Below are 55,881 nucleotides of genomic sequence, written 5' to 3' on the forward strand. Positions count from 1 at the left end.
CGCGCTCGCCGTGCGTAGCGCGCAGACCAGGGTGACGGCGATCGTCTACACCGAACACGCGCGCCGCTTCAACAGCGTGCTGGCCGCCGCGCACCACGACTTCGCGCAGCACCTCGTCGAGGTCAGCGACTTCGGGCCGGAGACCGCGCTGATGATGCAGGAGCGCATCGAGCGCGGCGAGTTGCTCGTGATCGTCGGCGACCGTACGCCGGCGCGCGAAGCGGGCCGCACCACGCACGTGCCGTTTCTCGGTGCGAGCGCGCCGTTTGCGCAGGGGCCGTACGTGCTTGCGCATGCGCTGGCGTGCCCCGTCTATCTGTTCTTCTGCCTCAAGGAACGCGGCGCTTACCGGCTCTACTTCGAGCCGTTCGCCGAACGCATCGAACTGCCGCGGCGCGACCGTGCCCGACATCTGGCCGTCTGGGCCCAGCGTTATGCCGCGCGTCTCGAACACTATTGCTGCAAGGCGCCGTATCAATGGTTCAATTTCTACGACTTCTGGGCGCGCCCCAGCGGAGGCGCAAATGGCCGAACATGATTTGAAGGACGCAGCGGCTCATACGAATAACGCGGCGGCGCCGTGTGTCGTGATCGGCGGCCGGCGGCTCACCATCGAAGACGTGGTGGCCGTGGCGCATCGGCGTGCTGCCGTATCGCTCAACAGCGATCCCGCCTGGCGTGCCCGCATCCAGCGCGGCGCAGATTTCCTGCAGCAGCATCTGGCTTCGGGCGCGACGGTCTACGGCGTCAACACGGGCTATGGCGACGCGTGTGTCGTCGAGGTGCCGATGCATCTGGTCGAAGCCCTGCCGTTGCAGCTCACGCGCTATCACGGCTGCGGCATGGGCGACTATCTGGACGACGAAGAAACGCTCGCCGTGATCGCCGCGCGGCTCAATTCGCTCGCCTACGGATTCTCCGGCGTGCGGCCCGTGCTGCTGGAACGCGTCGCCGATCTCATCAACCATCGCGTGCTGCCGCGCATTCCGTCGGAAGGATCGGTGGGGGCGAGCGGCGACCTCACGCCGCTCTCGTATGTGGCAGCCGCGCTGGTGGGCGAGCGCGACGTGATGTTTCGCGGCGCGTTGTGCTCCGCGCGCGAAGCCTGGCGCGCGCTCGGACACGAGCCGCTGACGCTCGCGCCGAAGGAAGGTCTTGCGCTGATGAACGGCACGGCCGTGATGACGGGCCTCGCGTGTCTCGCGTTCGCGCGCGCCGCGCAGCTGGCGCGCCTCGCGGCCAGTCTCACGGCGTTATCCACGGTTGCACTCGACGGCCGCGCCGCGCATTTCGATCCGTTGATCTTCGAGGCGAAGCCCCACGCGGGCCAGGCCGAAGCCGCTGCCTGGATTCGCGCCGATCTCGCGGGACGCACCGATACGCCGGGACATCGCCTGCAAGACCGCTATTCGATCCGCTGTGCGCCGCACGTGATTGGCGTGGCCTGCGATGCACTCAGCTGGGTGCGCCGCGATGTCGAGAACGAGTTGAACAGCGCAAACGACAATCCGCTCGTGGACCCCGATAGCGGTCGCGTGCTGCACGGCGGCAACTTCTACGGCGGCCACATCGCCTTCGCCATGGATTCGCTGAAGACCGCAGTGGCCAATCTCGCAGACTTGATGGACCGGCAGCTGGCGCTGCTCGTCGACGACAAGTTCAACAACGGTCTGCCGCGCAACCTCACGGGTGCGGCGCCGGCGCGCGCGCCCATCAACCATGGCTTCAAGGCGGTGCAGATCTCGTCGTCGGCCTGGACCGCGGAGGCGCTCAAGCACACCATGCCTGCAAGCGTGTTCTCGCGCTCCACGGAGGCGCACAACCAGGACAAGGTGAGCATGGGCACGATTGCCGCGCGCGATTGCCTGCGCGTGCTGCAACTCACCGAACAGGTCGCGGCGGCGCACACGCTCGCAACGGTGCAGGCCGTGCAACTGCGCCTGAAGATGAACGGCGCGACGATGATCCCCGCACCGCTGCAACGCTTCATGAGCGAGGTGACGGCGCTGTCGTCGTTCGTCGACGAAGACCGCCCGCTCGAACATGACCTGCGCGCCGTGACGGCGAGCATTGCGGCGGGCGGGCTCATTGAGCGCACGGAAGGAGCCACGGCATGAGCGGCACGCGTGCGGTTCTGAGCGCAAGTGCGGACGTCGAAGTGCCGTTCCACGACGTCGATGCCATGAACGTGTGCTGGCACGGCCACTACCTCAAGTACTTCGAGATAGGCCGCGCCGCACTGCTGCGCAGGTTCGACTACGACTACCGTGAAATGCAGGCGTCGGGCTATCTCTGGCCGGTGGTCGAGGTTCATTTGAAGTACGTGCGGCCCGCGGTCTACGGTCAGCGCCTGGAAGTGCGGGCGCAACTGCTCGAACACGAGAACCGCTTGAAGATCGGCTACGAGATCGTCGATGCCGTCTCGGGCGAGCGGCTCACGAAGGGCTACACGATCCAGGTCGCGGTGCACGCCGAGACGAAGGAACTGCAATTCGTGTCGCCGACCGTGGTGTTCGAGAAGCTGGAGCGGGCATGGGAACGCTGAATGTGCGCGTGTCGGCTTCGGTGGCCGCAATGGCGCTGATCGCGATGCCGGTACTTTGCGGGGCCGCCTCGGTGGCCGGCACGCCCGCGCAGGCTTCCGCCGGAACCGCTGCGTCAACCGCATCGCCTGCTTTGAACGACATGGCGCTCGTCTCGCAAATCGCCTCGCATCTCGCGAAAGCGAAGGGCGTTCGTGCACGTTTCACGCAGACGCAGACGCTCGCGGCGATGAAAGCGCCGCTCGTCAGCACGGGCTCGCTGCTGTTCTTGCGCGAACGCGGCGCGATCTGGCACATCGACACGCCCTACAAAGCCACGTGGGTCATGACCGACGCCGGCATCGTTACGGTAGACGCCGCGGGCACGCAGACGGCAAGTCGCAGCGCCCAGGGCGCTCGCGCTGCGGCCGGCATCTCGAAGATGATGCGCGCCGTGCTCGCGGGCGACCTGAGCGCGCTCTATTCGCAGTTCGACGTCGAGGCAACGGGCACGCCCGCACGCTGGCAGATGCGGCTCGTGCCGAATCAGCCGCAAATCGCGCAGTCCATTGCCTCGTTGCAGATGAGCGGCGGCGACTATCTGCGCACGCTGCGCATCGCACACGCGAACGGTGACGTGACGCAACTCGACTTCGAAGGCAGTGCAGCGGTGAGCGAACTCGCGCCTGCCGAACTCGCGTTGTTCGGGGCCCGGTAGTGGAGGCGCAACGCACGTTCGCCGTGTCCCGGACGGGGTGCCTGCGCGCCGCGTGGCTGGTACTCGCGCTTGCTGCGGCACTTTATTGCGCGTGGCGCTTTGCGGGGCCGTCGCCGCTGCAAACCAATCTGCTGGCTTTGCTGCCCGCAACCGAGGCGGACCCTGTCGCGGAAGAAGCCGTAGACCGCCTCGCAGGCGCGCTCGGCAATCGCGCCGTCTTCGTGGTGTCGAGCGACGATGGCGCGCACGCCAAGGCGGCCGCGCGACAACTCGGCGTGGCGCTCACAGCGAGCGGCGCGTTCGCAGCAGTGACGGCGCAATTGCCGCCGTTCGACCTGTCGCGAATCGCGCGCTTCTACCTGCCGTATCGCTTCAATCTGCTCACGCCCGCGGATCGCCAGAGCATCGCCGGTGGCGCCGCGGCGCTGCACGATGCGCTGCTGCAGCGTCTCTACGGGCTGCCGGCCGCCGGTCTCACTGCGTCGCTCGCGGACGACCCTTTCGGCTGGCTCCAGCATTGGCTGGGTGGCCTGCCGCTCGCCACCTCGAACCTGACGATAGAAGACGGGCTGCTGGTTTCGCATCGCGGCTCGACCGCCAGCGTGCTCGTGGTCGCGACACTGCGCGGCTCGGCCTACGAGACCGACATCCAGCGCGCGGTGCTCGCCGCCGTCGCGCAAGGTGAAGCGGGGCTCAAGGCTGCGTTCCCTGACGTCACGCTCGCGCGCACGGGCGCCGTCTTTTACGCCGAGGCGGCGCGCCGTGCCTCGGAGCGCGAGATGCACGCCATCGGTATCGGCTCGCTGGTCGGCATTGCGTTGCTGATGTTATGGATCTTTCGCTCGCCGCGGCTCATCGCGCTGGGCTTCGTCTCCACCGCGCTCGGCATTCTCTGCGCGCTCGCGGCCACCTTGCTCGTATTCGGCCAACTGCATCTGCTGACGCTCGTGTTCGGCGCGAGCCTGATCGGCGAGGCGGTCGATTATTCGATTCAGTATTTCGTTGTCTATCTCGGCGCCGGGCAGAACTGGGAGCCGCGGCGCGGCGCGCGCGAAGTCGCGCCGGCCCTGACGGTCGCGCTCGCCACGAGTCTGCTGGGCTACGCGATCCTCACCTTCGCGCCGTTCCCCGCGCTCAAGCAGATTGCGTGTTTCGCGATGGTGGGTATCGCGACCGCCTTCGCGTCGGTGCTGTGGCTGCTGCCGAGCCTGCTCGCGCGGCCCGCGCGGCATGCGCCGCGCACGCTGTTCGCCGTGGCCGCCGCGATGCTGACGAGATGGCATACATTGCTCGCAGGACGCAGCACGTTGCGGGTCGGGCTCGTTGCTGCCGCGATGGTCCTCGTCGCGGTGCCCGGCTGGCTCCGGCTTGCCAGCGACGACGACATCCATCTGCTGATCCAGCGCGATCCGTCGCTCGTCGCCCAGGAGCGTGTGGTGACCCAGGCCGTGGGCGTCGACAACAGCTCGCAGTTCTTCGTGGTGAGCGGCGAGTCGCCGGAGCGCGTACTTGAACGTGCCGAGGCGCTCGCGACGAAGCTCGGTGCGCTCACCGATGCATCGGGCGCGCCGCTCGTGAGCGGCTGGCAATCGGCAGCATCGTTCGTGCCGTCTGAAGAGCAGCAACGGGCCGATTACACGCTCATCGCTACGCACGTGTTCCGCGACCCCGCGGCGTTGCGCGCCATGCTGACCGAAGCCGGTTTTCGCGACGAAGTGGCGAACACGTGGCTCGCCGCCTACGGGAAATCGAACGGGGCCGCGCTGAACGTCGACGACTGGCTGGCCGAACCGTGGTCGCAGCCGTTTCGCCATCTCTGGCTCGGACGCTCGAAGAGCGCGCCCGACGCATTCGCGGCCGTCGTTATTCCTCAGGGCGTTTCGGCGGCGAACGAAGCGGCGTTGGTCGCCACGGCGCACACGGTGCCTGGGGTGAGCTTTGTCGACAAGGCCGCGAGCGTCTCGCGCCTTTTCGGCGCCTGGCGGCTCGACAGCGCCATCTGGCTCGCGGGCGCGCTGTTGCTCGTATTCGTGCTGCTGATGCTGCGCTATGGCCTGCGCGGCGGCATCGCGACCGGGCTGCCGGTGCTCGTCGCGATAGGCGTCACGCTTGCCGTGTTCGGTTATGCCCACGTGCGCTTCACGCTCTTTAACTCGCTCGCGCTGATGCTCGTGCTCGGCGTGGGCGCGAACTACGCGGTGTTTCTGCGTGAAGGCGCCTTGCGCGCCCCCGCGCAACTCGGCGCCGTCTGGACCGGCGTGCTGCTTTCCGCGGCGACCACCTTGCTGTCGTTCGGTCTGCTCGGCATGAGTTCGATGCCGGCGCTCAAGAGCTTCGGCGCGACGCTTTCGCTCGGCATCCTGGTGTCCGTGCTGCTCGCGCCGCTCGGCATCCCTGCTACTCAACGGAGGGCCGCGTGAACGCGCCTGTCTATCTGCACGCGCCCGGCATGATCAATGCGCTCGGCGACGACGTGGACACCATCGTCGCGTCGCTCGCGAACGGCCGCGCACCCGGTATGGGACCCATCGAGACGCGCATCGGCACGATGTTCGCCGGCCGCGTGACGGCGTCGCTCGATTTCGTACCGCCCTCAGCGTTCGCAGCGCCCGCAGCGCTCGCCGCCTACGACTGCCGCAACAACCGTCTGCTGCTCGCCGCGCTCGCGCAGATCGCGCCGGCTATCGAGGCCGCGCGCGAGCGCTACGGCGCGCAGCGTATCGGCGTGGTGCTCGGCACCAGCACTTCGGGCATCGGCGCGGCCGAAGCGGCGCTGCGCGAGCGTTCCGCTACCGGCACGATGCCGTCCACGTTCGACTACCGGCAAATGGAGATCGGCACGGCCGCGCCGTTCGCGGCCGCGGTGCTGGGCCTGCGCGGGCCGGCGTTCACGATCTCGACGGCGTGCACGTCGAGCGCCAAGGCGTTCGTGTCTGCGCGCCGTCTGCTGCGGCTCAAGCTGTGCGACGCGGTGGTGGTGGGCGGCGTGGATTCGCTGTGCGAGTTGACGCTGCAAGGCTTTGCCTCGCTCGATTCGACCAGCCCCGTGCGCATGAACCCGATGAGTGCGCAGCGCCGCGGCATCAACATCGGCGAGGGCGCGGCGGTGTTCCTGATGAGCCGCGACGAAGGACCGGTGCGGCTCGCGGGCGCGGGCGAATCGAGCGACGCGCATCACATCTCGGCGCCCGATCCGCAGGGCGGGGGTGGCGAACTGGCTTTGCGCGCGGCGCTCGGCGATGCGGGCATCGCGCCGTCGGCGGTGGGCTACGTGAACCTGCACGCCACGGCGACTATCAAGAACGACGAGATGGAAGCGCACCTGATGACGCGCGTTTTTCCGCAAGGCGTGGCGGCGAGCGGCACGAAGCCGCTCACGGGACACCTGCTCGGCGCGGCGGGCGCGACTGAACTCGGCTTCGCATGGCTCACGCTCGCGCGCAGCGACGTCGCATTGCCGCGTCACGTCTGGGATGGCGAGGCCGATCCCGCACTGCCCACGCTCGATCTCGTCGAAGACGAGCGCCATTTGCCGCGCGATGGCGGCACGCCGTACGTGATGAGCAATTCGTTTGCGTTCGGCGGCAGCAATGTCAGCCTGATTCTTGCCCGGTGAGGCCTGCGATGACGCTATCCACTCCGCCCCATGCCTTCGAAGGCAACACGGCACTGCCGCCCATCGAGCAACTCCTGCCGCATCGGGGCACGATGCTGTTGCTCGACTCGGTGAGCGCATTCGGCGACGAATCGTTGACGGCGCATGCGAGCGTGCGCGGCGACGCCTGGTACGCCGACCGCGCGGGCGCCATGCCGGCGTGGATCGGCGTCGAGCTGATGGCGCAGGCCATTGCGGCGCACGTCGGCCTGCTCGCCATGCGTGCCGGCGAAAGCGTGAAGCCCGGCGTGCTGCTCGGCACGCGCCGCTATGAGGCGCGTATGCCCGCATTTCCGTGCGGTGCGCAGTTGCACATCACCATCAACGAAGTGCTGCGCAGCGAGGAAGGCCATGGCGCCTACGCGTGTACGATCGGCCACGAAGACGCCGTGTGCGCCGAGGCCATCGTCAAGGTCTATCAGCCGCGCAATTTCCAGACTTTTATCGAGGAGGCTTTCAAGCCATGAGCCGCCGTGTTCTCGTTACCGGCGCGAGCCGCGGCATCGGCCGCGCTATCGCCTACCAGCTTGCCGCGGACGGCTTCGCCGTCTCGGTGCATTGCCGCAGCGGTCGTCAGGAAGCCGAAGCAGTCGCGGCCGGCATCACGGCGCAAGGCGGCACGGCCACCGTGCTGCAGTTCGACGTGCGCGAGCGCGCCGCGTGCCGCACCGTGCTCGAAGCCGACGTCGAAGCGCACGGCGCGTACTACGGCATCGTCTGCTGCGCCGGTGTAACGCGCGACGCCGCGTTCCCCGCGCTTACCGGCGAAGACTGGGACGTCGTGATCGAAACCGGTCTCGATGCGTTCTACAACGTCGTGCATCCGTTGACGATGCCGATGGTGCGCGCGCGCAAAGGCGGGCGCATCGTGACGGTGGCCTCGGTGTCGGGTGTGACCGGCAACCGCGGGCAGGTCAATTACAGCGCGGCGAAGGCGGGTTTGATCGGTGCGACGAAGGCGCTCGCGGTGGAACTCGCGTCGCGCAACATCACGGTCAACAGCGTGGCGCCGGGGCTCATCGACACCGGCATGCTCGACAGCGTGCCGCTCGACCAGGCGCTCAAGGCGGTGCCGATGAACCGCGTCGGGCAGCCGGCCGAAGTGGCGGCAGTGGTGGGCTTCCTGATGTCCGATGCGGCGTCTTACGTGACGCGCCAGGTGATCGGCGTGAACGGCGGGATGGTGTGATGAAGCGCGTCGTCATTACGGGAATGGGCGGTGTCACGGCGCTCGGCAACAAGTGGGACGAGATCGAAGCCGCGTTGAAACTCGGCCGCAACGCGGTGCGTCGCATCCCGGCGTGGGACTATTTCGAGTCGCTGCATACGCGGCTCGCCTGCCCGATTCCCGAACTGCCCGTGCCCGCGCACTATCCGCGCAAGAAGACGCGTTCGATGGGGCCCGTGTCGGTCTACGCCGTGCGCGCGAGCGAACTGGCGCTGGCCGATGCGGGGCTGCTCGACGATCCCTCGATCAAGGACGGCCGCATGGGCGTGGCCTACGGTTCGTCGTCCGGTTCCGTAGAGCCCATTCGCGCGTTCGGCAAGATGCTCGACACGGGCTCGATGAGCGACGTCACGTCGAACAGCTACGTGCAGATGATGCCGCACACGACCGCCGTGAACGTGAGTCTCTTCTGGGACCTGAAAGGGCGCATCGTGCCCACCTCGTGCGCGTGCGCATCGGGCAGCCAGGCGATCGGCTACGCCTACGAGACGATCGCGTACGGCAAACAGACGCTGATGCTGGCGGGCGGCGCGGAGGAACTCTCGGGGCCTGCCGTGGCCGTGTTCGACACGCTCTACGCGACGAGCACGCGCAACGACGACCCGCAACTCACGCCGCGTCCGTTCGATGTGGCCCGCGACGGGCTCGTGGTGGGCGAGGGGGCCGCCACGCTCGTGCTCGAAGAGTACGAGCACGCCGTGGCGCGCGGCGCGCGCATTCACGCCGAGGTGGTGGGCTTCGGCTGCAATTCGGACGGCGCGCATATCACGCAGCCCACGGCCGACACCATGGCCCTTGCGATGCAACTCGCGCTGCGCGACGCGAACCTGCCGGCGGATGCCATCGGCTACGTCAACGCGCACGGCACCTCGACCGACCGTGGCGATATCGCGGAAAGCCACGCCACGGCGCAGACCTTCGGCGAGCGCATGCCGATCAGCTCGCTCAAGAGCTATATCGGCCATACGCTGGGCGCGTGCGGCGCCATCGAAGCCTGGTGGACCATCGAGATGATGAAGCGCAACGGGTATGTGCCCACGCTCAATCTCGACGACGTGGACCCGGCCTGCGCGAGCCTCGACTACATCGTGAAGGCGCCGCGCACGATCGACACCGAATACGTGATGAGCAACAACTTTGCGTTCGGCGGCGTGAATACGTCACTCGTGTTCAGGCGCGCCGGATGAGCGAGCCGTCTCTCGTGACCTCGACCGGCATGCGACGGGTGGTCGTCACCGGCATGGGCATCGTGTCGTGCCTCGGCAATACGCTCGATGAGGTGTCCGCGCGGTTGCGCGCGGGCCGTGGCGGCATCGTGCGGGTCGAAGCCTGGCGCGAGCGCGGCTTCGCGAGTCAGGTTGCCGGTGTGGCGTCGGTGGCGCACGAGCCGCCTTTCGAGCGCAAGCTCGAACGCTTCATGGGCGATACCGCGCGCTTCGCGTGCCACGCGGCGCGCAGCGCAATCGCCGATGCGGGCCTCGACGTGGCCGCGTTGCGCACGCCCAGGGCGGGCGCCGTGATTGGCTCGGGCGTGGGGGCCATGTCGGCCTACGACAGTGCGCTCGCCATCGGCGAGGCGCGCGGGCTCGACCGCGTGCCGCCTTATACGGTGCCGCAGGCGATGAGCAGCACGACCTCGGCCAATGTCGCGCACGTGTTCGGTGTGGAGGGCGTGACGTACTCGCCTTCGTCGGCCTGTACGACGTCGGCGCTTGCCATCGGCCAGGCGATGCAACTGATTCAGACCGGGCGCCAGGCACTTGTGCTCGCGGGCGGCAGCGAGGCGCTGCACGACAACATGACGCTGCTGTTCGACGCGATGGGCGCGCTTTCGCGCGGCTTCAACGCGGTTCCGGAACGAGCCTCGCGGCCCTACGATACCGGCCGCGACGGCTTCGTGATCGCGTCGGGGGCGGGCGTGCTGGTGCTCGAATCGCTCGAACATGCGCTCGCGCGCGGCGCGCGCATCTACGCGGAGCTGACGGGCTTCGGCCATTGCACCGACGGCGCGGGCATGGTGACGCCCCACGCGAGCGGCATCGCACGTGCCATGCGCGCCGCGCTCGACGAGGCCGGCACGCGGCCCGACTACATCAACACGCACGCGCCTGCCACGCCGCGCGGGGACGTCGAGGAACTGGACGCGCTCGCCGCCGTATTCGGCGAATCGATTCCGCCGTTCTCGTCGACGAAGGGCCTGACGGGCCACCCGCCAGGCGCGTGTGGCGCGCACGAAGCCATCTACACGCTGCTGATGATGCGCGAGGGCTACATGGCGGGCACGGCGGGCATCGAATCGCTCGACGCGCGCGCAGCCGGCCTGCCGCTCGTGCGAGCGTCGCGCGACGCCGCCATCGATCATGCAATGTCCGTTTCATTCGGGTTCGGCGGCAGTTGCGCGAGCCTGATGTTTAGCGCCTGGAAGTCGTGCCTGGAAGACGGCAGGACGCCACAGGCGATCTTGATCTCACGAGGAAAAAAATGAAGAAGAACTCCCTTACGCGACGCTCGGTGGCCGGTGTTGGTGTCGTGGCTGTTGTCACGCTTGTTACCCTCACGCAGGCCGGTTGCGCGACCCAGGTGAAGTCGCTGCCGCTCGCGCCCGTGTCCGCGGCTTCGTCGCAAGGCGCCGACGTGGCGCTGTATTTCGGCGCGCAGGCTCATCCGGCGGTGCAGCGCCAACTCGGCCGCGTCTCGTACTCGGTGCGCATCGCGCGCACCACCGACGGCCCCGAAGCATCATGCAGCAAGGCGCTGGCACAAGCGCTGCAGAAAGTGCGGGCCGACGCGCGCGAGCACGGCGCCAACGCCGTCGTCAACGTGAAAACGCGTTTCCACTCCACGGAAACGGCATCGGCCACGGACTACACCTGTGGCGTGAGCCCGAGCGCGGCGGCGATTGCAGTCGAGGGCGAGCGCGTCGTCCTCCAGGCCAACTGAACCCAGTGAGGATTGCGATGAAAAAGTCTTTGATGCTGGCCGCGCTGTGCGCGGCGCTCGCGACCTCGCACGCGTTCGCGCGCGACACGGTGTCGAGCTACCCCGTCGACGAAGCGCTGCGCAGCGAGCCCGGCAAGGTGACTGACGACGTCACGCTGTACTTCGCCGGCCAGAAGCATCCGGCTGTGCTCAAGTCGTTCGGTCAGTTCGCCACCAACAAGAAGACGAACGCCTTCAACAAGACCGACGAAGCGGCTTGCCAGCACGTGTTCCTGTCGGCCGTGATCGAGTTGCAGGACCGCGCGCGCAAGGAAGGCGGCAATGCGGTCATCAACATCAAGAGCAACTACCGGAACCAGTTGACGGAGAGCCCCACGCAGTTCACATGCGGGGCGGGGGCGTTCATTGCGGGCGTTGCGCTGGTGGGCGATGTGGTGACGCTGAAGGGCGGGAAGTAGGCGGGAAGTAGGCGGGAAGTAGGCGGTAAGTAGGCGGGAAGTAGGCGGTAAGTAGGCGGTAAGTAGGCGGTAAGTACGCGGGATGGCGGAGGGTGGCGTCGGCGGCGGCCCGATTGGTGCGAGCGCCGCCGCTGTGCGCCTGGAGGCTCAGGACGCTTTGACGGCCGCCACGTTGACGAGCGTTTCACGCCGCTTGCCGGGCTTCGGGTGATGAAGGCCGAGCCGCTCGAAGAGGCCGAAGTCGGCGGCGCGGCTCCACCACAGGTACGGTAGCGACACGTTCTGCGGCCCGAAGCGGAACCCTGCCTGCCGGATCATGTCGAGATAGCCGTCGGCACTTTTCTGGACCTGCATGGGGTGACGGAACAGCAGCCGGATCACCCACGACTTGATGTAGGCCTCGGTGGATTCGGCAAAGAGCAGCACGCCGCCCGGTTTCAGCACGCGATGGAATTCGGCGAGCGCGCGCTCCTGCTCGACGAGGTGATGGAAGGTTTGATGGCAGAACACGATGTCGGCGCTGGCCGATGCCTGCGGCAGATTCGCGCAATCGCCGCGCAGCAGTTCGATGTCGAGCGGCGCGGCGGCTTGAGCGCGACACGCTTCGCCCGATTGCTCCGCGAGCGCGAGCGACTCGGCGTGATAATCGATGCCGACGATGCGCTGCGGACTAAACGCGTTGGCGAGCAGGCGGAACGACTTGCCCTGACCGCAGCCCACGTCGACAATGACCGGCGCTGCCGGCAGAGGCGTATCGATGAGCCGTTTGAGGTCGTTGATCGCCACACGTAGCACGTGGTGTTCCCACGTGTGGGTGCGCAGGAACCAGACACCGAATGCCGTCTCCGGCACGAAAGGCACACTGGATGTTTCGGACGGCGACATGGTTTATTCCCCGCGCATGTTGGGTGAGTAGAACGGCTGCGCGACATTGTAATGGCAAGCGCGACCCAGGCACGACCTGAGCACGATGAACACACGACGAAGAAACGAGAGGAAGCCGTGAGCACTATTTCATCCCATAGGAAGGCGGTAGACGTGGCGATCATTGGCGCCGGTCCTGCGGGCGCAGTTGCGGCTGCGTTGCTCAGAAAGACCGGGCGTTCGGTGCTCGTGCTGGAACGTCAGCACTTTCCGCGCTTTTCGATTGGCGAGAGCCTGCTGCCGCAGAGCATGGCGTATCTGGAAGAAGCCGGCATGCTGCAGACGCTTGTGGAAGCCGGTTTCCAGTACAAGAACGGCGCGCATTTCGTGTGGCGCGACCAGTCGTCATCGTTCGATTTTCGCGACAAGCACACGCCCGGTTGGGGCACGACCTGGCAGGTGGAGCGCGCGCAGTTCGACGACCTGCTGATTCGCTGCGCCGCGCAGCAGGGCGCCGAGGTGCGCTTCGGCCACACGGTGCGTGCGATCGAAACGGGTAGCGCGCCGGTGCTTCAGGTCGCCGACGAAGACGGTCAGAGCTACGAAGTGCACGCGCGCTTCGTGTTCGACGCGAGCGGCTTTGGCCGCGTGCTGCCGCGCCTCTTGAACCTCGAAGCGCCCACGGGGCTGCCCACGCGCTCGGCCATCTTCAGCCACGTGCGCGATGGCTTGCCGCTCGACGCGACCGACCGCAACAAGATCTGCATTGCCACTCATCCCGAGCGGCGCGACGTCTGGTTCTGGATGATTCCGCTCGCGGGCGGTCGTTCCTCGGTGGGGTGCGTGGCGGATGCGGCGTTCCTGAACGTCGAGGCATCGGCACGCGAAGCCAGACTGCGGACGCTGATTCGCGAGGAGCCCACGCTCAACCGTCTCATCGGCGATGCGCCGTTCCTGATGCCGGTGAACCAGATCGGCGGTTATTCGGCGAACGTCGAGCGTCTGCACGGACCGGGCTACGCGCTGCTCGGCAATGCGGGCGAGTTTCTCGACCCCGTGTTCTCTTCGGGCGTCACCATTGCGCTGCGCTCCGCGCATCTCGCCGTGAAGACGGTGGAGCGCCAGTTGAGCGGCGAGACAGTCGACTGGCATGGCGATTACGACGTGCCGCTGCGCAAGGGCATCGATACGTTTCGCGCGTTCGTCGAGCGCTGGTACACGGGCGAGTTGCAGGACATCATTTACTACCCGCAACAGACGCCCGGCATTCGCCGCATGATCAGCGCCGTGCTGGCGGGATATGCGTGGGACGAATCGAACCCTTATGTCGCGGACCCGGTGCGCCGGCTCGACGCGCTGCACGATGCGTGCACCGTGTTTCGGCCTGCGCAATGAGCACGGTCCTCTGCGTGCGCGGGACGCAAGCGTGATGAACCAGGTGAACCCGAAAGTGCGATGCCGAATCTCGACACATTGCTGAAGATGTCGCTGTACGTGGCGCTCGTGCTCGTCATGCCGGGCCCCACGAACACGCTGTTGCTCTCGTCAGGGCTCAAGGTGGGACTGCGCGGGACGTGGCCGCTTCTGATCGCCGAGGCGCTCGGTTACTTCGTGGGCATTGCCGCGTGGGGATTCTTCCTGAGCGCGCTCGCCGTGGGCCGGCCGTGGCTGCCGGTGGCGGTGAAGCTAGTGAGCGCGGCCTATATCCTCTGGCTCGCGGTGAAGATGTGGGGGACGAGCCGCGCGTTGCACGACGTGCCGGGTGGCCCTGTCACGTTTCGCGATCTCTTCGTGACGACGCTGCTCAATCCGAAGGCGCTGCTGTTTGCGAGCACGCTGTTTCCGCTGGAAGCGTTTCAGTCGATCCGTTATTTCGTCACGACCATCGCCGCGTTTTGGATCGTGCTGATCCCGGTGGGCATCGGCTGGTCGAGCCTCGGCGGCCTGCTCATGGCGCGGCGCAGGTGGGCGCGGCACACGTCGACGCTGTTGCGCGGCGCCTCGGTCGTGCTGGTCGCGTTCTCGGGTTCGCTGCTGTATTCGGTGCTCAATCGATAGCGGGCACGACAGAACGTGCCCGCCATTTGCGCCGATGTTCAGGCTTCTTCGGCCCAGGCCATGTTCTCGCGCGCCATCAGCGCCGACGACGCAGCCGGCCCGTAGGTGCCCGCCGTGTAGTTGCGCGGCCGGTCGCCCAGTTCCTTCCAGCCGTTCAGGATCGGCTCCACCCACGCCCAAGCCGCCTCGAGTTCGTCGCGGCGCATGAAGTGGGTGAGACGCCCGCGGATCACGTCGATCAGAAGCCGCTCGTAAGCCTCCGCGCGGCGCCCCGTGAAGGCCTGCTGGAGGTCGAGATTCAGATTGACGGGCAGCATGTGCAGGCCGCTGCCGGGCTCCTTTGCGAGCATCTGTAGCTGGATGGATTCCTCGGGCTGGAGCTGGATCACGAGACGATTGCCGTACTTACGCGGACCGCTCGGGATGATCGAGAACGGCAGGTCGGCGAAGTCGATCACGATCTCCGAGCGACGCTTCGGCATGCGCTTGCCCGTGCGCAGGAAGAACGGCACGTTGGCCCAGCGCCAGTTGTTGATCTGCGCGCGCAGTGCGACGAACGTTTCGGCGTGGCTGTCGGCCGGCACGTTGTCTTCTTCCAGATAGCCCTTCACCGGCTCGCCCGACACGGCGCCCGCCGTGTACTGGCCGCGCACGGTGTCGCGCGCGATTTCGGCCATGGTCATGGGGCGCAGCGAGCGCAGCACCTTCAGCTTCTCGTCACGCACGGCGTCGGGGTCGAGCGAGACGGGCGGCTCCATCGCGACGATGCACAGCAACTGGAGCAGATGGTTTTGCACCATGTCGCGCATGGCGCCCGTCTGGTCGTAGAAGCCCGCGCGGCTGCCCACGCCCACCGTTTCGGCCACCGTGATCTGCACGCTCTTGATGTAGGGCGCCTGCCAGAGCGGTCCGAAGATCGCGTTGCCGAAGCGCAGCACCATGAGGTTCTGCACCGTCTCCTTGCCGAGGTAGTGGTCGATCCGGTAGATCTGCTGCTCGGGAAAGTGCTGGCCCACCGAGGCATTGATCGCGCGCGCCGATTCGAGGTCGTGGCCGAGCGGCTTTTCCAGCACCACGCGTGCGTGGTCGTCCACAAGACCGCAGGCCGTGAGGTTGTCGCAGATGGTCGTGAAAAGCTCGGGCGAAGTCGCGAGATAGAACACGCGCTGCGCACTGCGGCGCGCGGCTGCGCACAGGCGGCTGTAGTCGCCCTGGGCGCCCACATCGATGCGCACGTAGTCGAAGAGCGCGAGGAATCTGTCCCACGCGAGCGCGTCGAGCGCCTTGCTGTCGACGAACGGGCGCGAGTGCTCTTCCATGAAGGACAGATACTGCTCGCGCGTCCAGTCGCGGCGGCCGATGGCGATGATGCGCGTGTCGGCCGGCAGGTTGCCGTGCAGGTGGGCCATGTAGAGCGCCGGCAGCAGCTTGCGCGCGGACAGGTCTCCGGCGCCGCCGAAGATGATCATGTCGAGCGGGCGGTCTGACGCAGCGGTTGGGGCCTGAGTGGTCATGGTGCGTTTGGAGGTGGACGGTTAGGGGCCGGGTTGGGACGGATCGAGCGGGTCGGCACCGGGCGAGATCGATCAGGATAGACCCGGACCGATCCGGACCGCGGGCGCCGGCATGCGGGCACGCGTCGGGCGTCTTTCCGCAGGTATCTGCGGTGCACGCTATGGTGCCCGTTTATCGGCGTTCGTGCAGGAGGGCGTTGCGCGGAAGAGATGCAGGCCGCACAGGCCGGCGCACGGCCGCCTGTGCGTAATCTTAGGGGATATTCAGGGGATATCTGGCAGCCGGCCGTCAGAACTGGTAGGTCACCGTCATGTCGAGCACCGTGCCGGTCGCGCGCTGCGTGATCGGGCTGTGGACGGCGTCTCCGACCAGTTGCTGGATCGCGGCGTCGCCGCTCGCGAGCCAGTGCTTGTTGATGATCCAGGTCGCGCTCACGCCGAAACCGAACGACTTGACGCCCGCACCCGCACGGTAGGTGGGATGGCCCGAGCGGGCCGCCTCGTTCGGCGTCACGCCGAACCAGCTGTTCATATAGCGCGAATCGGCGAAGGTGACGCCGGGGCCCGCGAACCAGACGAACTTTCGGGAGCTGCCCGGCATCGGCATATAGGCGCCGAGGTCCGCGACCCAGCCGTTCGAGCCGCCGAAATAGCGCCTCACGTCCGCACGCAGCACGAGCGGGAACGACTTCGAGATCACGTACTCCCCGGCGAGTTTGACTGCCGGGGCCGGGTTGATGTTGTCCATGCCGCCGAGCCGGCTGGAGTCGTCGCGCGCGCGGCGGCCCAGGTCGTAGGCTGCGCCGAGCGAGACCCGCCAGTTCGGCCCGGACAGCACGTTCATGCCGATGCCTTCGCCGGTGGAGAGGAAGAACAGGTCGCGGTAGCGGATGTCGATGCTGGGGCCGGCCACCATGTGATAGCGGTCCGAGCCGTCGTAAAGGGGCCGGAAGCTCGCAGCGGGACCGACGCGGATACGCCAGGTCGGCAGCGACGGCTGCATGAGTTTTTCGAGCGGAATGCCCGCCGTGTACTGCCATTCGGCGAGCGGCGACGGCGTCTGTGCCGAGGCGGGGGTGGCCACTGCTGCTGCGAGCGTGGCAATGACCGATGCCGCTGCGGCGGTCGTACGCTTATGCATGAATGAGCTCCTGTAGACGGCCCGTTGCGATTCCGGCGACCGGTCCCGCCGCGACACGCCACCGCCCGCCGGTGGCGCATGTCGCCGCCGAGGCCATGGCCTTGCAATGGGGCGCAATCACCCGGGTAAGCAAGAGCCGTTCCGAAGCGCCGTGATGGGACCGCGTCGCTGCCGTTTCGGCCTTGAGCCGGTTCGTGCGCGGCCTTGATGCATGGCGCGCGCAGCGGGTCCACGCCGTGCGGGCACGGTTCACGAGCCTGCGCTTTCGGGCACGACAACCTTATGTTACGGGACGTAACCGTGCGGGCTTTCGTGCGATCTTATGCAGCAGTTATTACAAAGCTGAAATACGCGAAAAGCGAGCCTGCGGTATAGTCCGCGCAACCATCAGGTCGTAAGCACATCAGCAAAAAGGGTGAATCATGAAGTTCGCGCGTGTTGTTGCATGGGTGGCAGGAGGACTGGCAATCGGTGTGTCCGGTGCGGCGATGGCCGGCGTGAGCGTGGGGGTGAACATCGGCATTCCGGCCCCCGTGTATGTCGCGCCGGCTCCCGTTTATGCGCCGCCGCCTCCGCCAGTTGTCTATCAGCCGGCGCCCATCTATCCCGCGCCCGTGTACCCGGCGCCGGCCATCGTGATTGGCTGGCACGGCGATCGCTATTGGGACGGCCGCCGCTACTGGAATCGCGACGAGTGGTATCGCTATCACCGCGGGTGGGACCGCGGCCGCCACGGCGGCTGGGATCATGATCATGGCGGCGGTCACGACGGATGGCGCCATTGAGGGCGACGGCTGGGCGCTTTTGTGGTCTATGGCGCCCGGAAGGCCGGTAGGTGCAGGGCATAAAAAAAACCGCTCGGAAGAGCGGTTTTTTTATGAGGCGAGAAGAAGATGTGAAGCCAGATGTGAAGCGCCGACATCAAACCGGTCGCTGAGCCTCGGGACAATCAGCGCCTGTTGTCACCGCTCATTCTTCCGTGGGCGCCATGCCACCGACCACGGCATTGAAGCCGCTATCCACGTGGACGATTTCCGCGGTGATGCCCGAAGCCAGTTCGGAGAGCAGGAACGCCGCCGTGTTGCCGACCTGCTCGATCGTCACGTTGCGCTTGAGCGGCGCGTTGTGTTCCACGAAGTCGAGAATCTTGCCGAAGCTCTTGATGCCGCTCGCGGCGAGCGTCTTGATCGGGCCGGCGGAGATGCCGTTCACCCGCACGCCCTTGCCGCCGAGCGAAACCGCCATATAACGCACGCTCGCCTCGAGCGCGGCCTTTGCGAGGCCCATCGTGTTGTAGTTCGGGATGGCCCGCTCGGCGCCGAGGTACGACAGCGTGAGCAGTGACGCGTCCTGCGAGAGCAGCGGCAGCGCGGCCTTGGCGAGGGCGGGGAAGCTGTACGCCGAGATGTCGTGAGCGATGCGGAAGTTCTCGCGCGTCATACCTTCGAGGAAGTCGCCCGAGATTGCCTCGCGCGGCGCAAAGCCGATGGAGTGCACGAGCCCGTCGAGGCTGTCCCAGTGCTGCCCGAGCGAGACGAACAGCGCTTCGATCTGGGCGTCGTCGGCCACGTCGCACGGGAAGACGAGGTCACTGCCGAATTCCGCGGCGAATTCGGAGATGCGGTCCTTGAAGCGTTCGCCCACGTACGTGAAGGCGAGTTCGGCGCCTTCACGCCGGCACGCCTGAGCAATGCCGTAGGCGATGGAGCGGTTCGACAGAAGACCCGTCAACAGGATGCGTTTGCCAGCCAGAAAGCCCATGAATTCTCCTAATGTGGGGCAGCGCGCCGCTGTCTATGGTGCGCGGCGTCGCGCAGGTTGGGTAGAATTCTCTCACACTGCAACCGCCAACTGGATAAACAAGCCCTTATGACAACTGGCTCGCCGACTGGCTCGCGACGGGGCGGGGCATCGCTCGAAAGAGGCCGTCATGCGGTCGTTATATATGTCCGGAGTGCTGCCCGTAGTGTCGCCCGTGGTGCCTGGCGGACGTGGCGCAACACAGGGCGTGCCGCAGTGGCGTTATCGGCTGCAACGGTGCTCGTCGCCTTCGCCGCGATGCAGCCGGCCTGGGGCGCCTATGCCATTGCACAGTATGGCGAACCGAAGTACCCGCCCGGGTTTAGCCATTTCGATTACGTGAACCCGGCGGCGCCCAAAGGCGGCACGCTCGTGCTCGCGAACCCCGACCGGCTCACGAGCTTCGACAAGTTCAACCCGTTCACGATGCGCGGCAACGCGGCGCCTGGTCTCGGGCTGCTGCTGGAGAGCCTGACCACGGGAAGCTCCGACGAAGTGGCATCGGCGTACGGGCTTCTTGCCGACGACATTCGGGTTGCGCCCGACGGCATGTCCGTCACGTTCCATATCAACCCGCGGGCGCACTTCTCGAACGGCGACCCCGTTACGGCCGAAGACGTGAAGTTCTCGCTCGACATGCTCAAGAGCCGACAGGCCGCGCCGCCCGTCGTTTTGTCGTATGCCGACATCACGCGCGCCGTGGTGGTCGATTCGTCCACCGTGCGCTTCGAGTTTCGCGCGCGCAACCGCGAACTGCCGTTAATGGCCGGCAGCATGCCGGTGTTCTCGCACAAATGGGGATTGCGGCCCGACGGTACGCGCATTCCGTTCGACCAGCTCGCGTTCGAAAAGCCCATCGGCAGCGGTCCGTATCTGATCGAGAGCTACTCGAACGCACGCACGATCACCTATCGCCGCGACCCGAACTACTGGGGTGCCAATCTGCCGGTGCGTGTCGGCATGTACAACTTCGAGCGCATCGTCTACAAGCTCTATGCCGACGACGTCGCCCGTCTCGAAGCATTCAAGGCCGGCGAATACGACGCGCTCGTCGAGTACGTCGCACGCAACTGGGTGCGACGCGACGTGGGCAAGCGCTTCGACAGCGGGGAGCTGCAAAAGCGCGAGTTCGAGCAGCACAACGGCGCCGGCATGCAGGGTTTCATCATGAACCTGCGCCGTCCGCTCTTTCAGGACGTGCGCGTGCGCGAGGCGCTCGATCTCGCGCTCGACTTCCAGTGGCTGAACCGGCAGCTGTTCTACAGCCAGTACCGGCGCATCGACAGCTTCTTCGTGAATACGGACCTGCAGGCGAAAGGGTTGCCGTCGCCGGGTGAACTGGCGCTGCTCGATCCCTGGCGCTCGAAGCTCGATCCCGCGGTGTTCGGGCCGCCGCCCGTGCAGCCCGATACCGATCCGCCCGGGTCACTGCGCGCCAATCTGCTCAAGGCACGCGCGCTGCTCGCGCAGGCCGGCTGGACCTATCGGGACGGGGCGTTGCGCGACGCGCAAGGCAAACCCTTCGAATTCGAAGTGCTCGACGACACGAGCGGGTCGGCGCGCTGGGAGCCCATCATGGCGCAGTATCAGCGCAGCCTTCAGAAGCTCGGCATCAAGGTCAGCTATCGCGCCGTGGACTTCGCGCTCTATCAGAAGCGACTCGACGCGTTCGACTTCGACATGACGACGATCCGCTATCCCGACGTCCAGGTGCCGGGCACGGAGCAGCTGGACCGCTTCGGCAGCAAGGCGGCGGACGAGGAGGGCTCGGGCAATCTGATCGGCCTGAAGTCGCCGGTGGTGGATGCGCTGTTGCGCGCCATCGTCGCGGCACAGACGCGCGAGGCGCTTGTCGACGCGGTGCATGCGCTCGACCGGGTGTTGATGCATGGCTATTATGTGGTGCCGCAGTGGTATAGCGCGGTGCATCGCGTGGCGTTCAAGAACACGCTCGCGCGGCCGCGTACGCTGCCGCTGTACTATTCCGCGAGCGACTGGATCATCTCGACGTGGTGGTTCAAGACACCGCCTGCGGCAGCGGCGAGCCACTAGCGCAGCGGTTTGCGCGAGAGTGGACCCGTCACGCGCCGCTCACACGCGCCGTCCCGTTCAAACATCCGGATTCCGCCTATGTCGAGCTATATCCTCAAGCGCCTGCTGCTGATGATCCCGACGCTCCTCGGCGTACTGACGCTGACCTTCGTCGTGATCCAGTTCGTGCCGGGTGGGCCGGTGGAGCAGGCGCTGCATGATCTGCGCAAAGGCGCGGAGCAGGGCTTGCCGTTCGGCATGCGCGCCCACACGGGCGTGGATGCCCAGCAGATCGCTCAACTCAAGGCCCTGTACGGCTTCGACAAACCGCCGCTCGAACGCTACTTCATGATGCTGGGCCGCTTCGCGCGCTTCGATCTGGGCGATAGCTATTTCCGGCATCAAAGCGTGTGGTCGTTGATCGTCTCGAAGCTGCCGGTGTCGATCAGCATCGGCCTGTGGACCTTCTTTCTCACCTACCTCATATCGGTGCCGCTCGGTATCGCGAAGGCCGTGCGCAACGGCTCGCGCTTCGATCTGGTCACGAGCCTTTTCGTACTCGTCGGCTACGCGATTCCGGGCTTCGTACTGGGCGTGCTGCTGCTCGTGCTGTTCGGCGGCGGCTCGTTCTTGCAGCTCTTTCCGCTGCGCAATCTCGTCTCGGACAACTGGGATTCGCTGTCGCTCGGCGGCAAGATTCTGGACTATCTCTGGCACATCACGCTGCCCGTCGTTGCGTCGGTGGTGGGCAGCTTCGCCGTCGTCACCATGCTCACGAAGAATGCGTTCCTCGACGAAGTGCGCAAGCAGTACGTGCTGACCGCCCGCGCGAAGGGCCTCTCCGAGCGCACGGTGTTGTGGAAGCACGTGTTTCGCAATGCCTTGCTGCCGCTCATCGTGGGCTTTCCGGCCGCGTTCATCGGCGCCTTCTTCACGGGCAGCCTGCTGATCGAGACGCTCTTTTCGCTCGACGGGCTCGGCCTGCTCTCCTACGAGTCCGTGATTCGCCGCGACTATCCCGTCGTGCTGGGCACGCTCTATCTGTTCACGCTGATCGGCCTCGTGACGAAACTGATCTCCGACCTCTGCTACGTGCTGGTCGACCCCCGCATTCAATTCGAGCATCTGGAGCACTGAGTTGAGCCGAGCCCGCGTTGGCCCTGAGATGTCCTCCTCCGCGCAGCCGGTGCGCGCATTCGTGTCGCCGTCGCCGGCGCGGCGCATCTGGCAGCGCTTCAGGCAGCAGCGCCTCGGTTACTGGAGCCTCGTCGTCTTCGTGTTCGCCTTCGCGGCGAGCCTTGCGGCGCCGCTGTGGTGCAACGACAAGCCGCTCGTCGTGCGCTACGAGGGGCAGCTGTATTTCCCGCTCTTCAAGGACTATCCGGAGACCGCGTTCGGCGGCGACTTCCCGACGCCCGCCGACTATCTCGATCCGTACATCCGGCATCGCTTCGACGAGCCGGGCAACTTCGCGATCTACCCGCCCAATCCGTACTACTACGACACACTGAACTATTTCTCGAAAGTCCCGAATCCGGCGCCGCCTTCGCGCGCGAACTGGCTGGGTACCGACGACCGCGGCCGCGACCTGTTCGCGCGGCTCGTCTACGGCTTTCGCGTTTCGGTGGAGTTCGCGCTCGTGCTCACGGCCATCGGCACGTTGCTCGGCATGCTGGCGGGTGCGGTGCAGGGCTACTTCGGCGGCAAGGTCGACATTGTCGGCCAGCGCCTGATCGAGATCTGGAGCGCGTTGCCCGAACTGTATCTGCTCATCATCTTCTCCTCGATCTTCGAGCCGGGCTTCATCCTGCTGATCGTGCTGCTCTCGCTGTTCGGCTGGATCGGCCTCTCCGATTACGTGCGCGCCGAGTTTCTGCGCAATCGCAATCAGGACTACGTGCGCGCAGCGCGCGCGATGGGGCTCTCCAACTGGCAGATCATCTGGCGGCACGTGCTGCCCAACAGCCTCACGCCGGTCATCACGTTTCTGCCGTTTCGCATGAGCGGTGCGATTCTCGCGCTCACGAGCCTCGACTTTCTCGGCCTGGGCGTGCCGGCGCCCACACCGAGCCTCGGCGAACTGCTCGCCCAGGGCAAAGCCAATCTCGACGCGTGGTGGATTTCGATGTCGACGTTCGGCGTGCTCGTCGTGACGCTGCTGCTGCTCACGTTCATGGGTGACGCGCTGCGCAACGCGCTCGATACGCGCATTGCCGACGCCATGCGCGCGGGAGGCAACCAGTGAGCGCCGCCGTCAGTGAAAAGGCCGCGCCCGCGGCCGGTACGCCGCTGCTCTCGCTCGATCGGCTGCGGGTGGCGTTCGGCGATACGGTGGCCGTCAACGACGTGACGCTTTCCATTGCGCGCGGCGAGCGCGTGGCGCTGGTGGGCGAATCGGGTTCGGGCAAGACCGTCACGGCGCTTTCCGTACTGCGTCTGCTCGCGGACGCTCAGGTGAGCGGCGCGATCCGCTTCAACGGAGAGGACCTGCTCGCGAAGAGCGAACGCGAGATGCGCGGCCTGCGCGGCAACGACATCGCGATGATCTTCCAGGAGCCCATGACGGCCCTGAATCCGCTCTTCACGGTGGGCGAGCAGATCGCGGAAACCATCATGTTGCACGATGGCCTGACGAAGCCGCAGGCGTACCGTCAGGCCGCGGCGCTGCTCGCGCGCACGGGCATCGCCGAGCCGGAGCGGCGCGTGGCGAGCTATCCGCATCAGCTTTCGGGCGGGCAGCGACAGCGCGCGATGATCGCGATGGCGCTCGCGTGCCGGCCGCAGTTGCTGCTCGCCGACGAGCCCACCACGGCGCTCGACGTCACTATTCGCGCGCAGATCGTCGATCTGCTGCTGGAGCTTCAGCGCGACGAAGCGCAGAAGCGCGGCATGGCCGTGCTGCTCATCACGCACGACCTGAACCTCGTGCGCCGCTTTGCGCAGCGCGTGGCCGTGATGGAGCGTGGCGTACTGGTGGAGAGCGGGCCTGTCGAGACGATCTTCGAGTCGCCGCAGCATCCGTACACGCAGCGGCTGCTTCACAGCCGGCCTGAGCGCACCGTCGTGCCCGTGCTGCCGATTTCTCCCGTGCTGCTGGATGCGCGCGGCGTAAGCGTCGATTTCCCCACCCCGTTGCCGGGCATTCGCGGCTGGTTTCGCACGGGGCGCTTTCGCGCGGTGGACGACGCCACCGTGTCGGTGCGACAGGGCGAGACGCTCGGCATCGTCGGGGAATCGGGTTCGGGCAAATCGACGCTTGCGATGGCGCTGCTCGGGCTGCAGCGCACTGCGCACGGCGAAATCGAGTTCCAGGGACGCTCGCTTGCGAGCTATCGCGGCCGCGAGCAGACCCAATTGCGCTCGAACATGCAGGTGGTGTTCCAGGATCCGTTCAGCTCGCTCTCGCCGCGGCACACCATCGAGCGGATTGTGGGCGAGGGGCTCGCGCTGCATCGGCCGCAACTCGATGCGAAGGCGCGGCGCGACAAGGTCGTCGCGGTACTGCGCGAAGTAGGGCTCGACCGCACGGTGCTTTATCGCTATCCGCACGAGTTTTCGGGAGGGCAGCGGCAGCGCATCGCGATCGCGCGGTCGCTCGTGCTGGAGCCGCGCATCCTGATTCTCGACGAGCCGACGAGCGCGCTCGACGTGTCCATCCAGCAGCAGGTGCTCAAGCTGCTGGCCGGATTGCAGCGCAAGTACAACCTCGGCTACGTCTTCATCAGCCACGACCTCGAGGTGATCGGCGCCATGGCGCACCGGGTGGTGGTGATGCAAAACGGTGCCATTGTGGAGACCGGCGAGGTGGGCAAGATATTCGCCGAGCCGACTCATCCTTATACGCGAAAGCTGCTCCAGGCGGCCCTCGGCGGGCATATTCCCCAATGAGGTGCGTGTGATGATTGTTTTTTTCTATTTGTTTTGACACGCGAATACTTACTGGCTAGTATCGTCCAAAGTTTTCTTCTAACCCCCTGATTTTCGGGCAAATTCTACCGACCGATGCACCACAGACATTTGACCCAGGCTTGCGCACGCGCCGTCGCCGGGATGTTCATCGGCGTCCTGATGGCAGCAAGTTCCGGCACGTTCGCCGACGAAGCAAGCAGTTTTAGTCAGAATGCCTCAAATTCGTCGCAATTCTCGACGAATTCGCAGTCTCCCTCCCTCACCAGCAACACCCAGGCCCCCGCAGCGAGCGACAGCACGAGCGGTACCCGGTCCTTTCTGTCCGGCATGGCGGGCAAGGCCGGCGACGTGGTCGTGGGCGCACTGAACATGATCGGCGTGCGCTATCGCTGGGGTGGTACCACGCCGGATTCGGGCCTCGATTGCAGCGGCTTCGTGCGCTACGTATTCCAGGACACGCTGGGACTTGCGCTGCCGCGCCGTGCCGAAGAAATGAGCCGGGTGGGCGAGAAGGTACGCCTCTCGGAGCTGAAGCCGGGCGACCTCGTCTTCTTCAACACGATGCGCCGCACGTTCTCGCACGTTGGCATCTACATCGGCGACAACAAGTTCGTGCATTCGCCTTCCACGGGCAGCACGATCCGCGTCGACGATATGGATGACGGCTACTGGGAAAAGCGTTTCACGGGCGCACGCCGCGTCGAGACCACCTATCCGCAGCAGCAGGACCTGAAGCAGCGCGTGAGCGCGACCATCGGCGGCAACTGAGCGAAGTTGCTTCGCTGGGGCGTTTCCTTTCCCCGGGTCTTCGGAAATTCGACAGAAAGCTCGCTTCGTTTGAAAGCGGGCTTTTTGTGCTTGTGGGGCTCAATCGCCCCCAGTAAACCATCGAGCACGTGGCGCTCGTGCTACCGGGGTGAGCAGTGCGGTAAATGCCGGCGCGGGACGAATTCCAGTTTGGGAAGACTCGCCCGGCCGCAGTCCCGCCGTCTGATCGAAGCGCGCCTTACGCGACCGTGGCCCGGCTCTGCGCGAGCTTGCGTTCGAGATCAGGCATGATCCGCGCCACGGCTTCTTCGCCGGCGAGAATCGCCGCATTGCGCTGACCGAAGTCGCTGCTGCTCATGGCGGACAGATTCGGCCGGATCACGAAGTCCGCATATTTGTCGAGCTCATAGGCCTTGATGGTCTGGCCCATGATGGTGAACGTCTGCATGAGGACATCGAACGAACTTTGCGTGAGTCCCGTTTCCGGGCGGGCGGAGATGTCCACGGCGATCACGAAATCGGCGCCCATCTTGTGCGCGAACGCGGCCGGCACCGGGCTCACCAGCCCCCCGTCCACATACTCGTGGCCGCCGATTTTCACGGGCTCGAAGATCGACGGCACGCTGCACGACGCCCGCACCGCGATGCCCGTGTTGCCGCGCTGGAACAGGATCGGCTCGCCGGTCCTCAGATCGGTGGCGACAACGCCGAGTGGCTTGGCCATTTTCTCGATGGGGCGGTTGTTCAGCGTCGTGTTCAGGTAGTTCTGCAGCGCGACGCCCTGCAGCAGCCCGCGCGCGCGAAACGGCATGGCCCAGTCGCTGATGGATGCCTGATCCATCGTCAAGGCAAGCTTGTTGATCGCGATGCCGCTCATGCCCGAAGCGTAGAGCGCGGCAACCACGGAGCCCGCACTCGTGCCGCATACCAGATCGATCTGCACATTGCGTGCTTCGAGCGCCTTGATCACGCCGATGTGCGCAAAGCCGCGCGCAGCGCCGCCGCCGAGCGCGAGCCCGACCCGCAGCGGACGCGTCGGCTTGCTGACGGGTGGCGTGGCCGCGGCATTCGGCGTGTTGGGGGTGTTGTGGGTCTGTGTGCCAGCGGTGCCGCAGGCGGTGAGCACGGCCGAGGCCGCAGCGAGCGAAAACGCGCGGCGGCCCATGGAAGGCGAGGAAGGCTTCAACGATTTCTCCAACTGCGGCAACGCGCGGCCGGCCGGTAGCCGGGGCGTATGCCGCGGATCATGCAACGCGCGGCGCGAAGGCTGTGGCGTATCGTGCGGCGCGCACCGCGTCGGCAACGGGCGCCGGCGCGGGCACATCATAAAGCAAACGGGCAGCAGTGGACGGATACACGAACCGAGCGGACATGCTAGTTCCGGCGGGACGCCAAACGTCCTGCCAGGGACATGCGGCATGCCCGGATGCCGCGCCTGGAAGGCAGCAAGCGCTGCGCACCTGGCCTCGTTTGCGCGCGAGCCGCGTGGCACGCCCGGTCCACCGAAGCCTCGGCGGGTATAATCGCAGGTCGAATTTTTCATTCGCGTCGCGCGGGCAAAACGCCGCAGGGCATCATCGGCCGGCATCTTGCACTGCCGCTCGGGCAACTGCGGCGAGTCCTTCACGAGACCGAGGCAGCCTTGCCCGCACGCGCGACGCCGTCTCCGAGCTCATCCATATGACCACCTCTGTCCGTACCCGCTTCGCACCGAGTCCCACCGGTTTCATCCATCTCGGCAACATTCGCTCCGCGCTTTACCCGTGGGCGTTCGCGCGCCATCACGAAGGGATCTTCGTGCTGCGCATCGAGGACACGGACCTGGAACGCTCGACGTCGGAGTCGGTCGACGCCATTCTCGAAGGCATGGCGTGGCTCGGTCTCGATTACGACGAGGGCCCGTTCTACCAGATGCAGCGCATGGACCGCTATCGCGAGGTGCTGGCGCAGATGGCGGAGCAGGGCCTCGTGTACCCCTGCTACATGTCGACGGAAGAACTGGACGCGCTGCGTGAAAGACAGCGCGCCGAGGGCCTCAAGCCGCGTTACGACGGCACGTGGCGGCCTGAGCCCGGCAAGACGCTGCCCACGCCCCCGGAAGGCGTGAAGCCGGTGCTGCGCTTCCGGAATCCGCTGACCGGCGTTGTGGCATGGGACGACGCCGTGAAAGGACGGGTGGAAATCTCCAACGAGGAACTCGACGATCTCGTGATCGCGCGTCCCGACGGCACGCCCACCTACAACTTCTGCGTCGTGGTGGACGACCTCGACATGCGCATCACGCACGTGATTCGCGGCGACGACCACGTGAACAACACGCCGCGCCAGATCAACATCCTGCGTGCGCTCGGTGCGCAGCCGCCGGTCTACGCGCATCTGCCCACGGTGCTCAACGAACAGGGCGAGAAGATGAGCAAGCGTCATGGCGCCATGAGCGTGATGGGCTATCGCGACGAGGGCTATCTGCCCGAGGCCGTGCTCAACTATCTCGCGCGGCTCGGCTGGTCACATGGCGACGCCGAGATTTTCTCGCGTGAGCAGTTCGTCGAATGGTTCGACCTCGAGCACCTCGGCAAGTCGCCCGCGCAGTACGACCACAACAAGCTGAACTGGCTCAACAATCACTACATCAAAGAGACCGACAGCGCGCGTCTTGCCGAACTGGCCAAGCCGTTCTTCGCGACGCTTGGCATCGAAGCGGCGATGATCGAGGCAGGCCCGTCACTGGACGGTGTGATCGCGTTGCTCAAGGATCGGGCATCGACCGTCAGAGAGATCGCGGAAAACGCTGTCATGTTCTATCGCGAGCCGCAGCCTGAACCTGAAGCGCTGGCGCAGCACGTAACCGATGTCGTGCGTGGCGCACTCGCGGATCTTGCCACGGCGTTGCGCAACGCCGAGTGGACGAAGGAGGGCATCGCGGCCGCGCTGAAGGCCACGCTCGCTGCTCACAAGCTCAAGATGCCGCAGCTCGCGATGCCTGTTCGTCTGCTGGTGGTGGGCACCACGCACACGCCCTCGATCGATAGCGTACTTTCGCTCTTCTCGCGCGAGGTAGTGGTGGAGCGCATCAGCAAGGCGCTGGCATAAGCGGGGTCGCTGCGGGTTCGTTACGAGTTCGTTGCGAGCGAAAAAGTTGCGTGTGAAAGCTCAAAGGGTATTTACAAACCGCAATTCGGTCTCTACAATCTCGCTTCTGTTCTGCAAGGGGGTATAGCTCAGCTGGGAGAGCGCTTGCATGGCATGCAAGAGGTCAGCGGTTCGATCCCGCTTACCTCCACCATCAGAACATCGTGAATGCCCTTTCTGCCCAGCCGGGTGTTTGTAGAAAAAAGGCTTCACAAGCAGCGGTAGGGCAGTTAATATAGCGGTCTTCGCTGTTGCAGGTAGTTAGCAGTAAGTTGCGGGCAATAAGCAGCGCAATGAGCAATACGATGCAGAAGCGGTCAATCTGCAAAGATTATGTCCCCTTCGTCTAGAGGCCTAGGACATCACCCTTTCACGGTGAGTACAGGGGTTCGAATCCCCTAGGGGACGCCAGGACATTAGCGGCGCCAAGCAGTAACCGGCGAAGCAGCATGCGGGAACTAACCGACGCCCGTAAGCCATGATGTAAAGACTGGAGCGGTAGTTCAGTCGGTTAGAATACCGGCCTGTCACGCCGGGGGTCGCGGGTTCGAGTCCCGTCCGCTCCGCCAGACAAAGCCCGTTCAGGCGCACTTGAGCGGGCTTTTTTATTAAGGTGTAAGCCTGTGTTGTCCCCTTCGTCTAGAGGCCTAGGACATCACCCTTTCACGGTGAGTACAGGGGTTCGAATCCCCTAGGGGACGCCAAAGACACACAGGGTAGCAGCGCCGTGCAGCATGAGGCGATGCAGCGTACCCAGCCACAAGGCGATGTGCGCGAAGCTGTAGAGTTTGGAGCGGTAGTTCAGTCGGTTAGAATACCGGCCTGTCACGCCGGGGGTCGCGGGTTCGAGTCCCGTCCGCTCCGCCAGAAACGAGAAGCCCACTGGGAGTACCCAGTGGGCTTTTTTGTTGTTTGGTCCCTTGGGCGCCAAGCGTTCGCGCTTGCCTTGAACTTGCGCTGGATCGAAACGCCAGTCCGTCGTTCGCCGCCGCTTCGGGAAAAACAGCCATTGCCAGCACACGCGGCCTGCCTTACCGTTGTGCAGGTTCTTCTCTCGCCGGTGTGCCATGTTTGCCCCGAACGACGTTCCATCCCGCTTCCACCTGCGCGGCGCCACCATGGAAGACTTCGAGTTCGCCGAAGCGCTTACGCGCACGAACATGGACGGCTATTATCGGCGGCACCATCTCGTCTGGCGCGGCGACCTGTTTCTCGCGAGCTGGCGCGAATCCGAGAACTTCATTCTGGAAGCTGAGGGCGAAGCGATCGGCGTACTGCGGGTGACTGAAGAAAACGACTCGCTGCATATCCGGGACGTACAGATCGCCGAAGGCCACCGACATCAGGGCGCAGGCACCTTCCTGCTCGGCATCTCGCATCAGTGGGCGCGCGAACGCGGTCTGAAGGAGCTTCAGCTACGTGTGTTCGTCGACAACCCGGCGGCAAAACTTTATCAGCGCATGGGATATCGGCCCGCGGGCCCCCGGCTGGCCCGGCTCGGCTCCATCCGGCACATGGCGCGCAAGGTGTAATGCGATGGATCCCGTCGCTTTCGTCAGTCTCTAAACCCGTTCTTCTGCGCCCGCCAACCCGCTTCAGCAATTGCGTGGTACCGCAGTTCATCCACCGCAGATTACGTGCGCACAGGTGGCGCGGTGTCGGCCTCAACGTCAGACGACAACAGCTCGTCTGGAGTGGCGAGCATGGTCCCGTTGTCCTCGCGATGCGCGATGTCGCGTGCAATGAATGCGCGCGGGCTCTGCCCGAAGGCCCGTCGGAACATCGCCGAAAACGCGCTCTGGCTCTGGTAGCCGAGTTCCTCCGCGACGAGCGACATGGGCCGCCCCTGGTTCAGCAAGGGAATCGCACGAGCGAGGATGGCCTGCTGGCGCCACTGCGAGAAGCTCATGCCCAGTTCCTGGCGGAACAGCCGGGCGATGGTGCGCGTGCTCGCGCCGATGCTGGCCGCCCAGTGTTCCAGCGACACCGAGCCGGCCGGATCGGCAATCAGCGCTTCGCAGAGCGTGCGCAGCCGCTTTTCCGCGGGCATCGGCACCGAGAGCGGCAACGGCTCGGAGCGCGTGATCTCATCGAGGGCCAGCGTGCCGAGCAGCCGCTCACGATACGAAGGCAGCCCTTGCGTATCGAGTGCCGCGATCACCTCGCGCAGCAGCCCCGATACCTCCACCACGCGGCACGCATCCAGTCCCTCGGGCACTACCGTCTCGTCCACATAGAGCGTGCGCAGGAACGCATCTTCCACGATGACGACTTCGTGCGTCACATGCGGCGGCACCCAGATCGCGCGCGAGGGCGGCACCATCCAGGTCGTCCCGGTGGTGGCCACGCGCAGCACGCCGCGCGATGCGTAGGCAACCTGCGCCCAACCGTGTGTGTGCCGCGCGATGCGCACGCCCGCCGGCATGGGCCGCGAACGCACGCGGATGGGATGAACCGGCGTAGGCGCGAAGTCCGGCGGAATGTCGGCGAAATGGACCTGGTCGGAAGAAGGCGAGGTGGCGTCGAGTGGCATGGCGGGCGCGGCTCCGGGACGGCGGCGGCTCCGACATTGTAGGCGGGCGAAGCACACGCTGCAGACCTGCGCGCAACCGGAGGCGCGCTACGTGCGGAGCCCCGTCGGCCGATGGCCGCCGCCTTTTCTTCCCTGCCTCATATGCGGGCATAATGCGTGCGATTTCGACGGCATCGAACCCATTGCCAAACCCGAACCATTGGGAGGAAGCTCCATGACCCAGGCCACTGCAGATCTCTGCGACGCGCACGAGGACCAGCTCGCCGCCGGCACGCTGCGCGTGCTCGATCCGGTCTTTCGTTTCTTCGGCCGCACGCCGGCCTTTTGCGGTCCGGCCGCCACGCTGAAGGTCTTCGAAGACAACACGCTCGTGCGTGCCGCGCTCGAACAGCCCGGCGAGGGCCGCGTGCTCGTGGTGGACGGCGGAGGTAGTCTGCGATGCGCGCTGGTCGGGGGCAACCTCGGCAAGCTCGGAGAGACCAACGGCTGGGCGGGCATCGTGGTGTACGGCTGCGTGCGCGACACGGTCGAGCTCAACGAATGCGAGATCGGTATTGCCGCGCTGGCCACGAACCCGCAGCGCAGCCAGAAACGCGGCGGCGGCGAGCGCGACGTGCCGGTGCGCTTGCCCGGCACCACCGTGCGGCCTGGCGAATGGGTCTACGCCGATGCGGACGGCGTGCTGGTTGCCAACGTGCCGCTCTGAAGTCGGGAGACGCTTGATGCAGTACGTGTTCGTCTACGGCACCTTGCGGGCGGGAGAGATCAACGACATCAATGCAGCCGCGGCGCGCTACGACATCGCGGCGCCGGTGCTCGTGGGCGAGGCCTGTGTGCCGGGGAGGCTGTTCGACTTCGGCGCGTATCCGGGCCTGGTGGTGGAGCAGGTGGGCGATCGCGCGTTGCCTGTGAAGGGCGACGTCTACGAGATCGACGATGCGCTCGTCGCCGTGCTCGATGAGATCGAAGAGGTGTATCCGGGCGTGGAAGGGTTGTTTCTCGCCCGCCACACGCAGGTCGAGGTGCGCGGCGTGGCCTTCACCTGCCGGTTCTATCCCGTCGCGCTGGAGTCGACGAGAGGATTGCCGGAGATCAGGAACGGAGACTGGGTGGCGCATCGTCGCGCGCGCTGAGCGACGTCTGAGGTCGCCCGAGGGTTTCTCAATCCGCGTGCGCTACGCCGCCACCCATTCCGCCCGCTACTGCAAGCCGGCCCGCCTTTCACAGCCGGGCCGGCCCCGCAATAGCAGTCACGATACTCAGATTTCCTCGTACAACGGCAGCGTGAGGAATTCCGTGAACTGCTCTGCCGTCGACATCTGCTCGAAGATTTCAGCCGCGCGCTCGTACGGCGCCGTATCGCCCCCCACCACGTTCTTCACCTTCACGAGTTCCTCTTTCGCGAGGGTGCGCACGAGTTCGGCCGTGACCTTGCGGCGGTCCTCCAGCGTGCCCTTCGGCGAGCGGATCCACTGCCATACCTGGGAGCGCGAAATTTCCGCCGTGGCGGCGTCTTCCATCAGGTTGTGGATCGGCACGCAGCCGTTACCGGTGAGCCACGAGCCCAGGTAGTGGATGCCCACGTTGATGTTGTTGCGCAGACCCGTTTCGGTGATCGGCGCTTCCGGACGGAAGTCGAGCAGATCCTTCGCCGTCACCTGCACGTCGTCGCGCTGCTTGCCGATCTGGTTCGGCTTGTCGCCAAGCACTTTGACGAACTCTTCCATCGCCACGGGCACGAGGCCCGGGTGCGCGACCCAGCCGCCGTCGTAGCCGTCGCCTGCGTCGCGCGCCTTGTCCGAACGCACGCCGCCCATTGCCTTGTCGTTGGCGGCCGGATCGTTCTTGATCGGAATCAGCGCGCTCATGCCGCCGATAGCCGGCGCATTGCGGCGGTGACACGTCTTGAGCAGCTGCAGTGCGTAGGCGCGCATGAACGGCACGGTCATCGTGATCTGCGAGCGGTCCGCGAGGCAGAAGTCCTTGTCGTTCTTGAACTTCTTGATGGCCGAGAAGATGTAGTCCCAGCGGCCCGCGTTGAGGCCCGAGCTGTGCTCGCGCAGTTCATAGAGAATCTCGTCCATCTCGAACGCAGCGAGGATCGTTTCGATCAGCACCGTCGCGCGGATCGTGCCGCGGGCAATGCCGACAGCTTCCTGGGCGGCGACGAAGACGTCGTTCCACAGACGCGCTTCGAGATGGCTCTCCATCTTCGGCAGGTAGAAGTACGGGCCGCTGCCGCGCGCGATCAATTCCTTCGCGTTGTGGAACAGGTACAGCGCGAAGTCGAAGATGCCGCCCGAGACGCGCTGGCCGTCCACGGTCACGTGCTTTTCGTCGAGGTGCCAGCCGCGCGGACGCACGATCAGCGTCGCAATCTTGTCGTTGAGGCGATACGACTTGCCGTTCTGCTCGAGCGAAATGGTGCGGCGGACAGCGTCCTTGAGATTGATGTGACCGGTGATCTGGTTGTTCCAGTTCGGGGTGTTCGAGTCCTCGAAGTCGGTCATGTACGAGTCCGCGCCCGAGTTCAGCGCGTTGATGATCATCTTGCGCTCGACCGGGCCCGTGATTTCCACGCGGCGGCATGCCAGGTCTTTCGGCAGCGGGGCAATGGTCCAGTCGCCGTCGCGCACGCTCTTCGTTTCGACGAGGAAGTCGGGGCGCTCGCCGGCGTCGAGGCGCTTCGTGCGCTCGGCGCGTGCCTTGAGCAGTTCCTGGCGGCGCGGCTCGAACGCGCGATGCAGTTGCGCGACGAGCGCCAGCGCCTCTGGCGTGAGGATCGTTTCGAAGCCCGGCGCGATCTCGCCGGTAATCTGCATGCCCTGCGGTGTCTGCAACGAATTGGCCATGATGGCTGCTCCCTGGTCGGTCAGATGTGAGTCGGATGTGAATCGGATGTGAAAGCGGTTACTGCGTACGCCGTCCACGCGGAACGGCGGCCCTTCATGCGCCGGGGCTGTGGCGCACGCGGGCCGCGCTCCGGTCGGGCGGCGCATGGGTTTCGAGAAATGCGGCGAGTTCCGCCATGCCGCTGCCTGTGCCGTCGGGCCGCACGCCGAGTTCCTCGGCGGGCGCGCCCTGGCGGTTGATCCAGAACGTGGTGTAGCCGAACCAGCCGGCGCCCGCGGCGTCCCAACCGTTCGACGAAACGAACACGATGTCGCGCGGGGCGGCACCGAAAGCCTGCGTGCCGAGTGCATAGGCTGCGGGCGAGGGCTTGTAGGCGCGCACGGCGTCCACGGAAAGCACGTGATCGAAGAGCCCGGTCATGCCGGCGCTCTTGATGGCGATGTCGAGCATCTGCGGATTGCCGTTCGAGAGAATGGCGAGGCCCGGTGCTCCGCCTGCGCTATTGCTGCTATTGCGGGCGCGCAACTGCCGCAGCACGGGCAGCACGTCGGGAAAAGCCGAGAGACACGCGTATTCGTCCATCAGCCGCTTTTCACCGGTGGCGGTGAGCGGCAGGCCCAACTTGCGGGCGGAGAAGCGCAAGGCGTCGAGCGTGACGTTCCAGAACGGCTGGTAGCGCGCGCCGCCTTCGGGGTCGGAGAGCGTGCGCAGCTGCGTGTATTCGATCTGCTTTTGCCGCCACAGCTGCGACAGCGCGATTCCGTGGCCCGCGAACAACTGCTCGGCTGCGGCGACGACCGAATGCACGTCGAAGAGCGTGCCGTACGCGTCGAAAATCACTGCTTTGGGAAAGGGTGTCGTTGTGGCCGACATAGCCGTGCGCTCCGTTATCAGAGGTCAACGACGATTCTATTCGTGATGATAAAAGCAAAGAAAGCCCTGAATCGTCACTTGATCTTTTACTTCCATCTACCTAATCTGTCGCTCACCGCTCGGAAACTCATTTTTCCGACGCTCGAACCGCTTACGGTGACGCGATGGACCGCTTCAAACAGATCGAAACCTTCGTTGCCGTGGCGGCGAAGGGCAGCCTCTCGGCCGCGGCACAGGCCGAGGGCGTGGCGCCCGCCATCATCGGGCGGCGCATCGACGCCCTCGAAGAGCGCCTCGGCGTGAAACTGCTTGTGCGCACCACGCGGCGCATCACGCTCACGTTCGAAGGCTCTGCGTTTCTCGAAGACTGCCAGCGCGTGCTGCATGAGATGCAGAACGCCGAAGCGAGCGTGTCGGCGGGCGGGGTCAAGGCGAGCGGCCACCTGCGCGTTTCGGCGCCGGCGGGTTTCGGACGGCGCCACGTGGCGCCGCTCGTGCCCGCGTTCACCGTGGCGCATCCCGACGTCTCGGTCACGCTCGATCTCTCGGACCGCATGGTGGACCTCGTGAATGAAGGCTTCGACTGCGCCGTGCGTCTCGGCGAACTGCCGGATTCGTCGCTCGTGTCGTTGCGGCTGGGCGAGAACCGGCGGCTCTGCGTGGCTTCGCCGGGCTACCTCGCACGCCGCGGCGCGCCGGCCACGCTCGCCGATCTTGCCCATCACAATTGCCTTGCGCTGGCGGCGAGCGCCAACCAGCAGCGTGGCTGGACGTTCCAGCAGGACGACAAGGTGGTCTCGATCCGCGTCTCGGGCACTATGGAATGCTCGGACGGTGCGGTCCTGCACGAATGGTGTCTCGAAGGGCACGGGCTCGCGTGGCGCTCCTGGTGGGAAGTCGGCACCGACGTGCTGGCCGGACGGCTCGTGAGCGTGCTCGACGCTTTTGCCGCGCCGCCCATCGGCATTCACGCCGTGTTTCCGCAGCGCCGCCATTTGCCGCTGCGCGTGCGGCTCTTTCTCGATTTCCTCAAACATACCTACGAGCAGCCCGGGTACTGGGGCGAAGGTTGACGCCGCGCCTTGCGCCGCGCCGCGCGCGGGTTTCCGATATGGGTACAGACCCGCACCCGTGTGCTGGGGCGTTTTTCGGCGCACTAGAATCGAAGCAAGAGGTCCGCGATGCGAGACCATTCCGACACCACCGCCGCAGTCCGGCGCTGTGCAGATCGCGCCGCTGCCCACCACGGAGGGCGCCATGTTCAGGCACATCCTCGTTCCAACCGACGGATCGGAACTGTCGAAGAAGGCGATCGACGGCGCCATCGATCTCGCCCGAGCCGTGGGGGCGCGCGTGACGGCGTATGCGTGCCTGCCGCAATATCCGTACTCGCCGTTTTCCGAAGTCGTGATCGAGCCGCCCGTCGATTTCCAGCAGCGCAGCGAACGTGAAGCGCAGGTGCATCTGCAGGAGGTCGAGCAAGCCGCGCGCAGCGCGGGCGTGGCCTGCGACTGCCAGACGAGCGTGCACCCGTCACCGTATCTCGGGATCATCGAAGCCGCGGAGCAGGGCGGTTGTGACGTGATCTTCATGGCCTCGCACGGACGGCGTGGCCTGGGCAGCCTGCTGATCGGCAGCGAGACGCAGCGCGTGCTGACCCATACGAAGATTCCTGTGATCGTGTATCGATAGCGACAAGCGAGGCCGTCAAAAAACGCGGCCCGCAGCGAAATCGCGCCGGTGGTCCGGCGCGTTTCGTTCTTTTGCGTGCTGTCGCGGTTGTGCCGCGTTGGCATTTTTTCCAGGCTTGCAGTCCGTCGTGTGGGGGCGACCATACCGGTCCTGCGAACGCGCGTACCCCAACGCGCAGCCTGGTGTGGGGGCGGGTGGTACCTGAGGTATCCACCCGCCGCGCCTCCTCCCTGATTTGTTTTTCGAAGCCGGGATTATTCGGGCCCGGGGACCGGACCCGGCAATCCGCTGGCAACCCGCTGGGTCAGGCGACCTTCTTGTCGAAGAACTGCTCGTCTTCCGTCGAACCGTGCAGCGCCGTGGTGGAGGCGTCGCGCTCCACCGTCTGCGTGACGGCGTCGAAGTAGCCCGTGCCCACCTCGCGCTGGTGCTTGACCGCGGTGAAGCCCTTCTCGGCGGCGGCGAACTCGGCCTGCTGGAGTTCGACGAACGCGCTCATCTGCTGGCGCGCATAGCCGTGCGCGAGATTGAACATCGAGTAGTTGAGCGCGTGGAAGCCGGCGAGCGTAATGAACTGGAACTTGTAGCCCATCGCGCCGAGTTCCTTCTGGAACTTCGCGATCGTCGCGTCATCGAGGTTCTTCTTCCAGTTGAACGACGGCGAGCAGTTGTAGGAGAGCAGCTTGCCCGGGAACTGCTTGTGGATCGCCTCGGCGAACTTCTTCGCGTATTCCAGATCCGGCTTGCCCGTTTCGCACCAGATCAGGTCGGCATACGGCGCGTAGGCGAGACCGCGCGACACGGCCTGCTCGAGGCCCGGCTTCGTGCGGAAGAAGCCTTCCACCGTGCGTTCGCCCGTGAGGAACGGCTTGTCGTTGTCGTCGACGTCGGACGTGATGAGGTCGGCAGCTTCGGCGTCGGTACGCGCGACGAGCACGGTCGGCGTGCCGCAGACGTCGGCGGCGAGGCGCGCGGCGACGAGCTTGGCCACGTTTTCGCGGGTCGGCACGAGCACCTTGCCGCCCATGTGACCGCACTTCTTCACCGAGGCGAGCTGGTCTTCGAAGTGCACGCCCGAGGCGCCGGCCTCGATCATGGCCTTCATCAGTTCGAATGCGTTGAGCACACCGCCGAAGCCGGCTTCGGCGTCGGCCACGATGGGTGCGAAGAAGTCGACGTAGCCTTCGTCGCCTTCGTTCTTGCCCTCGGACCACTGGATCTGGTCGGCGCGCGTAAGCGTGTTGTTGATGCGCTTCACGACGAGCGGCACCGAGTTCGCCGGATACAGCGACTGGTCGGGGTACATTTCGCCGGCCACGTTGGCGTCGCCCGCTACTTGCCAACCCGAGAGGTAGATCGCCTTGAGGCCGGCCTTGACCTGCTGCATGGCCTGGTTGCCGGTCAGGGCGCCGAGCGCGTTCACGAACGGCTCGTTGTTCACGAGTTGCCACAGCTTTTCGGCGCCGCGCTTTGCGAGCGTGTGCTCGACCTGCAGCGAGCCGCGCAGGCGCACGACGTCCTCGGCGCTATAGCCGCGCTTGATGCCTTTCCAGCGCGGATCGGTTTCCCATTGCTGCTGCAGTTCCTGAGCCTGTTGTTGACGCGTCGTGGTCATGATGTGCTCTCCTTAGATTGCCTTGAAGTGAATCGATGGACTGGCTGTCTTCGCGAAACGGCGACCCTGGGAGGGGAGCGGGGCGATTCGTTTCGTGAAGTCTTATATAAGAGTCTAGGCAAAAGCAGACGGCTGCAACAGGGCGGGAGTCAGGTTTTTGAGAGATTTATTATTGTTTAAAATCAAATATTTGGTTTATTCGTTCCATGATGAGAAATGTCGTTTTCCATCCTGGAACGCGGTAGCTTGTGCCACGCAGCACGAAATTTTACGACTCAAAAGATTTTTTCATATCGTGAAATTTGGCGAGGCATAAAAAAAGACCGGTGCCAGGGCACCGGTCTTTAGAACCTTTGCGGCGGCACAAGAGGCCGCCGGTCGGGAAATCAGGCGTGTTGCGCTGGACGCGAACGGGGATTAGTCGCCGCGGCGCGAGGTGCGCGGACCATCCTGCCGGCGGCCGCTGTAGCCACCTTCGCGGGAACCACCAAAGCCACGCGAGTCGCCGGAGCCGCTGCGCTGACCGCCGGGGCGGCCGTCGCGCGCGCCGTAGCCATCGCGGGACTGGCCGCCGCTCGGCGCGCCGTAACCGCCGCGAGAAGCACCATCCGCAGACTTGTTGGCCCAGCCGCCAGTGCGTTGACCGCCCTGGCCGTAGCCACCGCCCGGCTTGCCGTTACCGAAACGGCGACCGCTGTTACCGCCGCCGTTGCCGCCACCGGGACGGCCACGGCCAAAACCGCGATTGGCCGGCGCCGTTTTGCGCGGCTCGAAGCCTTCGACCACGTTGACGGGTAACGTGGTGTGCACGAAGCGTTCGATGCGCTTGAGCGCGCCTTGCTCGGCGTGATGCACGAGGCTCACCGCGATACCCGAGCGACCCGCACGACCCGTACGGCCGATGCGGTGCACGTAGTCTTCGGCGAACTTCGGCAGGTCGTAGTTGAACACGTGCGTGATGCCCGGAATGTCGATGCCGCGCGCAGCCACGTCGGTTGCCACGAGCACGCGAACGCGGCGCTCGCGCAGCGCGCGGATGGTCCGGTTACGGGCGCCCTGGGGCAGGTCGCCATGCAGCGCGGCCGTTTCGAAACCGGCGTCGGCAAGACGCCCGGCCAGCTGGTCAGCGTCCATCTTGGTCGCCGTGAACACGATGGCCTGGTCGAGGCCGGTGTCGCGCAGCAGATGGTCGAGCAGACGGTTCTTATGGTCACGGTCGTCGACGTAGTGCACCGTCTGGGCGATGTTCGTGCGCGATTCCATGCGTTGCACGATCTCGATACGCTCGGGGTCCTTCAGCAGGCGCCCCGTGAGCGAGCCGATCTTGCCGTCCAGCGTGGCCGAGAACAGCATGGTCTGACGCGTGGCCGGCGTGGCGGCGACGATCGTTTCGATGTCGTCGATGAAGCCCATGTCGAGCATGCGGTCGGCTTCGTCGAGCACGAGCATCTGGAGTTCGGACAGGTCGATACGGCCACGCTCGAGGTGATCGAGCAGACGGCCCGGCGTCGCAACGAGAATCTCGGGGTTCTTTGCGAGCAGCATCAACTGCTGGCCATAGGCGACGCCGCCCAGAATGCTCAGCGTGCGCAGGCGGCGCAGATGCTTGCCGTAGGTCGACGCGGCGGTGGTTACCTGCATGGCGAGTTCGCGCGTGGGCGTGAGCACGAGGAGACCGGGGCGCGCGACGGGTTGCGGACGGCGGCCGCGGCGGTCGCCTTGTCCATCGGCCGAACGCGGCTCGCGCGGCTGGCTGGCTTGTGCCTTCTGCAGTTGGGCGAAGCGCTCGATGGCGGGCAGCATGAACGCTGCGGTCTTGCCGGAGCCCGTGGGGCTCGAAACGAGCAGGTCGCGGCCCGCGATGGCGGCGGGAATGGCGCGCTCCTGCACCGGCGTCGGAGCCTTGTAGCCCGCTGCGGTGAGCGCCGAGACGATTTCGGGCGAGAGGCCGAGCGACGCGAACGTCGGGCCTTCCGGCGTGGCAGCGGCGTCGTGCGCAGGCGCGGCGTGCTGTTCGTCGGCAGCGAACACTTCGTTGGCGAGGGCGGTCAGCGGGCTGGGGGTGTTACTCGAAGTCATGTAAATCCTTGGAACGCAGGAAATGGAACGTCGGCGCCAATCGACACAACCCTGGTCGTCGGATTCAGCGGGCATGAAGCCGCGAGCAAATCGAAAAACGGGGGCAACTCGCAATTGTGAGCGAGTTTCTAGTTAGAAGCTGTTTCGGATGCGACGCACCGGGATGGTAAGCCGCCAGCCTGATCTTTGACGGCCCGAACAGGGCCAAGGCAGAGGGGGACAGGTTCTAAACTGGATTGGAGCATAACGCTACGAAGCGCTGTGCCGCGAAACCGGTTTGCACCGAGGCCAAGGCAAAACGCAGCCCGCATTATAAAGAGATTTGTTGCGCTGCGCCACATTCATTTCGGTTTTTTGCGCCCGGCCTCGCGAGCGTCAGGAAGCCGTGCCGTTTTTCAGCGATTCCACGAGTTCGACGTACTGCTGGCGCGCCGTTTCCTGCGGCGTACCCTTGAGCGCGGCCCAGGCGTCGTGCTTGTATTTGCCGACGATATCGGCGAAACCGGGTTTGTCGCCGTGGACGTCGCCTTCGGTTGCCTGCTTGAAGAGCGCGTATAGACGCAGCAGCGTCAGATTGCCGGGCCGTTCGGGCAGCTGTTTCACGTCTTCCTGGGCTTGTGCGAACAGGGCATCGACATCGCTCATCGTTTTCTCCATGGCAGTAGCGGGAATGGGCGTCGATGGTAACAGCCGCGCTGCCCGTGACGCTGGAGCAACCCTTCCAAACGGCGCGCAGGCCGACCACCGCCCGTGGGGGCAAGGGCGGGGCATTACAATAGCGGGCATGACTCAGACCGTGCTGCTTGCCATCGATACATCGACCGAATTCTGCTCGGTCGCCTTGCTTTGCTCCGCCGGCGATACGTCCGGCGCTTCCGCACCCGCCGCGCCGCGCATCTGGATGCGCCACGAGGCCACCGGCGCGGTGTCCAGCACCCGTCTTCTACCCGCGATTCGCGAACTGTTCGACGAGGCGGGCTTCGTCCTCGCCGACTGCGGCGCGATTGCATTCGGCGCCGGACCGGGCTCGTTCACCGGCTTGCGCACCGCAACGGGCGTCGCCCAGGGGCTCGCATTCGGACTCGGGGTGCCGGTCGTGCCGGTCGGCACGCTGCTCGCATGCGCCGAGGCGGCGCGGCTTGCCGACCCGTCGGTCACACGGGTGCTTGCGGCGCTCGATGCCCGCATGGACGAGGTCTACTGGGCGGACTTCGCATGGGACGGTGAGCAGCAAGAATGGCGCACGATTCAGGCAGCGTCGCTGGATGCGCCTGCGCACCTTTCAATTCCCGATGTGCCGTTCACACTCGCCGGCAATGCCGCGGCGGCGTTCGGCGAGCGCCTGCCCGCGGCGGCACATGCCCAGCGCGTGGACGGCGATGCCGTACCGCATGCCCGCGCGGTCGCGACCGCGGCGCTGCGTGCACTGCGCGCCGGCCGCACCGTGCGCCCCGACGAAGCCGCGCCCGAGTACGTGCGCAACAAGGTTGCGCAAACGGTAGCCGAGCGCCTCGCGGCCAGGTCGGCACAAGCTCATGCCGGCACCACGCCCGCGTCGGCCTCTCGCGAGGCGCGCGGCGGCCAGGGGGGCGCCGTTGCCCACGATGGTTCCGAGGGCACGCGATGAGTGGCGTGTTGCTGGCCGACCGCTATCTGTCTCCGATGACGGAAAGCGATCTCGACGAAGTCGTATCGATCGAGAAGGTCGCCTACGAATTCCCCTGGACGCGCGGCAACTTCGAGGACTCGCTGCGCAATGGCTACTTCGGCATCTGCATGCGGCACGTGACGGGCACGCTGCTCGGCTACTGCGTGTTGATGCCGGTGGTCGACGAGCTGCACGTGCTCAATCTCTGCGTGGCGCCCAGCGCGCAGGGCGCGGGCGCCGGGCTCGCGCTGCTGCGCGAGGCGGTACGCACGGCGCGCAATCAACGGCTCGAGGGACTGCTGCTCGAGGTGCGACCGTCGAATCATCGGGCGATCCGGCTGTACGAGCGTTTCGGGTTCAAGTCGATCGGGCGGCGCAAGAATTACTATCCGGCGCGCCATCGCAGCCGGGAGGACGCGATCGTGATGCGTTTTTCGTTTGCAGAGGAGGGCGCGCATGACGCTCCATGAGACCGTGCTGGAAGAACTGGGCCTCGCGCCTTTGTGGGTGCGCCGTGGTGCGCAAGACCAGGGGCCTGCCGGCGCGAGCGCCGAATCTCGTGCGGATCTGCCGCCGATAGCGGTGGCGGCGGGGGATCGTGATGCGGACGTTGCGCCTCGCGCCGCGGTGCCGGCCGCACGGCACGAGGCGCAGGCTTCGGGCGTTCTCGCCCCGGCAGTGGCCGTATCGCCCGCCGTGGCTCGAACGTCGGGCAGCGCTGCGGCCGTCGCGAACGCCCCGACAGCTAAAGCGTCCGGGGGAGCCGACGCCGACACGGTGGTCCCGCCTTCGGCCACCACCGCTCCGTTCGTCGACGAACCGCCGCCCGCCGAAGACGACTTTGCCTGGTTCGATGCTCCGTCGTCCGCGCCGGTGCAGGAAGCGCCAGCAGCTCAGGATGCGCCCGACGCGCCGTCCGTCTCGACGCTCGATTGGGACGCACTCGCCGCCCGCGTGGCCGACTGCCACCGCTGCCGCCTCTGCGAAAAACGCACCAACACGGTGTTCGGCGTGGGCGACCGCGAGGCCGAATGGATGCTGGTCGGCGAGGCGCCCGGCGAGAACGAAGACCGTCAGGGCGAGCCGTTCGTCGGCCAGGCGGGCAAGCTGCTCGACAACATGCTGCGTGCGCTCGCGCTTGCGCGGGGCAACAACGTCTACATCGCGAACGTCATCAAGTGCCGCCCGCCCGGCAACCGCAATCCCGAGCCCGACGAGGTCGCGCGCTGCGAGCCTTACCTCCAGCGCCAGGTCGCGCTCGTGAAGCCGAAGATTATCGTTGCGCTCGGCCGCTTCGCCGCGCAGAGCCTGCTCAAGACCGACGCCAGCATCTCATCGCTGCGCGGCCGCGTGCATGAGTACGAAGGCGTGCCCGTGATCGTCACGTATCACCCCGCGTACCTGCTGCGCAGTCTCCACGACAAGGCGAAGGCGTGGACCGACCTTTGCCTTGCGCGCGACACGTGGCGCAAGGGCGCGGGCGGCGAGAAATGAAGACCGGCGTGCCGGGCGAGTCCGACGCCACCGTGCCGGACGAGCCGGCACTGCCGGCCCGGTCGCAGACGTCGGTGCACGCGGGCGCGCACATTGGGTCGCCCTCGCAGGCTCAGCCCGACCCGACAGCCGAACGGCCAACCGACGTTCGACCTGACAGGCCATCCAATATCGTTTGGGACTCGCGGTCGCAGCCCAGCGCACACGCCCATGACGATGCCCGCCTCGATGCGCTGCGCGATACCGCCGTGCGAGACCTCGCGTGGCTGCTTTTCAGTCCTGGCCTGTTGTGCGCGCAGCCGCTTGCCGACCTGCTCGCGAATCCGTTCGAATCGGCCAACGAGCGTGCCGCCACCATCGACTGGCTCGCTGCGCTCGATCGCGACGCGCTCGCGCTGCACAGCGCCATCGCGGCGGCGCGCGTGACGCGTCTTGGCCGTTATGCCGAATGTCTGCTTGGCTGGTTTCTCCAGCACGGTCCCGCCGCACGGCTCGTGGCAGCGAACGTCGCGCTACGCCGCGCGGGCGTCACGCTCGGCGAATGCGATTTTCTCGTGGAGACTCAGAGCGGTCGCCGCCTGCATTGGGAACTGGCTGTGAAGTGCTACCTGCATGCGGGCGAGGGGCACGCGCGCCTCGCGGATTACGTCGGCCCGAATCTGCAGGATCGCTTCGACCTCAAGTTGTCCCACCTGCTCGATCATCAGTTGCCGCTCAGCGGACGTGAGGAGTTCGCGACGCTCGGGCATCGCGGGCCGTGGGAGGCGCGGATGTTCATCAAAGGCTGGTTGTTCTATCAGGCGGAGAACCTGCCCGCCGACGCTGCGGGCCACGCGGAGGCGCTTGTGCCCGAACTCGCACCCGAACTCGCGCCCGATCATGCACGCGGCTGGTGGACGACACGCGTCGACTGGCCTCGCTTTGCGTTGGGCCACGCCACGGCCTGGCGTGTGCTGTCCCGGCTCGAATGGCTGGCGCCGCGCCGGCATCATGACGACGAAGGGCAGATGCCATTCGTCGACAGCCACACACTGACCCAACAACTTGAAGACAAAGCCGGTCCGGCAATGGTGGCCGCGTTCGCGCGCGACGCGAGCGGCACCTACACGGAGCGCTCACGCGGTTTTATCGTGCCGGACGAGTGGCCGCGCCACGCCCAGGCATTCGCGCGCCGGTGACGTGCTACGCGCTTTCGCGCGTCACCACCAGCGATAGAAGTGATGAACGGGTCCCACGCCGTGGCCGACATCGAGCCGGCTGCTCGCTTCGATGGCACCCGTCAGATATTGCTTGGCGTCGGCTACCGCTGCGGCCAGGCTGTCGCGCTGCGGCGCGAGTGCCGCAATTGCCGACGAAAGGGTGCAGCCCGTTCCGTGCGTGTTCCTGACCGGCACGCGTGCACCGCCCAGGCGCAGCGTGCCGCTCTCCTGCACGAACCAGTCGGGACTCTGGTCAGTACCCAGATGCCCGCCCTTCACCAGCACAGCGCGTGCGCCCAGCGCCCGCAGGGCTTCGCCCTGGCGCACCATGCCGGCTTCGTCGGTCACCGTCGCTTCACCAAGCAGCGCGGCCGCCTCGGGCAGGTTCGGCGTCACCACGTCGGCGAGCGGCAGCAGTTCGTCGCGCAATGCGGCAACCGCGTCCGCCGTGAGCAAGGCGTGATTGCTCTTCGAGATCATCACCGTGTCGAGCACGATGCAGGGCGGCCGATAGCGTGCAAGTGCGGCCGCGACCGCGCGCACGATAGCCGCGTTCGCCAGCATGCCGATCTTGACTGCGTCGATGCGGATGTCGTCGAACACGGCATCGAGCTGGGCCGTGACGAACGCCGGCTCCGGCGCGTGGACGCCCGTCACGCCGCGCGTGTTCTGCGCAGTGAGCGCCGTAATCACGCTTGCTCCGTACGCGCCGAGCGCGGAGAAGGTTTTCAGGTCGGCCTGGATGCCGGCGCCGCCGCCGGAGTCGGACCCGGCGATGGTGAGCACATTGGAAATGGGATGATTCATGACAGCGAGAGGGCGTGGGATTGCCCGATCAGTGCTTCACTTCGCCGATGAGCGCGACCGAATCGAACGCGCGCTGGTTTGCCTGGTGGCGCCGCATCACGAGCCACATCATGAGGCACACGAAGGTGCCGAACAGCACGATGACGAGCGCGACCGGCACGTCGAGCCAGACGAGCACGGCATAGAGGCAGAGCATCACGAGCACGGAGAGGTTTTCGTTGAAGTTCTGCACGGCGATCGAATGGCCGGCCGAGAGCAGCACGTGCCCGCGATGCTGGAGCAGCGCGTTCATCGGCACCACGAAAAAGCCGGAGAGACTGCCCACGAACATCAGGAATACGTAGGCGATCAGCAGATAGACCGGCACGTGCAGCCGCCCGACGGAGATGTTCCAGTGCGGCGGAAAGAAGTCGCGCGTGTAGAACGCCATCAGCATGACCGCGATGCCCATGATGATGCCCACGGGCAGCACCGACAGCGACTTCTTGAGCGGGATGCGCGCTGCGGCGATCATCGCGCCGGCCGCCACGCCGACCGCCACCACGGCCTGCAGGAGAGCCCCTTCGGAGAGCGACATGCCGAGCGAGACCTCGGCCCACTTGAGCACGATGAATTGCAGCGTGGCGCCCGCGCCCCAGAAAAGCGTGGTGACCGCCAGCGAGATCTGGCCCAGCTTGTCGCGCCAGAGCACGAGGAAGCAGTCGGCGAAATCGGTGACGAGCTTGATGGGCCCGCGCTCCTGCTTCGGATAACGGGCGCCGGTGTCGGGAATGCGCAGATTGAAGAGCGCCGCGATGACGTAGATCGACATGATCACGAACATCGCCGCTTCGGCGGGCGTGTTGATGGAAGGCGGCGTGTAGCGGATGACGTGCGAGGCGATGTGCGGGCTGATCAGCGCGCCGCCCAGCACCGTGCCGAGAATGATGGAGCCGACCGTGGTGCCCTCGATCCAGCCATTCGCGGCGACGAGCCGGTCAGGCGGCAAGAGTTCGGTGAGAATGCCGTACTTGGCGGGCGAGTAGGCCGCTGCGCCGAAGCCCACCACGCCATAGGCGAAGAGCGGATGCGTGCCGAACAGCATCATCAGGCAGCCCACGACCTTGATCGTGTTCGTGATGAACATGACGCGGCCCTTGGGCCGGGAATCGGCAAACGCTCCCACGAACGCAGCAAGGACGACGTACGACAGCACGAAGAACAGCTTCAGCAGCGGCGTCATCCAGTTTGGAGCGTGGAGATCTTTGAGCAGAGCAATGGCAGCGATCAGAAGCGCGTTGTCGGCCAGCGAAGAAAAAAACTGCGCGGCCATGATGGTGTAAAAGCCTTTTCTCATCTGATGATGCGATGCTGTCCTCTCTGCCGTCCGTCCGCCCCGGACGGCTGTAAGGCATCCGGGCTTATTACGATCGAAATGGGTTGTGCGCACGGCTTTATATCACGAAAATAGCGGCATTCGGACTAGCAGATACCTCAGCCGCACCATCCGGCGGACTTCCAGGCGCTGAAAACGCATTGTAAGCTCCTGATTTGAAAGCGTCTTTACGAAAACTTCCCATGCCGCGTCCCCTCTCAGCCACGATTCACACCGCCGCTCTTGCCAACAATCTCGCCGTCGTGCGCCGCTGCGCGCCCAAGTCGAAAATCTGGGCTGTCGTGAAAGCCAACGCCTACGGTCACGGGCTCGCGCGTGCGTTCCCGGGGCTTCGCGCAACCGACGGCTTTGGATTGCTCGACCTGGAAGAAGCGGTGAAGTTGCGTGAGCTGGGCTGGGCCGGGCCTATTTTGTTGCTCGAGGGCTTCTTTCGTCCGACGGATATCGACGTCATCGATCGCTATAGCCTCACCACCGCCATTCACTCGGACGAGCAGATGCGCATGCTCGAAATGGCGCGTTTGTCGAAGCCGGTCAATATCCAGCTGAAAATGAATAGCGGCATGAACCGTTTGGGTTATACGCCCGAGCGGTTCCGTGCGGCATGGGAGCGCGCGCGTGCCTGCGCGGGCATCGGCCAGATCACGTTGATGACCCATTTCTCCGACGCCGACAGCGAGCGCGGCATCGGCTACCAGATGGAGGCGTTCGAGCGCGGCGCCGAGGGCATCGCGGGTGCGCGCAGCCTCGCGAATTCGGCGGCCACGCTCTGGCACCCGTCGGCGCACTTCGACTGGGTGCGCCCCGGCATCATTCTGTACGGGGCATCGCCATCGGGCGTGAACGCCGCGATCGACGGCGCGGGCCTGCAGCCGGCCATGACGTTCGCTTCCGAACTCATCGCCGTGCAGACCGTGGCAAAAGGGCAGACCGTGGGCTACGGCTCGACCTTCAAGGCGCGCGAGACCATGCGCATCGGCGTGGTCGCCTGCGGCTACGCGGACGGCTATCCGCGCATCGCGCCGGAAGGCACGCCCATTATTGTGGACGGCGTGCGCACGCGGGTGGTGGGCCGCGTCTCCATGGACATGCTCACTGTCGATCTCACGCCGTGCCCGAACGCGAACGTGGGCACGCGCGTCGAGCTGTGGGGCAATGCCTTGCCCATCGACGACGTGGCGCAAGCGTGCGGCACGATCGGTTACGAGCTGATGTGCGCGATCGCGCCGCGTGTGCCGGTGCGGGCGGAATAACGCGTGGCCCGACCGAAGACGCTGTACACCTGCACCGAGTGCGGCGGGCAGGCGCCGAAGTGGCAAGGGCAATGCCCCGCCTGCGGCGCGTGGAACACGCTCGTCGAAACCGTCGCTGAGCCGGCCGGCACAAGGCGCTTCCAGTCGCTCGCGAAGACTGCGACGGTGCAGCGGCTCGCCGATATCGAAGCCTCCGATGTGCCGCGTTTCACCACCGGCGTGGGCGAGTTCGACCGCGTGCTGGGCGGCGGTCTCGTGGCAGGCGGCGTGGTGCTGATCGGTGGCGACCCGGGTATCGGCAAATCGACGTTGCTGCTGCAATCGCTCGCGCAGATTGCAAGCGAGCGCCGCGCGCTGTACGTGAGCGGCGAGGAATCCGGCGCACAGATCGCCTTGCGCGCCCAACGGCTCGCGCTGCTGGAGCCGGGGGCGAAGGCGAGCGACCTTCAGTTGCTTGCCGAAATCCAGCTCGAAAAAATTCAGGCCGTCATCGAGGCCGAACGGCCCGACGTGGCCGTGATCGATTCGATTCAGACCATCTATTCCGAGGTGCTTTCGTCGGCGCCGGGATCCGTCGCACAGGTGCGCGAATGTGCCGCACAACTCACGCGCTTAGCCAAGCAGTCGGGTACCGCGATCATCATGGTCGGGCACGTCACGAAAGAGGGTAATCTGGCGGGGCCGCGTGTGCTGGAGCACATCGTCGATACGGTGCTGTACTTCGAAGGCGACACGCATTCGTCGTTTCGCCTTGTGCGCGCATTCAAGAACCGCTTCGGCGCGGTCAACGAACTGGGCGTGTTCGCCATGACCGAGCGCGGCTTACGCGGGGTCGCCAATCCTTCCGCGCTGTTTCTTTCGCAGCACGAGCAAACCGTGCCGGGCTCGTGCGTGCTCGTCACGCAAGAGGGGTCGCGGCCGCTGCTCGTGGAAATCCAGGCGCTCGTGGATACGGCGCACGTGCCCAATCCGCGGCGGCTCGCGGTCGGCCTCGAACAGAACCGGCTCGCGCTGCTGCTCGCGGTACTGCATCGGCATGCGGGCATTGCGTGTTTCGATCAGGACGTTTTTCTCAACGCGGTGGGCGGCGTGAAGATTACCGAGCCCGCCGCCGACCTTGCCGTGTTGCTCGCCATTCATTCGTCGATGCGCAACAAGCCGTTGCCGAAGGGCCTCATCGTGTTCGGCGAAGTGGGGCTGGCGGGCGAGATCCGGCCGTCGCCCCGCGGGCAGGAGCGGCTCAAGGAAGCGGCGAAGCTTGGTTTTTCGCGGGCGCTCATTCCGAAGGCCAATGCGCCGAAGCAGCCGATCGACGGCCTTCAGGTCATCGCGGTCGAGCGCATCGAGCAGGCGATCGACCGCGTGCGCGAGTTCGAATAGCGGATCGCGAGGCGCGATCAGGCCGTGTTCGGCTGCGAGCCGTTTCGAGTGGAGCGCTATGTTGTCCCTCGCCTTGCGGACGCTTTGTGGCCGTAATCGGCTGTAACGGACGCCGTGGACGCTGTAACCCATGAGACATCTCTTTTCCCTATGCTCGATTCGGTCTGCATTCCGTTTCGAGCGGGAAGGGTGGTGCCTTGAAACAGTCTCATGAATCCGTGGGCCAATGCGCCGTCGTGGTGCGCGGCTGCCGCGTGTCCGATCCGATCCGTCAGCCGTGGGGCGGCGCATGCCGCATCGTCGAGTGGATTGACAGCGATGGTCAGATTTCCCGCCGCGTCGTCGCGGAACACGTGACGGCTGCAGAAGTGCGCAGCACCATTGCGCGCCACGTGGAAGGGCGTAAGCATCGGCTCTACGACGACGAGCGCGAACCACGGCAGACCTTGCCACGGCGTTGAGGCTTGAGCGCGGAACACGCCTCTGGGTGTCACCGAGTTCGCCGGTTCAGGCACCACACTTGACGCCTGTTCAATACTTGTCTTGCCGTTGCGGCCCTGCGAGCGGCGTTCGTATGTTGGTCGTCTTTTCCTGCTGTGCCGCGGTGCGCGCTTCTGGGGCTTTCTCTGCATCCGGCTGTTCTGCCGTCGCACTCGTGAAGAGCGGATGCCGTGCGGCTTCCGCCGGTGTGAGCACCGGCGAGACGCAGCAGTCGAGCGGCTCCAGCAGCTTCGACCAGTCCTCGAGTGTCCGGCTGGCAATCACGCCGGCCAGTTCGCGCGTGAGCGCGGCGGCGTCGGCACCGCCAACGGCCTGCCCGAGACTCCAGTGCCGCGTGCCCCATTCGGGCCGATCGATCGCCGCGCACAGCGTCTCCCAGAACTTCAGCTCCAGCGCGCCGACCGCAAGCCAACGCCCATCGAGTGTTCGATACAGGTTGTAGCAGGGCACCCCGCCGTTGAGCAGGCTGCCGCCCGCGTTCGGACCTTCTTCTTCGTCGTTGGCGAGCGCGATTTGCGCGACGATGTTGTGGGCGTAGGTGGCGTGGGTCATCGATACGTCGAGGAAACGGCCTTCGCCGCCGCGCGATACGTGCCAGAGCGCCGCGAGAATTTGCGTCACCGCGCTGAGCGCGCCGCCCAGCAGATCGGCAATCTGGAAGTTGGGCAGTACGGGCGTGCCGTCGCTCGAGGCAAGCTGGTCCAGTACGCCGGCATAGGACACGTAGTTGAGGTCATGGCCGGCGCGACGTGCGAACGGCCCGCTCGAACCGTAGCCCGTGATGGCGCAATAGACGAGTTTCGGATTGACCTCGCGCAGCGTGTCGTAGCCAAGGCCGAGCCGTGCCATCACGCCGGGGCGAAAACTTTCCACGAGCACGTCCGCGTCGCGAGCCAGCGCCTTCAGCACGTTGCGACCACTTTCCGACTTCAGGTCGAGCCGCGTTTCCCGCTTGCCACGATTGACGATGCGGTAGAACGCGCCGGGGCGGCCCGCTACCCGGTCTGCGGCGCTCTGCATCATCACCCGGGCGTCGTCGCCGGCACCCGGGGCCTCGATTTTCAGCACGTCCGCACCGAGTTCCGCGAGCCGTAACGTGGCGACGGGGCCGGGCAGCAGGCGCGTCAGATCGAGCACGCGCAAGCCTTGTAGTACAGCGGGAGACGGCACTCTCAATCTCCTTGTCGACGACGATGGGGCGTGCTCCGGGCGCCATATGACGCGGCCGGCTCGCGCCGTTCGTTAACCGATCTGCTCCAGTTCCTCGTGCGCATCGAGCCATTGCGCTTCCAGTGCTTCGATCTGCCCGGCCACCTCACCCTGCCGACGGATCGCCTCGGTCAGCCGGGCCTTGTGCTGTGCTTCGTAGCTCGCGGGATCGGCAACGAACGCATCGAGCGAGGCTTTCTCGGCGTTGAGTGAATCCATTTCCTTTTCGATCTTCGCGATGCGCGTCTGCAGCGGCTTTTTCAGCTGCGACAGCTTCTGCCTTGTTTCGGCTTCCTGGCGCCGCAGGTCCTTGCGGTTCTGCGAACCTTCGGCCGCCGCTTGCGGCGCCTCGCTCGCCTTGAGCGCGGCACGTTGCTGCGCGGCATGCTCGAGCAGCCAGTTGCGGTAATCGTCGAGATCGCCATCGAACGGTTGCAGGCGATGCTTCGCCACCAGCATGAACTCGTCCGTGGTGGCGCGCAGCAGGTGGCGGTCGTGAGAGACGACGATCAACGTGCCTTCGAACTGCGCAAGCGCCATGGTGAGCGCATGACGCGTTTCGAGGTCGAGGTGGTTGGTCGGCTCGTCGAGCAGCAGCAGATTCGGCTTCTGCCAGATGATGAGCGCGAGCGCGAGGCGCGCCTTCTCGCCGCCTGAGAACGGCGCGATGGGCGCGGTGGCCATGTCGCCCGCGAAGTTGAAGCTGCCGAGGAAATCGCGCAGTTCCTGTTCGCGCGTGTCCGGCGCGAGACGCGCGAGATGTTGGAGCGGCGAATCGCTCGGGCGCAGCGTTTCGAGTTGATGTTGCGCGAAGTAGCCGATCTGCAGCCCCTTGCCCGTGCGCAACTCGCCCGCAAGCGGCGCGAGCGTGCCGGCCAGTGTCTTGATCAGCGTCGACTTGCCCTGGCCGTTCGCGCCCAGCAGACCGATGCGCTGACCGTTCTGGATGGAAAGCGTCACACCCTCGACGATGGGAATTTCGCCGCCGTCCGCCGCGCGATAGCCGCAGCGCACGCCTTCCATCACCATCATGGGGTTCGGTGCGGAATCGGGCTGGCGGAATTCGAACGTGAACGGCGAAGCGGCGTGCGCCGGCGCGATGAGTTCCATCTTTTCGAGCGCCTTCACGCGGCTCTGCGCCTGGCGGGCCTTCGTCGCCTTCGCCTTGAAGCGGTTGATGAAGCTCTGCAGGTGCGCCACGGTCTTCTGCTGCTTCTCGTACGCGCTTTGCTGCAAGGCGAGTTGCTGCGCGCGCAGAATCTCGAACTGCGAATAGTTGCCGCCGTACCGTTTGATCTGCCGCTGCTCGAGGTGCAGCGTGACGTTGCAGACCGAATCGAGGAACTCGCGATCGTGCGAGATCACGACCAGCGTGCCGGGATAGCGGCGTAGCCACTCTTCCAGCCACACGATGGCGTCGAGGTCGAGGTGGTTGGTGGGCTCGTCGAGCAGCAACAGGTCCGAGCGGCACATCAGCGCCTGCGCGAGGTTCAGGCGCATGCGCCAGCCGCCGGAGAAGCTGCTGACCGGCTGGCGCGTCTGTTCGAGCGTGAAGCCGAGGCCCAACAGCAGCGCTTCGGCGCGAGCCGGCGCGGTGTAGCCGTCCGCGTCCGCGAAGGCAGCGTGGGCTTCCGCTTCGGCGGTGCCGTCGTGGGCGGCGGATGCCGCTGCGATACGCGCTTCGATGTCGCGCAGTGCCGCATCGCCGTCCAGCGTGTAGTCCAGCGCGCTTTTGTCGACGGCCGGCGTTTCTTGAGCGACATGAGCGATCTGCCACGAAGGCGGTATCGAAAAGTCGCCGGCGTCCGCGTGCAATTCGCCGCGCAACACGGCAAACAAGGTCGATTTGCCGGCGCCGTTCGCGCCGACGAGCCCGGCCTTTTCGCCGGGATTCAGCGTGAACGACGTCTGATCGAAAAGCGGCTTCGTGCCGCGCGTAAGACTGAACTGGTTAAAGCGGATCACAACGAGGCCCGGCGCTGACAAAAACGCTATTCTAGACTGTGCTACCCGCTCGGAGGATCGGCCGGACGGCCACGGGCGCGCGCGGGCCTTTTCGCTTAGACTGGCGCTACTTTTTTGCGAGGAAAGCACAGATGACTTCGATCTACTCGTTCTCGGCTGCCGCGTTGAACGGCGAGCCGGTCAGCCTCGAGCGCTATCAGGGCAAGGTGATGCTGATCGTCAACACGGCGAGCGAATGCGGGTTCACGCCGCAATATGCCGGTCTGCAGCAACTGCACGAGCAATACGCGGCGCGCGGCCTCGCGGTGCTCGGTTTTCCGTGCAATCAGTTCGGCAAGCAGGAGCCGGGCGACGCGGCGCAGATCGGCAGCTTCTGCGAAAAGAACTATGGCGTGTCGTTCCAGATGTTCGACAAGATCGACGTGAACGGTGCGGGCGCGCACCCGCTGTATCGTTTCCTCACGGAAGAGGCGCCGGGTCTGCTTGGGCTTGAAGCGATCAAGTGGAACTTCACCAAGTTTCTGGTCGACCGCAACGGCAACGTCGTAAAGCGCTACGCGCCCGTCACGAAGCCCGAATCCATCGCGGCCGATATCGAAAAGCTGCTGTAGCGCGAGCGGCGCGCCGAGCCTGCTTGCGCCGCTACAGGATAGGCGCGAAGAGCCGCGCCACGTGCATGGTCATCTTTCGCCACGCGGGCGCATTGCGGTACTCGGTACGATCGATCTCGAACGCTTCGTCGAAGTCGTGCTGCAGCATGGCCTCCACCTCGGCGGCGAAGGCCTGGTCCACGGTCAGCACCATGATTTCGAAGTTAAGGCGGAACGACCGGTTGTCGAGATTCGCGCTGCCTACCGCGGCCGCCACGTCGTCGATCAGTACCACCTTCTGGTGCAGGAAGCCCGGCCGGTAGCGAAAGATGCGAATGCCTGCCCGTATCGCGTCCCAGGCGTAGAGCTTCGAGGCTTCGAACACCACGTAGTGGTCGCGCCGGCTGGGGATCATGATGCGTACGTCCACGCCGCGCAGCACGGCCAGCCGCAACGCCGAGAACACGGCTTCGTCGGGCACGAGATAGGGCGTCGTGATCCAGATGCGCTTGCGTGCCGCATTGATCGCTTCCACGAAAAAGAGCGAGCAGGTTTCCTGGCGGTCCGCCGGGCCGCTTGGCAGCACGAGGCAATGCATGTCGTCGCTGTGCGTGGCAGGCGGCGAGTCAAGCGGGGGCAACTGCTGCGTAGCCCAGTACCAGTCTTCGGTGAATACGAACTGGATGCTCGCAACCGCGGGACCGCGCACTTCGATGTGCGTATCGCGCCACGGCGAGAGCCTCGGGTTGGCGCCCAGATACTCGACGCCCACGTTGTGGCCGCCCACGAAGGCGCGCGCGCCATCGACCACCACGATCTTGCGGTGATTGCGGAAGTTGAGCTGAAACCGGTTGACGAAGCGCCGGTTTGTCGCGAACGGGTGCACCTCCACGCCGCCCGCGCGCAGCGCGGACACGTAGCGATGCGGCAGATCGAAACTGCCGATGCTGTCATAGAGGAAGTACACGCGTACGCCGCGTTTCGCGCAGGCAAGTAGCACGTCTTTGAGCATCTCGCCCAGCGCGTCGGCGCGCACGATGAAGAACTGCACGATCACATAGCGCTCGGCCTCGCCGATTGCCTCGAGGATGGCCGCGAACGTCGCGTCGCCGTTCACGAGCGTGCGCACGGTGTTGCCCGGCAGGAACGGCATGCCGCCGAGGCGCGTGAACGAGCGGATCACGCTCGTCCCCAGCGCGTCGGCAGGCTTGGCGCCCGACGAGCCCATCGAATCCCACTCGGGCGGATGAGCGCGCGAGCGCAGCGATTCGTTGCGCAGGCGCCGGGCGTCGGCGTAGCCCTCGAACTTGCTGCGGCCGAGGAACAGATAGGGAATCAGCGTGAAGTAGGGCATCGCCGTGAGCGAGACGGCCCACGCGATTGCGCCTTGCGAGGTGCGGGTGTTGAGGATGGCGTGGCACGCCGCGATGACGCCGAGGATATGCGCGAGCGCGACGAATGTGCCGAGATGGAGCAGATCGAATTGCATACCGGCGTACAGGGACTCCTGAACCGCTGCGCGCCGGCTGGCGCGCAGGCCCGCCCATCTTACCGGATGGTGTTGCGCCGCGGCTGTCGAGACCACTTGTGCCCGGACAGAAGGCGCGGCGATGCATCACGTGGTAGCGCGGCCGCTCGGACCCAGCGGTCGTCGGGCGTCGGCCGGTCACTCGGCCTCGTTCAGCCCGGCAGGTCCGCGGCCTGGATCAGGAACACGTTGTCGTCACCGGCGCTCGTCGGCAGCCAGACCAGATCGAGCCCGCCGAACGCCGCTTCGACATTCGCGCGCTCGTTACCGATCTCGACCACGAGCACGCCTTCGTCTGTCAGCCAGCGGCGCGCCTCGCCGATGATGCGGCGGACGATGTCCATGCCGTCGGCACCGCCCGCGAGTGCCATTTCCGGTTCGTGCCGGTACTCGGCGGGCAGCGTCTGCATCGATTCCGCGTTGACGTACGGCGGATTCGTGATGATGACGTCGTAGCGGCGCTCGGGCAGCGGGGCGAACAGATCGCCCTGAAAGAGCGAGATGCGCTCGTCGAGGTCGTGCTCATGGACGTTGCGTGCCGCGACTTCGAGC

51 protein-coding genes and 5 tRNA genes (2 of these 56 cut by a window edge) are annotated in these 55,881 nt (G+C 65.8%); 39 read left to right on the forward strand and 17 right to left on the reverse strand.

Annotation, left to right across the window (positions count from 1 at the left end):
- The 12 genes in view from PXJ20_RS12100 to PXJ20_RS12155 are tightly spaced (at most 17 nt apart) and all read left to right on the forward strand, a layout consistent with a single transcriptional unit that may run on beyond the window.
- Nucleotides 1–538 carry the 3' portion of a glycosyltransferase family 2 protein gene (locus tag PXJ20_RS12100; RefSeq protein ID WP_421030810.1) on the forward strand. Its footprint begins 1,178 nt before the window's first position, so only the last 538 of its 1,716 coding nucleotides appear in the window; the start codon falls outside the window, past its left edge; the stop codon is at nt 536–538.
- Nucleotides 525–2,117 carry an HAL/PAL/TAL family ammonia-lyase gene (locus PXJ20_RS12105; RefSeq protein ID WP_421030811.1) on the forward strand — a complete coding sequence of 531 codons (1,593 nt, stop codon included), beginning with the start codon at nt 525–527 and terminating at the stop codon, nt 2,115–2,117. Before PXJ20_RS12100 ends, PXJ20_RS12105 begins: the two co-directional genes overlap by 14 nt.
- Complete coding sequence (locus PXJ20_RS12110; RefSeq protein WP_421030812.1) at nt 2,114–2,545, forward strand: acyl-CoA thioesterase; 432 nt, start codon at nt 2,114–2,116, stop codon at nt 2,543–2,545. The genes PXJ20_RS12105 and PXJ20_RS12110 overlap by 4 nt, the downstream gene beginning before the upstream one ends.
- Nucleotides 2,533–3,240: a LolA family protein gene (locus PXJ20_RS12115; protein ID WP_421030813.1), complete on the forward strand. Its 708-nt coding sequence runs from the start codon at nt 2,533–2,535 to the stop codon at nt 3,238–3,240. Before PXJ20_RS12110 ends, PXJ20_RS12115 begins: the two co-directional genes overlap by 13 nt.
- Nucleotides 3,240–5,660, forward strand: coding sequence for an MMPL family transporter (locus PXJ20_RS12120; protein ID WP_421030814.1), 2,421 nt, complete (start codon nt 3,240–3,242; stop codon nt 5,658–5,660). The genes PXJ20_RS12115 and PXJ20_RS12120 overlap by 1 nt, the downstream gene beginning before the upstream one ends.
- Nucleotides 5,657–6,856 (forward strand): beta-ketoacyl-[acyl-carrier-protein] synthase family protein, encoded by a 1,200-nt coding sequence (locus tag PXJ20_RS12125; protein ID WP_421030815.1) that lies wholly within the window; start codon nt 5,657–5,659, stop codon nt 6,854–6,856. Before PXJ20_RS12120 ends, PXJ20_RS12125 begins: the two co-directional genes overlap by 4 nt.
- An 8-nt stretch (nt 6,857–6,864) precedes the next feature.
- On the forward strand, nt 6,865–7,362 hold the full coding sequence (locus PXJ20_RS12130) for a hotdog family protein (RefSeq protein ID WP_126875688.1): 498 nt from the start codon (nt 6,865–6,867) through the stop codon (nt 7,360–7,362).
- Nucleotides 7,359–8,084, forward strand: a complete 726-nt coding sequence (locus PXJ20_RS12135) for a 3-ketoacyl-ACP reductase FabG2 (protein WP_421030816.1) — start codon at nt 7,359–7,361, stop codon at nt 8,082–8,084. Before PXJ20_RS12130 ends, PXJ20_RS12135 begins: the two co-directional genes overlap by 4 nt.
- Nucleotides 8,084–9,310 carry a beta-ketoacyl-ACP synthase gene (locus PXJ20_RS12140; protein WP_421030817.1) on the forward strand — a complete coding sequence of 409 codons (1,227 nt, stop codon included), beginning with the start codon at nt 8,084–8,086 and terminating at the stop codon, nt 9,308–9,310. Before PXJ20_RS12135 ends, PXJ20_RS12140 begins: the two co-directional genes overlap by 1 nt.
- Nucleotides 9,307–10,608, forward strand: coding sequence for a beta-ketoacyl synthase N-terminal-like domain-containing protein (locus PXJ20_RS12145; protein ID WP_421030818.1), 1,302 nt, complete (start codon nt 9,307–9,309; stop codon nt 10,606–10,608). The genes PXJ20_RS12140 and PXJ20_RS12145 overlap by 4 nt, the downstream gene beginning before the upstream one ends.
- A complete protein-coding gene (locus PXJ20_RS12150; RefSeq protein WP_421030819.1) occupies nt 10,605–11,063 on the forward strand; it encodes a signal peptidase in 459 nt (152 codons plus the stop codon). Before PXJ20_RS12145 ends, PXJ20_RS12150 begins: the two co-directional genes overlap by 4 nt.
- A gap of 17 nt (nt 11,064–11,080) precedes the next feature.
- Nucleotides 11,081–11,521 carry an excinuclease ABC subunit A gene (locus tag PXJ20_RS12155; protein ID WP_421030820.1) on the forward strand — a complete coding sequence of 147 codons (441 nt, stop codon included), beginning with the start codon at nt 11,081–11,083 and terminating at the stop codon, nt 11,519–11,521.
- A gap of 147 nt (nt 11,522–11,668) precedes the next feature.
- On the opposite strand, the gene PXJ20_RS12160 is transcribed toward PXJ20_RS12155, so the two are convergent.
- The gene (locus PXJ20_RS12160) at nt 11,669–12,406 is read right to left on the reverse strand and encodes a class I SAM-dependent methyltransferase (protein WP_199541504.1); all 738 of its coding nucleotides are present in this window, start codon (nt 12,404–12,406) and stop codon (nt 11,669–11,671) included.
- A gap of 117 nt (nt 12,407–12,523) precedes the next feature.
- On the opposite strand from PXJ20_RS12160, the gene PXJ20_RS12165 reads away from it, so the two are divergent.
- Both PXJ20_RS12165 and PXJ20_RS12170 read left to right on the forward strand, forming a co-directional pair.
- A complete protein-coding gene (locus tag PXJ20_RS12165; protein ID WP_413213708.1) occupies nt 12,524–13,780 on the forward strand; it encodes an NAD(P)/FAD-dependent oxidoreductase in 1,257 nt (418 codons plus the stop codon).
- A 60-nt stretch (nt 13,781–13,840) separates the two neighbouring features.
- On the forward strand, nt 13,841–14,443 hold the full coding sequence (locus PXJ20_RS12170) for a LysE family translocator (protein WP_413213709.1): 603 nt from the start codon (nt 13,841–13,843) through the stop codon (nt 14,441–14,443).
- A 38-nt stretch (nt 14,444–14,481) separates the two neighbouring features.
- Here the strand turns inward: PXJ20_RS12170 and zwf are convergent, their stop codons facing one another.
- Complete coding sequence (zwf, locus tag PXJ20_RS12175; RefSeq protein WP_199541506.1) at nt 14,482–15,957, reverse strand: glucose-6-phosphate dehydrogenase; 1,476 nt, start codon at nt 15,955–15,957, stop codon at nt 14,482–14,484.
- A gap of 289 nt (nt 15,958–16,246) precedes the next feature.
- On the reverse strand, nt 16,247–17,098 hold the full coding sequence (locus PXJ20_RS12180) for a MipA/OmpV family protein (protein ID WP_421030821.1): 852 nt from the start codon (nt 17,096–17,098) through the stop codon (nt 16,247–16,249).
- Between the two features lie 422 nt (nt 17,099–17,520).
- Here PXJ20_RS12180 and PXJ20_RS12185 point away from each other — a divergent pair, with 422 nt between their 5' ends.
- Nucleotides 17,521–17,883, forward strand: a complete 363-nt coding sequence (locus tag PXJ20_RS12185) for a hypothetical protein (protein ID WP_026122109.1) — start codon at nt 17,521–17,523, stop codon at nt 17,881–17,883.
- A gap of 184 nt (nt 17,884–18,067) precedes the next feature.
- On the opposite strand, the gene fabI is transcribed toward PXJ20_RS12185, so the two are convergent.
- Complete coding sequence (gene fabI, locus PXJ20_RS12190) at nt 18,068–18,859, reverse strand: enoyl-ACP reductase FabI (RefSeq protein ID WP_126875680.1); 792 nt, start codon at nt 18,857–18,859, stop codon at nt 18,068–18,070.
- Nucleotides 18,860–18,967: 108 nt separating this feature from the next.
- On the opposite strand from fabI, the gene PXJ20_RS12195 reads away from it, so the two are divergent.
- From PXJ20_RS12195 to PXJ20_RS12215, 5 genes are all read left to right on the forward strand, one after another.
- The gene (locus PXJ20_RS12195) at nt 18,968–20,950 is read left to right on the forward strand and encodes an extracellular solute-binding protein (RefSeq protein WP_421030822.1); all 1,983 of its coding nucleotides are present in this window, start codon (nt 18,968–18,970) and stop codon (nt 20,948–20,950) included.
- A gap of 78 nt (nt 20,951–21,028) precedes the next feature.
- Nucleotides 21,029–22,066: a microcin C ABC transporter permease YejB gene (locus tag PXJ20_RS12200; RefSeq protein ID WP_017778093.1), complete on the forward strand. Its 1,038-nt coding sequence runs from the start codon at nt 21,029–21,031 to the stop codon at nt 22,064–22,066.
- 28 nt (nt 22,067–22,094) lie between these two features.
- The gene (locus PXJ20_RS12205) at nt 22,095–23,174 is read left to right on the forward strand and encodes an ABC transporter permease (protein WP_017778094.1); all 1,080 of its coding nucleotides are present in this window, start codon (nt 22,095–22,097) and stop codon (nt 23,172–23,174) included.
- Nucleotides 23,171–24,817: an ABC transporter ATP-binding protein gene (locus tag PXJ20_RS12210; protein WP_421030823.1), complete on the forward strand. Its 1,647-nt coding sequence runs from the start codon at nt 23,171–23,173 to the stop codon at nt 24,815–24,817. Before PXJ20_RS12205 ends, PXJ20_RS12210 begins: the two co-directional genes overlap by 4 nt.
- A 114-nt stretch (nt 24,818–24,931) precedes the next feature.
- Entirely contained in the window at nt 24,932–25,606 is a 675-nt protein-coding gene (locus PXJ20_RS12215) for a C40 family peptidase (protein WP_277597886.1), read from the forward strand.
- A gap of 238 nt (nt 25,607–25,844) precedes the next feature.
- On the opposite strand, the gene PXJ20_RS12220 is transcribed toward PXJ20_RS12215, so the two are convergent.
- A complete protein-coding gene (locus tag PXJ20_RS12220) occupies nt 25,845–26,792 on the reverse strand; it encodes a patatin-like phospholipase family protein (protein ID WP_199541573.1) in 948 nt (315 codons plus the stop codon).
- Nucleotides 26,793–27,286: 494 nt separating this feature from the next.
- On the opposite strand from PXJ20_RS12220, the gene gltX reads away from it, so the two are divergent.
- The 7 genes from gltX (at nt 27,287) to PXJ20_RS12255 (ending at nt 30,267) form a co-directional block, all read left to right on the forward strand.
- Entirely contained in the window at nt 27,287–28,696 is a 1,410-nt protein-coding gene (gene gltX, locus PXJ20_RS12225) for a glutamate--tRNA ligase (protein WP_421030824.1), read from the forward strand.
- A 117-nt stretch (nt 28,697–28,813) separates the two neighbouring features.
- Nucleotides 28,814–28,889, forward strand: a tRNA-Ala gene (locus PXJ20_RS12230).
- 181 nt (nt 28,890–29,070) lie between these two features.
- A tRNA-Glu gene (locus PXJ20_RS12235) sits at nt 29,071–29,146 on the forward strand.
- A gap of 81 nt (nt 29,147–29,227) precedes the next feature.
- Nucleotides 29,228–29,304, forward strand: a tRNA-Asp gene (locus PXJ20_RS12240).
- 59 nt (nt 29,305–29,363) lie between these two features.
- Nucleotides 29,364–29,439: transfer RNA gene (locus PXJ20_RS12245), tRNA-Glu, on the forward strand.
- A gap of 86 nt (nt 29,440–29,525) precedes the next feature.
- Nucleotides 29,526–29,602 (forward strand) — tRNA-Asp (locus PXJ20_RS12250).
- Nucleotides 29,603–29,802: 200 nt separating this feature from the next.
- Nucleotides 29,803–30,267 (forward strand): GNAT family N-acetyltransferase, encoded by a 465-nt coding sequence (locus PXJ20_RS12255; protein ID WP_026122111.1) that lies wholly within the window; start codon nt 29,803–29,805, stop codon nt 30,265–30,267.
- 101 nt (nt 30,268–30,368) lie between these two features.
- Here PXJ20_RS12255 and PXJ20_RS12260 read toward each other — a convergent pair whose 3' ends face one another.
- Nucleotides 30,369–31,268, reverse strand: a complete 900-nt coding sequence (locus PXJ20_RS12260) for an AraC family transcriptional regulator (protein ID WP_199541514.1) — start codon at nt 31,266–31,268, stop codon at nt 30,369–30,371.
- Nucleotides 31,269–31,482: 214 nt separating this feature from the next.
- Between PXJ20_RS12260 and rraA the strand changes: the two genes are divergently transcribed.
- Nucleotides 31,483–31,974: a ribonuclease E activity regulator RraA gene (rraA, locus tag PXJ20_RS12265; protein WP_017778103.1), complete on the forward strand. Its 492-nt coding sequence runs from the start codon at nt 31,483–31,485 to the stop codon at nt 31,972–31,974.
- Nucleotides 31,975–31,990: 16 nt separating this feature from the next.
- Nucleotides 31,991–32,401 (forward strand): gamma-glutamylcyclotransferase family protein, encoded by a 411-nt coding sequence (locus PXJ20_RS12270; RefSeq protein WP_421030825.1) that lies wholly within the window; start codon nt 31,991–31,993, stop codon nt 32,399–32,401.
- Between the two features lie 126 nt (nt 32,402–32,527).
- Here PXJ20_RS12270 and aceB read toward each other — a convergent pair whose 3' ends face one another.
- Both aceB and PXJ20_RS12280 read right to left on the reverse strand, forming a co-directional pair.
- Nucleotides 32,528–34,120, reverse strand: coding sequence for a malate synthase A (gene aceB, locus PXJ20_RS12275; RefSeq protein ID WP_421030826.1), 1,593 nt, complete (start codon nt 34,118–34,120; stop codon nt 32,528–32,530).
- 94 nt (nt 34,121–34,214) lie between these two features.
- On the reverse strand, nt 34,215–35,015 hold the full coding sequence (locus PXJ20_RS12280) for a haloacid dehalogenase type II (RefSeq protein WP_421031011.1): 801 nt from the start codon (nt 35,013–35,015) through the stop codon (nt 34,215–34,217).
- A gap of 143 nt (nt 35,016–35,158) precedes the next feature.
- Here PXJ20_RS12280 and PXJ20_RS12285 point away from each other — a divergent pair, with 143 nt between their 5' ends.
- Together PXJ20_RS12285 and PXJ20_RS12290 are read left to right on the forward strand one after the other, a co-directional pair.
- Nucleotides 35,159–36,067, forward strand: a complete 909-nt coding sequence (locus PXJ20_RS12285) for a LysR family transcriptional regulator (protein WP_017778107.1) — start codon at nt 35,159–35,161, stop codon at nt 36,065–36,067.
- A gap of 184 nt (nt 36,068–36,251) precedes the next feature.
- Complete coding sequence (locus tag PXJ20_RS12290; RefSeq protein WP_026122112.1) at nt 36,252–36,686, forward strand: universal stress protein; 435 nt, start codon at nt 36,252–36,254, stop codon at nt 36,684–36,686.
- Between the two features lie 304 nt (nt 36,687–36,990).
- On the opposite strand, the gene aceA is transcribed toward PXJ20_RS12290, so the two are convergent.
- The 3 genes from aceA to PXJ20_RS12305 all read right to left on the reverse strand — a co-directional run bounded on the left by aceA (nt 36,991) and on the right by PXJ20_RS12305 (nt 41,025).
- Nucleotides 36,991–38,301, reverse strand: a complete 1,311-nt coding sequence (aceA, locus tag PXJ20_RS12295; RefSeq protein WP_017778109.1) for an isocitrate lyase — start codon at nt 38,299–38,301, stop codon at nt 36,991–36,993.
- A gap of 417 nt (nt 38,302–38,718) precedes the next feature.
- Complete coding sequence (locus tag PXJ20_RS12300) at nt 38,719–40,380, reverse strand: DEAD/DEAH box helicase (protein ID WP_421030827.1); 1,662 nt, start codon at nt 40,378–40,380, stop codon at nt 38,719–38,721.
- 375 nt (nt 40,381–40,755) lie between these two features.
- Nucleotides 40,756–41,025, reverse strand: a complete 270-nt coding sequence (locus tag PXJ20_RS12305; RefSeq protein WP_017778111.1) for an acyl-CoA-binding protein — start codon at nt 41,023–41,025, stop codon at nt 40,756–40,758.
- Nucleotides 41,026–41,164: 139 nt separating this feature from the next.
- Here PXJ20_RS12305 and tsaB point away from each other — a divergent pair, with 139 nt between their 5' ends.
- The 4 genes from tsaB to PXJ20_RS12325 are packed head-to-tail and all read left to right on the forward strand — an operon-like array spanning nt 41,165 to nt 44,700.
- On the forward strand, nt 41,165–42,007 hold the full coding sequence (tsaB, locus tag PXJ20_RS12310; RefSeq protein WP_421030828.1) for a tRNA (adenosine(37)-N6)-threonylcarbamoyltransferase complex dimerization subunit type 1 TsaB: 843 nt from the start codon (nt 41,165–41,167) through the stop codon (nt 42,005–42,007).
- Nucleotides 42,004–42,498 carry a ribosomal protein S18-alanine N-acetyltransferase gene (gene rimI / locus PXJ20_RS12315; protein ID WP_026122113.1) on the forward strand — a complete coding sequence of 165 codons (495 nt, stop codon included), beginning with the start codon at nt 42,004–42,006 and terminating at the stop codon, nt 42,496–42,498. Before tsaB ends, rimI begins: the two co-directional genes overlap by 4 nt.
- Nucleotides 42,485–43,522, forward strand: coding sequence for a uracil-DNA glycosylase (locus tag PXJ20_RS12320; protein ID WP_421030829.1), 1,038 nt, complete (start codon nt 42,485–42,487; stop codon nt 43,520–43,522). Before rimI ends, PXJ20_RS12320 begins: the two co-directional genes overlap by 14 nt.
- Nucleotides 43,519–44,700 carry a DUF1853 family protein gene (locus tag PXJ20_RS12325; protein ID WP_421030830.1) on the forward strand — a complete coding sequence of 394 codons (1,182 nt, stop codon included), beginning with the start codon at nt 43,519–43,521 and terminating at the stop codon, nt 44,698–44,700. The genes PXJ20_RS12320 and PXJ20_RS12325 overlap by 4 nt, the downstream gene beginning before the upstream one ends.
- A gap of 21 nt (nt 44,701–44,721) precedes the next feature.
- Here PXJ20_RS12325 and thiD read toward each other — a convergent pair whose 3' ends face one another.
- Nucleotides 44,722–45,528, reverse strand: coding sequence for a bifunctional hydroxymethylpyrimidine kinase/phosphomethylpyrimidine kinase (thiD, locus tag PXJ20_RS12330; RefSeq protein ID WP_277597896.1), 807 nt, complete (start codon nt 45,526–45,528; stop codon nt 44,722–44,724).
- A gap of 28 nt (nt 45,529–45,556) precedes the next feature.
- Nucleotides 45,557–46,864 carry a lysophospholipid transporter LplT gene (gene lplT, locus PXJ20_RS12335; protein ID WP_017778115.1) on the reverse strand — a complete coding sequence of 436 codons (1,308 nt, stop codon included), beginning with the start codon at nt 46,862–46,864 and terminating at the stop codon, nt 45,557–45,559.
- A 221-nt stretch (nt 46,865–47,085) separates the two neighbouring features.
- Here lplT and alr point away from each other — a divergent pair, with 221 nt between their 5' ends.
- The 3 genes from alr to PXJ20_RS12350 all read left to right on the forward strand — a co-directional run bounded on the left by alr (nt 47,086) and on the right by PXJ20_RS12350 (nt 49,997).
- Nucleotides 47,086–48,156 (forward strand): alanine racemase, encoded by a 1,071-nt coding sequence (alr, locus tag PXJ20_RS12340; RefSeq protein ID WP_421030831.1) that lies wholly within the window; start codon nt 47,086–47,088, stop codon nt 48,154–48,156.
- Nucleotides 48,157–48,159: 3 nt separating this feature from the next.
- A complete protein-coding gene (gene radA, locus PXJ20_RS12345) occupies nt 48,160–49,536 on the forward strand; it encodes a DNA repair protein RadA (protein ID WP_421030832.1) in 1,377 nt (458 codons plus the stop codon).
- Nucleotides 49,537–49,733: 197 nt separating this feature from the next.
- On the forward strand, nt 49,734–49,997 hold the full coding sequence (locus tag PXJ20_RS12350) for a DUF2866 domain-containing protein (RefSeq protein ID WP_026122114.1): 264 nt from the start codon (nt 49,734–49,736) through the stop codon (nt 49,995–49,997).
- A 70-nt stretch (nt 49,998–50,067) separates the two neighbouring features.
- Here PXJ20_RS12350 and PXJ20_RS12355 read toward each other — a convergent pair whose 3' ends face one another.
- Together PXJ20_RS12355 and PXJ20_RS12360 are read right to left on the reverse strand one after the other, a co-directional pair.
- Nucleotides 50,068–51,207 carry a CaiB/BaiF CoA transferase family protein gene (locus tag PXJ20_RS12355; RefSeq protein ID WP_421030833.1) on the reverse strand — a complete coding sequence of 380 codons (1,140 nt, stop codon included), beginning with the start codon at nt 51,205–51,207 and terminating at the stop codon, nt 50,068–50,070.
- Nucleotides 51,208–51,279: 72 nt separating this feature from the next.
- Nucleotides 51,280–53,211: an ATP-binding cassette domain-containing protein gene (locus PXJ20_RS12360; protein ID WP_126875866.1), complete on the reverse strand. Its 1,932-nt coding sequence runs from the start codon at nt 53,209–53,211 to the stop codon at nt 51,280–51,282.
- Nucleotides 53,212–53,342: 131 nt separating this feature from the next.
- Here PXJ20_RS12360 and PXJ20_RS12365 point away from each other — a divergent pair, with 131 nt between their 5' ends.
- Nucleotides 53,343–53,822, forward strand: coding sequence for a glutathione peroxidase (locus PXJ20_RS12365; protein WP_017778121.1), 480 nt, complete (start codon nt 53,343–53,345; stop codon nt 53,820–53,822).
- A 31-nt stretch (nt 53,823–53,853) separates the two neighbouring features.
- Here the strand turns inward: PXJ20_RS12365 and cls are convergent, their stop codons facing one another.
- Nucleotides 53,854–55,290, reverse strand: coding sequence for a cardiolipin synthase (cls, locus tag PXJ20_RS12370; protein ID WP_126875664.1), 1,437 nt, complete (start codon nt 55,288–55,290; stop codon nt 53,854–53,856).
- A gap of 191 nt (nt 55,291–55,481) precedes the next feature.
- A protein-coding gene (gene prmB / locus PXJ20_RS12375) for a 50S ribosomal protein L3 N(5)-glutamine methyltransferase (protein ID WP_199541527.1) crosses the window boundary here: on the reverse strand, nt 55,482–55,881 show its 3' end. The gene runs 497 nt beyond the window's last position; only the last 400 of its 897 coding nucleotides appear in the window; the start codon falls outside the window, past its right edge; the stop codon is at nt 55,482–55,484.

Source organism: Paraburkholderia sp. A1RI_3L, from assembly GCF_048957895.1.
GTDB classification, from domain to species: domain Bacteria; phylum Pseudomonadota; class Gammaproteobacteria; order Burkholderiales; family Burkholderiaceae; genus Paraburkholderia; species Paraburkholderia kururiensis.

What these genes read in the sequence shown, in the direction of transcription:
- PXJ20_RS12105 (WP_421030811.1), top strand. Translation starts at nt 525, where the DNA reads ATGGCCGAACATGATTTGAAGGACGCAGCGGCTCATACGAATAACGCG.
- PXJ20_RS12110 (WP_421030812.1), top strand. Translation starts at nt 2,114, where the DNA reads ATGAGCGGCACGCGTGCGGTTCTGAGCGCAAGTGCGGACGTCGAAGTG.
- PXJ20_RS12115 (WP_421030813.1), top strand. Translation starts at nt 2,533, where the DNA reads ATGGGAACGCTGAATGTGCGCGTGTCGGCTTCGGTGGCCGCAATGGCG.
- PXJ20_RS12130 (WP_126875688.1), top strand. Translation starts at nt 6,865, where the DNA reads ATGACGCTATCCACTCCGCCCCATGCCTTCGAAGGCAACACGGCACTG.
- PXJ20_RS12135 (WP_421030816.1), top strand. Translation starts at nt 7,359, where the DNA reads ATGAGCCGCCGTGTTCTCGTTACCGGCGCGAGCCGCGGCATCGGCCGC.
- PXJ20_RS12140 (WP_421030817.1), top strand. Translation starts at nt 8,084, where the DNA reads ATGAAGCGCGTCGTCATTACGGGAATGGGCGGTGTCACGGCGCTCGGC.
- PXJ20_RS12145 (WP_421030818.1), top strand. Translation starts at nt 9,307, where the DNA reads ATGAGCGAGCCGTCTCTCGTGACCTCGACCGGCATGCGACGGGTGGTC.
- PXJ20_RS12150 (WP_421030819.1), top strand. Translation starts at nt 10,605, where the DNA reads ATGAAGAAGAACTCCCTTACGCGACGCTCGGTGGCCGGTGTTGGTGTC.
- PXJ20_RS12155 (WP_421030820.1), top strand. Translation starts at nt 11,081, where the DNA reads ATGAAAAAGTCTTTGATGCTGGCCGCGCTGTGCGCGGCGCTCGCGACC.
- PXJ20_RS12160 (WP_199541504.1), bottom strand. Translation starts at nt 12,406, where the DNA reads ATGTCGCCGTCCGAAACATCCAGTGTGCCTTTCGTGCCGGAGACGGCA.
- PXJ20_RS12170 (WP_413213709.1), top strand. Translation starts at nt 13,841, where the DNA reads ATGCCGAATCTCGACACATTGCTGAAGATGTCGCTGTACGTGGCGCTC.
- zwf (WP_199541506.1), bottom strand. Translation starts at nt 15,957, where the DNA reads ATGACCACTCAGGCCCCAACCGCTGCGTCAGACCGCCCGCTCGACATG.
- PXJ20_RS12180 (WP_421030821.1), bottom strand. Translation starts at nt 17,098, where the DNA reads ATGCATAAGCGTACGACCGCCGCAGCGGCATCGGTCATTGCCACGCTC.
- PXJ20_RS12185 (WP_026122109.1), top strand. Translation starts at nt 17,521, where the DNA reads ATGAAGTTCGCGCGTGTTGTTGCATGGGTGGCAGGAGGACTGGCAATC.
- fabI (WP_126875680.1), bottom strand. Translation starts at nt 18,859, where the DNA reads ATGGGCTTTCTGGCTGGCAAACGCATCCTGTTGACGGGTCTTCTGTCG.
- PXJ20_RS12195 (WP_421030822.1), top strand. Translation starts at nt 18,968, where the DNA reads ATGACAACTGGCTCGCCGACTGGCTCGCGACGGGGCGGGGCATCGCTC.
- PXJ20_RS12200 (WP_017778093.1), top strand. Translation starts at nt 21,029, where the DNA reads ATGTCGAGCTATATCCTCAAGCGCCTGCTGCTGATGATCCCGACGCTC.
- PXJ20_RS12205 (WP_017778094.1), top strand. Translation starts at nt 22,095, where the DNA reads ATGTCCTCCTCCGCGCAGCCGGTGCGCGCATTCGTGTCGCCGTCGCCG.
- PXJ20_RS12215 (WP_277597886.1), top strand. Translation starts at nt 24,932, where the DNA reads ATGCACCACAGACATTTGACCCAGGCTTGCGCACGCGCCGTCGCCGGG.
- gltX (WP_421030824.1), top strand. Translation starts at nt 27,287, where the DNA reads ATGACCACCTCTGTCCGTACCCGCTTCGCACCGAGTCCCACCGGTTTC.
- PXJ20_RS12255 (WP_026122111.1), top strand. Translation starts at nt 29,803, where the DNA reads ATGTTTGCCCCGAACGACGTTCCATCCCGCTTCCACCTGCGCGGCGCC.
- PXJ20_RS12260 (WP_199541514.1), bottom strand. Translation starts at nt 31,268, where the DNA reads ATGCCACTCGACGCCACCTCGCCTTCTTCCGACCAGGTCCATTTCGCC.
- rraA (WP_017778103.1), top strand. Translation starts at nt 31,483, where the DNA reads ATGACCCAGGCCACTGCAGATCTCTGCGACGCGCACGAGGACCAGCTC.
- PXJ20_RS12270 (WP_421030825.1), top strand. Translation starts at nt 31,991, where the DNA reads ATGCAGTACGTGTTCGTCTACGGCACCTTGCGGGCGGGAGAGATCAAC.
- aceB (WP_421030826.1), bottom strand. Translation starts at nt 34,120, where the DNA reads ATGGCCAATTCGTTGCAGACACCGCAGGGCATGCAGATTACCGGCGAG.
- PXJ20_RS12285 (WP_017778107.1), top strand. Translation starts at nt 35,159, where the DNA reads ATGGACCGCTTCAAACAGATCGAAACCTTCGTTGCCGTGGCGGCGAAG.
- PXJ20_RS12290 (WP_026122112.1), top strand. Translation starts at nt 36,252, where the DNA reads ATGTTCAGGCACATCCTCGTTCCAACCGACGGATCGGAACTGTCGAAG.
- aceA (WP_017778109.1), bottom strand. Translation starts at nt 38,301, where the DNA reads ATGACCACGACGCGTCAACAACAGGCTCAGGAACTGCAGCAGCAATGG.
- PXJ20_RS12300 (WP_421030827.1), bottom strand. Translation starts at nt 40,380, where the DNA reads ATGACTTCGAGTAACACCCCCAGCCCGCTGACCGCCCTCGCCAACGAA.
- PXJ20_RS12305 (WP_017778111.1), bottom strand. Translation starts at nt 41,025, where the DNA reads ATGAGCGATGTCGATGCCCTGTTCGCACAAGCCCAGGAAGACGTGAAA.
- tsaB (WP_421030828.1), top strand. Translation starts at nt 41,165, where the DNA reads ATGACTCAGACCGTGCTGCTTGCCATCGATACATCGACCGAATTCTGC.
- rimI (WP_026122113.1), top strand. Translation starts at nt 42,004, where the DNA reads ATGAGTGGCGTGTTGCTGGCCGACCGCTATCTGTCTCCGATGACGGAA.
- PXJ20_RS12320 (WP_421030829.1), top strand. Translation starts at nt 42,485, where the DNA reads ATGACGCTCCATGAGACCGTGCTGGAAGAACTGGGCCTCGCGCCTTTG.
- PXJ20_RS12325 (WP_421030830.1), top strand. Translation starts at nt 43,519, where the DNA reads ATGAAGACCGGCGTGCCGGGCGAGTCCGACGCCACCGTGCCGGACGAG.
- thiD (WP_277597896.1), bottom strand. Translation starts at nt 45,528, where the DNA reads ATGAATCATCCCATTTCCAATGTGCTCACCATCGCCGGGTCCGACTCC.
- lplT (WP_017778115.1), bottom strand. Translation starts at nt 46,864, where the DNA reads ATGAGAAAAGGCTTTTACACCATCATGGCCGCGCAGTTTTTTTCTTCG.
- alr (WP_421030831.1), top strand. Translation starts at nt 47,086, where the DNA reads ATGCCGCGTCCCCTCTCAGCCACGATTCACACCGCCGCTCTTGCCAAC.
- PXJ20_RS12365 (WP_017778121.1), top strand. Translation starts at nt 53,343, where the DNA reads ATGACTTCGATCTACTCGTTCTCGGCTGCCGCGTTGAACGGCGAGCCG.
- cls (WP_126875664.1), bottom strand. Translation starts at nt 55,290, where the DNA reads ATGCAATTCGATCTGCTCCATCTCGGCACATTCGTCGCGCTCGCGCAT.